Origin of the sequence: Helicobacter pylori, from assembly GCF_030062585.1 — a bacterium.
Lineage (GTDB): Bacteria > Campylobacterota > Campylobacteria > Campylobacterales > Helicobacteraceae > Helicobacter > Helicobacter pylori_CN.
The window spans coordinates 230,687-288,357 of sequence record NZ_CP071935.1; the positions used below are offsets into that span (position 1 = coordinate 230,687).

49 protein-coding genes, 2 tRNA genes and 3 pseudogenes (2 of these 54 running past the window's edge) are annotated in these 57,671 nt (G+C 39.5%); 33 read left to right on the forward strand and 21 right to left on the reverse strand.

The features are described from left to right. Positions 1-1,057: the 3' portion of a threonine synthase gene (thrC, locus tag J5F42_RS01085; RefSeq protein ID WP_283491407.1), read on the forward strand. 398 nt of this gene lie to the left of the window's left edge; 1,057 of the gene's 1,455 nt are visible here — the last part of the coding sequence; its start codon lies beyond the left edge, outside the window; its stop codon occupies positions 1,055-1,057. 104 nt (positions 1,058-1,161) lie between these two features. Next, positions 1,162-1,875, forward strand: coding sequence for a hypothetical protein (locus J5F42_RS01090; protein ID WP_000725087.1), 714 nt, complete (start codon positions 1,162-1,164; stop codon positions 1,873-1,875). Between the two features lie 159 nt (positions 1,876-2,034). Here J5F42_RS01090 and J5F42_RS01095 read toward each other — a convergent pair whose 3' ends face one another. Beyond that, positions 2,035-2,979, reverse strand: a complete 945-nt coding sequence (locus tag J5F42_RS01095) for a D-2-hydroxyacid dehydrogenase (protein ID WP_283491408.1) — start codon at positions 2,977-2,979, stop codon at positions 2,035-2,037. A gap of 72 nt (positions 2,980-3,051) precedes the next feature. Here J5F42_RS01095 and J5F42_RS01100 point away from each other — a divergent pair, with 72 nt between their 5' ends. Together J5F42_RS01100 and J5F42_RS01105 are read left to right on the forward strand one after the other, a co-directional pair. Next, complete coding sequence (locus J5F42_RS01100; RefSeq protein WP_001125781.1) at positions 3,052-3,582, forward strand: hypothetical protein; 531 nt, start codon at positions 3,052-3,054, stop codon at positions 3,580-3,582. A gap of 93 nt (positions 3,583-3,675) precedes the next feature. Beyond that, positions 3,676-4,575 (forward strand): alpha-1,2-fucosyltransferase, encoded by a 900-nt coding sequence (locus J5F42_RS01105; protein WP_346772046.1) that lies wholly within the window; start codon positions 3,676-3,678, stop codon positions 4,573-4,575. An 18-nt stretch (positions 4,576-4,593) separates the two neighbouring features. On the opposite strand, the gene J5F42_RS01110 is transcribed toward J5F42_RS01105, so the two are convergent. The 3 genes from J5F42_RS01110 to J5F42_RS01120 all read right to left on the reverse strand — a co-directional run bounded on the left by J5F42_RS01110 (position 4,594) and on the right by J5F42_RS01120 (position 6,552). Continuing rightward, positions 4,594-5,427 (reverse strand): DNA-methyltransferase, encoded by an 834-nt coding sequence (locus J5F42_RS01110; RefSeq protein WP_283491409.1) that lies wholly within the window; start codon positions 5,425-5,427, stop codon positions 4,594-4,596. Continuing rightward, positions 5,421-6,254, reverse strand: a complete 834-nt coding sequence (locus J5F42_RS01115) for a type II restriction endonuclease (protein ID WP_283491410.1) — start codon at positions 6,252-6,254, stop codon at positions 5,421-5,423. Before J5F42_RS01115 ends, J5F42_RS01110 begins: the two co-directional genes overlap by 7 nt. 206 nt (positions 6,255-6,460) lie before the next feature. Continuing rightward, a tRNA-Ser gene (locus J5F42_RS01120) sits at positions 6,461-6,552 on the reverse strand. 129 nt (positions 6,553-6,681) lie between these two features. Here J5F42_RS01120 and fabD point away from each other — a divergent pair. From fabD to tlpC, 9 genes are all read left to right on the forward strand, one after another. Continuing rightward, positions 6,682-7,611, forward strand: coding sequence for an ACP S-malonyltransferase (gene fabD / locus J5F42_RS01125; RefSeq protein ID WP_120834288.1), 930 nt, complete (start codon positions 6,682-6,684; stop codon positions 7,609-7,611). 10 nt (positions 7,612-7,621) lie between these two features. Next, positions 7,622-8,317 (forward strand): 5'-methylthioadenosine/adenosylhomocysteine nucleosidase, encoded by a 696-nt coding sequence (locus tag J5F42_RS01130; protein WP_283491411.1) that lies wholly within the window; start codon positions 7,622-7,624, stop codon positions 8,315-8,317. A gap of 167 nt (positions 8,318-8,484) precedes the next feature. After that, positions 8,485-10,512 carry an RNA polymerase sigma factor RpoD gene (gene rpoD, locus J5F42_RS01135; protein WP_198973083.1) on the forward strand — a complete coding sequence of 676 codons (2,028 nt, stop codon included), beginning with the start codon at positions 8,485-8,487 and terminating at the stop codon, positions 10,510-10,512. 19 nt (positions 10,513-10,531) lie between these two features. After that, complete coding sequence (locus J5F42_RS01140; RefSeq protein ID WP_097699678.1) at positions 10,532-11,905, forward strand: SH3 domain-containing C40 family peptidase; 1,374 nt, start codon at positions 10,532-10,534, stop codon at positions 11,903-11,905. Between the two features lie 53 nt (positions 11,906-11,958). Further along, positions 11,959-13,311 carry an FAD-dependent oxidoreductase gene (locus tag J5F42_RS01145; protein WP_039081980.1) on the forward strand — a complete coding sequence of 451 codons (1,353 nt, stop codon included), beginning with the start codon at positions 11,959-11,961 and terminating at the stop codon, positions 13,309-13,311. Between the two features lie 6 nt (positions 13,312-13,317). Beyond that, positions 13,318-13,506 carry a DUF5408 family protein gene (locus J5F42_RS01150; protein ID WP_001178798.1) on the forward strand — a complete coding sequence of 63 codons (189 nt, stop codon included), beginning with the start codon at positions 13,318-13,320 and terminating at the stop codon, positions 13,504-13,506. A 353-nt stretch (positions 13,507-13,859) separates the two neighbouring features. Next, positions 13,860-14,285 carry a 50S ribosomal protein L13 gene (gene rplM, locus J5F42_RS01155; protein ID WP_000167675.1) on the forward strand — a complete coding sequence of 142 codons (426 nt, stop codon included), beginning with the start codon at positions 13,860-13,862 and terminating at the stop codon, positions 14,283-14,285. After that, on the forward strand, positions 14,282-14,671 hold the full coding sequence (gene rpsI, locus J5F42_RS01160; RefSeq protein WP_001227269.1) for a 30S ribosomal protein S9: 390 nt from the start codon (positions 14,282-14,284) through the stop codon (positions 14,669-14,671). Before rplM ends, rpsI begins: the two co-directional genes overlap by 4 nt. 162 nt (positions 14,672-14,833) lie before the next feature. After that, positions 14,834-16,855 (forward strand): methyl-accepting chemotaxis protein TlpC, encoded by a 2,022-nt coding sequence (gene tlpC / locus J5F42_RS01165; RefSeq protein ID WP_097699820.1) that lies wholly within the window; start codon positions 14,834-14,836, stop codon positions 16,853-16,855. Positions 16,856-17,234: 379 nt separating this feature from the next. Here tlpC and J5F42_RS01170 read toward each other — a convergent pair whose 3' ends face one another. Continuing rightward, complete coding sequence (locus tag J5F42_RS01170) at positions 17,235-18,983, reverse strand: dentin sialophosphopreproprotein (RefSeq protein WP_097699819.1); 1,749 nt, start codon at positions 18,981-18,983, stop codon at positions 17,235-17,237. Between the two features lie 251 nt (positions 18,984-19,234). Next, positions 19,235-20,002: an outer membrane protein gene (locus J5F42_RS01175; protein WP_080131597.1), complete on the reverse strand. Its 768-nt coding sequence runs from the start codon at positions 20,000-20,002 to the stop codon at positions 19,235-19,237. Between the two features lie 295 nt (positions 20,003-20,297). On the opposite strand from J5F42_RS01175, the gene J5F42_RS01180 reads away from it, so the two are divergent. Further along, positions 20,298-20,441, forward strand: coding sequence for a hypothetical protein (locus tag J5F42_RS01180; protein WP_164859947.1), 144 nt, complete (start codon positions 20,298-20,300; stop codon positions 20,439-20,441). On the opposite strand, the gene prfA is transcribed toward J5F42_RS01180, so the two are convergent. Beyond that, positions 20,409-21,467 (reverse strand): peptide chain release factor 1, encoded by a 1,059-nt coding sequence (gene prfA / locus J5F42_RS01185; RefSeq protein ID WP_097699223.1) that lies wholly within the window; start codon positions 21,465-21,467, stop codon positions 20,409-20,411. The two genes, J5F42_RS01180 and prfA, sit on opposite strands and share 33 nt — an antisense overlap. 115 nt (positions 21,468-21,582) lie before the next feature. Then, positions 21,583-21,852, reverse strand: coding sequence for a 30S ribosomal protein S20 (gene rpsT / locus J5F42_RS01190; protein ID WP_001273632.1), 270 nt, complete (start codon positions 21,850-21,852; stop codon positions 21,583-21,585). A gap of 89 nt (positions 21,853-21,941) precedes the next feature. Here rpsT and glmM point away from each other — a divergent pair, with 89 nt between their 5' ends. From glmM to J5F42_RS01240, 10 genes are all read left to right on the forward strand, one after another. Continuing rightward, a complete protein-coding gene (gene glmM / locus J5F42_RS01195) occupies positions 21,942-23,279 on the forward strand; it encodes a phosphoglucosamine mutase (protein WP_283491412.1) in 1,338 nt (445 codons plus the stop codon). Then, positions 23,273-23,746 (forward strand): signal peptidase II, encoded by a 474-nt coding sequence (gene lspA / locus J5F42_RS01200; RefSeq protein ID WP_283491413.1) that lies wholly within the window; start codon positions 23,273-23,275, stop codon positions 23,744-23,746. Before glmM ends, lspA begins: the two co-directional genes overlap by 7 nt. Positions 23,747-23,765: 19 nt before the next feature. Continuing rightward, positions 23,766-23,841, forward strand: a tRNA-Val gene (locus J5F42_RS01205). Positions 23,842-24,090: 249 nt separating this feature from the next. Beyond that, positions 24,091-24,807: an urease subunit alpha gene (ureA, locus tag J5F42_RS01210; RefSeq protein ID WP_000779223.1), complete on the forward strand. Its 717-nt coding sequence runs from the start codon at positions 24,091-24,093 to the stop codon at positions 24,805-24,807. A 3-nt stretch (positions 24,808-24,810) separates the two neighbouring features. Further along, positions 24,811-26,520, forward strand: a complete 1,710-nt coding sequence (gene ureB / locus J5F42_RS01215; RefSeq protein ID WP_000724295.1) for an urease subunit beta — start codon at positions 24,811-24,813, stop codon at positions 26,518-26,520. A 223-nt stretch (positions 26,521-26,743) separates the two neighbouring features. Continuing rightward, positions 26,744-27,331 (forward strand): acid-activated urea channel protein UreI, encoded by a 588-nt coding sequence (ureI, locus tag J5F42_RS01220; RefSeq protein WP_000901250.1) that lies wholly within the window; start codon positions 26,744-26,746, stop codon positions 27,329-27,331. Position 27,332: 1 nt separating this feature from the next. Further along, complete coding sequence (gene ureE / locus J5F42_RS01225) at positions 27,333-27,845, forward strand: urease accessory protein UreE (RefSeq protein WP_097691625.1); 513 nt, start codon at positions 27,333-27,335, stop codon at positions 27,843-27,845. A gap of 12 nt (positions 27,846-27,857) precedes the next feature. Continuing rightward, on the forward strand, positions 27,858-28,628 hold the full coding sequence (locus J5F42_RS01230) for an urease accessory protein UreF (protein WP_097699226.1): 771 nt from the start codon (positions 27,858-27,860) through the stop codon (positions 28,626-28,628). Between the two features lie 28 nt (positions 28,629-28,656). Continuing rightward, positions 28,657-29,256, forward strand: coding sequence for an urease accessory protein UreG (ureG, locus tag J5F42_RS01235; RefSeq protein WP_000238762.1), 600 nt, complete (start codon positions 28,657-28,659; stop codon positions 29,254-29,256). Beyond that, positions 29,256-30,053, forward strand: a complete 798-nt coding sequence (locus tag J5F42_RS01240) for an urease accessory protein UreD (protein WP_097699227.1) — start codon at positions 29,256-29,258, stop codon at positions 30,051-30,053. The genes ureG and J5F42_RS01240 overlap by 1 nt, the downstream gene beginning before the upstream one ends. A 57-nt stretch (positions 30,054-30,110) precedes the next feature. Here J5F42_RS01240 and J5F42_RS01245 read toward each other — a convergent pair. The 10 genes and pseudogenes from J5F42_RS01245 to J5F42_RS01290 form a co-directional block, all read right to left on the reverse strand. Then, positions 30,111-32,534, reverse strand: a pseudogene (locus tag J5F42_RS01245) (FtsK/SpoIIIE domain-containing protein). Then, positions 32,527-32,874: a hypothetical protein gene (locus J5F42_RS01250; protein WP_283491414.1), complete on the reverse strand. Its 348-nt coding sequence runs from the start codon at positions 32,872-32,874 to the stop codon at positions 32,527-32,529. Before J5F42_RS01250 ends, J5F42_RS01245 begins: the two are co-directional and overlap by 8 nt. Before the next feature lies 1 nt (position 32,875). Continuing rightward, complete coding sequence (locus J5F42_RS01255) at positions 32,876-33,295, reverse strand: SMI1/KNR4 family protein (RefSeq protein WP_283491415.1); 420 nt, start codon at positions 33,293-33,295, stop codon at positions 32,876-32,878. Continuing rightward, entirely contained in the window at positions 33,265-34,653 is a 1,389-nt protein-coding gene (locus J5F42_RS01260) for an HNH endonuclease (protein ID WP_283491416.1), read from the reverse strand. Before J5F42_RS01260 ends, J5F42_RS01255 begins: the two co-directional genes overlap by 31 nt. Before the next feature lie 10 nt (positions 34,654-34,663). Beyond that, positions 34,664-34,924: a type VII secretion protein gene (locus J5F42_RS01265; RefSeq protein WP_078241841.1), complete on the reverse strand. Its 261-nt coding sequence runs from the start codon at positions 34,922-34,924 to the stop codon at positions 34,664-34,666. 15 nt (positions 34,925-34,939) lie between these two features. Beyond that, positions 34,940-35,509, reverse strand: coding sequence for a hypothetical protein (locus J5F42_RS01270; RefSeq protein WP_097699231.1), 570 nt, complete (start codon positions 35,507-35,509; stop codon positions 34,940-34,942). Then, complete coding sequence (locus tag J5F42_RS01275; RefSeq protein ID WP_283491417.1) at positions 35,506-37,929, reverse strand: hypothetical protein; 2,424 nt, start codon at positions 37,927-37,929, stop codon at positions 35,506-35,508. Before J5F42_RS01275 ends, J5F42_RS01270 begins: the two co-directional genes overlap by 4 nt. A gap of 10 nt (positions 37,930-37,939) precedes the next feature. Further along, the gene (locus tag J5F42_RS01280; RefSeq protein ID WP_097699233.1) at positions 37,940-38,938 is read right to left on the reverse strand and encodes a coiled-coil domain-containing protein; all 999 of its coding nucleotides are present in this window, start codon (positions 38,936-38,938) and stop codon (positions 37,940-37,942) included. Then, positions 38,939-39,877: a hypothetical protein gene (locus J5F42_RS01285; protein ID WP_283491418.1), complete on the reverse strand. Its 939-nt coding sequence runs from the start codon at positions 39,875-39,877 to the stop codon at positions 38,939-38,941. A 323-nt stretch (positions 39,878-40,200) separates the two neighbouring features. Next, positions 40,201-40,410 carry a hypothetical protein gene (locus J5F42_RS01290; RefSeq protein WP_000849021.1) on the reverse strand — a complete coding sequence of 70 codons (210 nt, stop codon included), beginning with the start codon at positions 40,408-40,410 and terminating at the stop codon, positions 40,201-40,203. A gap of 320 nt (positions 40,411-40,730) precedes the next feature. Here J5F42_RS01290 and J5F42_RS01295 point away from each other — a divergent pair, with 320 nt between their 5' ends. From J5F42_RS01295 to J5F42_RS01325, 8 genes and pseudogenes are all read left to right on the forward strand, one after another. Beyond that, entirely contained in the window at positions 40,731-44,288 is a 3,558-nt protein-coding gene (locus J5F42_RS01295; protein WP_283491419.1) for a bifunctional proline dehydrogenase/L-glutamate gamma-semialdehyde dehydrogenase, read from the forward strand. Positions 44,289-44,314: 26 nt separating this feature from the next. Further along, positions 44,315-45,805 (forward strand): sodium/proline symporter PutP, encoded by a 1,491-nt coding sequence (gene putP / locus J5F42_RS01300; RefSeq protein ID WP_283491420.1) that lies wholly within the window; start codon positions 44,315-44,317, stop codon positions 45,803-45,805. Positions 45,806-45,842: 37 nt separating this feature from the next. Beyond that, positions 45,843-48,311, forward strand: coding sequence for an adenine/cytosine DNA methyltransferase (locus J5F42_RS01305; RefSeq protein ID WP_283491421.1), 2,469 nt, complete (start codon positions 45,843-45,845; stop codon positions 48,309-48,311). Continuing rightward, positions 48,311-48,613: a hypothetical protein gene (locus J5F42_RS07955; RefSeq protein WP_198973124.1), complete on the forward strand. Its 303-nt coding sequence runs from the start codon at positions 48,311-48,313 to the stop codon at positions 48,611-48,613. Before J5F42_RS01305 ends, J5F42_RS07955 begins: the two co-directional genes overlap by 1 nt. After that, positions 48,564-49,409: an iron permease gene (locus J5F42_RS01310; RefSeq protein ID WP_198973116.1), complete on the forward strand. Its 846-nt coding sequence runs from the start codon at positions 48,564-48,566 to the stop codon at positions 49,407-49,409. The genes J5F42_RS07955 and J5F42_RS01310 overlap by 50 nt, the downstream gene beginning before the upstream one ends. Before the next feature lie 146 nt (positions 49,410-49,555). After that, on the forward strand, positions 49,556-50,113 hold the full coding sequence (locus J5F42_RS01315) for a DNA cytosine methyltransferase (RefSeq protein WP_079374280.1): 558 nt from the start codon (positions 49,556-49,558) through the stop codon (positions 50,111-50,113). After that, positions 50,091-50,657, forward strand: a pseudogene (locus J5F42_RS01320) (DNA-methyltransferase); the annotation flags it as partial. The gene J5F42_RS01315 and the pseudogene J5F42_RS01320, both read left to right, overlap by 23 nt. Then, a pseudogene (locus J5F42_RS01325) lies at positions 50,643-51,272 on the forward strand (YgjP family zinc-dependent metalloprotease); the annotation flags it as partial. The pseudogenes J5F42_RS01320 and J5F42_RS01325, both read left to right, overlap by 15 nt. Positions 51,273-51,359: 87 nt before the next feature. On the opposite strand, the gene J5F42_RS01330 reads toward J5F42_RS01325, so the two are convergent. The 3 genes from J5F42_RS01330 to J5F42_RS01340 all read right to left on the reverse strand — a co-directional run bounded on the left by J5F42_RS01330 (position 51,360) and on the right by J5F42_RS01340 (position 56,814). Next, on the reverse strand, positions 51,360-53,885 hold the full coding sequence (locus J5F42_RS01330; protein ID WP_198973113.1) for a TonB-dependent receptor family protein: 2,526 nt from the start codon (positions 53,883-53,885) through the stop codon (positions 51,360-51,362). A 520-nt stretch (positions 53,886-54,405) separates the two neighbouring features. Beyond that, on the reverse strand, positions 54,406-55,374 hold the full coding sequence (gene rocF / locus J5F42_RS01335; RefSeq protein ID WP_283491422.1) for an arginase: 969 nt from the start codon (positions 55,372-55,374) through the stop codon (positions 54,406-54,408). Positions 55,375-55,386: 12 nt separating this feature from the next. Then, on the reverse strand, positions 55,387-56,814 hold the full coding sequence (locus J5F42_RS01340) for an amino acid permease (RefSeq protein WP_078266222.1): 1,428 nt from the start codon (positions 56,812-56,814) through the stop codon (positions 55,387-55,389). Between the two features lie 195 nt (positions 56,815-57,009). Between J5F42_RS01340 and J5F42_RS01345 the strand changes: the two genes are divergently transcribed. After that, positions 57,010-57,671, forward strand: partial view of an alanine dehydrogenase gene (locus J5F42_RS01345; protein ID WP_283491423.1) — the 5' portion only. Its footprint extends 481 nt past the window's final position; the window shows 662 of its 1,143 coding nt (coding positions 1-662); it begins with the start codon at positions 57,010-57,012; its stop codon lies beyond the right edge, outside the window.

The window sequence follows — 57,671 nt, forward strand, 5'->3', positions numbered from 1 at the left end:
GCTCGTTTCCACAAGTGGGGATACCGGCCCTGCGACTTTAGAAAGTTTGGCGGGCATGCCTAATGTTTTTGTGGTGTGTTTATACCCCAAAGATGGCACGAGTTTGGTCCAAAAACTCCAAATGGTTACCCAAAGCGCTAGCAATTTAAAGGTCTTTGGGATCAGTGGGGATTTTGATGATGCGCAAAATGCGCTCAAAAACCTTTTAAAAGACGATGATTTTAACGACGCTTTAAAAGCGCACCAATTAAAATTAAGCGTGGCTAATTCCGTGAATTTTGGGCGCATCGCTTTTCAAATCGTCTATCATATTTGGGGTTTTTTGGAATTGTATAAAAAAGGCGCGATCAATTCTAAAGAAAAAATCACCCTAGCCATACCCAGCGGTAATTTTGGGAACGCTTTAGGGGCGTTTTATGCCAAAAAAATGGGCTTGAATATCGCTAAAATCAAGGTCGTAACCAACAGCAATGATGTTTTAAGGGAGTTTATAGAGACAGGGCGTTACGATTTAACCCACCGCTCTTTAAAGCAAACTTTCTCGCCGGCTATGGATATTTTAAAAAGCTCTAATGTGGAAAGGGCGCTTTTTAGCCTTTTTGGGTTTGAACGCACGCTAGAATTGATGCAAGCTTTAGAAGAAGAGAAATTTTATGCCTTAAAGCCTAAAGAATTAGCCCTTTTACAGGAGCATTTTTCTTGCGCGAGTTGCTCAGATGAAGCCTGTTTGAAAACCATCCAAGAAGTTTATGCAGAGCACCAATACCTGATTGACCCCCACACCGCCACCGCTTTAAACGCTAGCTTGAAAACTAATGAAAAAACCCTTGTTTCTGCCACCGCCTCTTATGAAAAATTCCCTAGCACCACCCTTTTAGCCCTAAACGAGCAAAAAAAAGACGATAAAACCGCCCTAGAAGCGCTAAAAAACAACTACAATACCCCGGATAGCCAACGCCTTGATGACTTGTTTGAAAGAGGAATCAAACACCAAGAAGTTTTAAAACTCAATGAGATCAAATCTTCTATTCTTTTGTGGTTAGAAAGCCTACATTAAATCTTTTTTAAGCCCTTATTCCTGATAAAATCTTAATTTTAAGTCAAACTACACTATAATAAGGAAATTCTAAACGAAAATTAAACTGAATGAAAGGAGTTTGAATGAAAAAAATCGTTTTAGTAGCGATAGCCTTACTGATAAGTGGTTGCGCGAGCTATAAGATCACGCCTGAACATGTTACTTCCTATAATAATGGGATTCAAGTGATGACCTCCACGCAAGCCAAGTCTAAAGTCCAGCTAGAAATCGCTCAAAGCAAATTGAAAGGTTTGAATGAATCCCCCTTAGTGCTGTATGTAGCGGCGCAAGTTATAGAGGGAAATCCTGTGGTGTTTAGCCGTAAAGCCATTTCGGTGTCTATCAACCAAACGAATTTACCGGTCTTAAGCTTGAGACAGGTGATGAAATCCAGTTTTGATTTTGAGGGCATTTTACAAAGCTTTAATATCAGCGTGCCGACCGCCCCTATTGATAATATCAATATGATCACCCCGCCTATGTTTTATTACGGGCAAGGGAGTTTTTTAGCTTATAACGGCATGATGTATGGGGGAATGGGCATGTATGGGCCGGGCTTTGGCATGATGATGATGGATGATGTAGAAGAGCAAGAAGTCATGCAAGAAAGCCGCCAAGCTTTAAAAATCCTAGCGATCAATTATCTTAAAAACAACACCCTTAATGTTGAAGGTAAGGCTAGAGGAGGGTTTGTGGTAGTGGATACCAAAAACCTTAAAACCCCGGGCGTGGTGGTGGTTAAAGTCTTTTTAGAAGATGAAATCCACACCTTTAAAATTGATATTTCTAAGATGTGATCGTCTCCTTTAATAAAAGCCTTTGGGCCAATCCACCTAAAGGTTTTTTCTTAATTGGGTTAAAAACGATTGAACCTTACCCCTTTTTTTAGATTTTATTTGATGGTAAAAAGGGGAGAAAAGCCCAACAATTAAACCCCCCCCCCTTTTTTTTTGCGTTTATTTTTGAGAAGCTAAAAAATCTTGGATATTTTCTTTGGTTCTTTCCACCAAGGTTTTCAAGCTGTCGCTATACGCCCATGCGATATGGGGGGTTAAAAGCAATTTGTTTTGGATCTTTGGGTTCAAAAACGCATGATCTTTTTCAAAAGGCTCTTTCACAAACACATCGCTCGCGTAATACAAATCTTTGGTTTCTAAAGTTAAAGCCAAATCCTTTTCATTCACAATGCCCCCACGCCCCACATTGATTAAAATCGCCCCTTCTTTTAGGCTTTGCAATTCTTTCAGAGCGATTAAATCGCGCGTGCTTTCATTTAGGGGGGCATGAATGCTGATAATATCGCTTGTTGTGAGCAGATCTTTTAAGCTCAAGCGCTCATACTCTTCTTTTTTATCTTTAGGGGAATAATACACCACCTTTGCCCCGAAAGCTTGAGCGAGTTTGGCGACTCTTTTACCGATTGTGCCTAAACCAATAACCCCCCATTGACTCCCTTTAATAAGCCCCATTTTCATATCGCTAATGTGCGTAAAAATATCGCTTTGGCTATATTCCCCGCTTTTGCAATAACGATCGTAATCATTGATCCTCCCCAACAAAGACAACGCGCACGCTAAAGTGTGCTGGGCTACAGATTCTGTAGAATAAGCGCTCACATTTTTGACTTCTATGCCTAAAGCTTTCGCGCTTTTTATATCCACATTATCCGTGCCTGTAGCGGTGATGCAAATGAGTTTGAGTTTGGGCAATTGGCTTAAAATCTCTTGGGTGATAACGACTTTATTCAGCACTACAATCTCAGCGTCTTTGCAACGTTCAACGATTTGACTGGGCGAAGTAACCTCATAAAAATCAAAATCCGCTACTTCTTTTAAAACTTCTAGTGCTTTTAACCCCACGCTTTTAGCGTCTAATACCACGCCTTTTTTGAATGTTTTCATCTCTATACTCCTAGATTTAATTTTAAAGTTATATAATTAAACCACAAAATCCTTTTTTAAAAGAAACTAAACATGCCAAAACCCAAGAAAAACACCCTCCCCTGTAGCCTTTCTATCAAAATGTCTTATTTCATGCGCCTTCTCATTAAATGGCGCACCCGTTCTTTAAGCCATAAAATGATGACTCTAGTTCAAATTTTAAGTATTTTAGCCTTAGCGAGCAAGGCCAGTGAAGATTTAGAAGAGCAACTCAAAAAAATCAAAGACTACATTTATAGAACCCTAAACGCTAAAATCGCATCGGATGTGTATAACCGAGTGCTTATTTTAGTGAATGAATATTGCGCTAATGAAGAATTGTTTGATAAAGAGAGCGTTAAAATTTCAGATTTACTCATTCAAGACATTCAGCTTTACGCTTTAGTCGATGAAATGCTTAAAGAAGATAAATACCAGGTCCAGCACACCATTTTAAAGGGCATCATCAAGCGCAAATACGATGAAGCCTACTCGCTCAATAGCGAAGACAGGATTCTTTTAGAATACCAAGAACGCTTGCTAGAACCCTCATACGCGTCTTTTTCAAATAAAAAATTCAAATGATTTGAAAGCGTTACCCCACTTTTTAGGTTTTTATTGAAAAAGGGCTTTAAAATGAGCTAAAATGAGCGTTTCATTTGAAAATAAAGGGATTGAATGGCTTTTAAGGTGGTGCAAATTTGTGGGGGGCTTGGGAATCAAATGTTCCAATACGCTTTCGCTAAAAGTTTGCAAAAACACCTTAATACGCCCGTGCTATTGGATATTACTTCTTTTGATGGGAGTGATAGGAAAATGCAATTAGAGCTTTTCCCTATTGATTTGCCCTATGCGAGTGAAAAAGAAATCGCTATAGCTAAAATGCAACACCTCCCCAAGCTAGTAAGAGAGGCGCTCAAACGCATGGGGTTTGATAGGGTGAGCCAAGAAATCGTTTTTGAATACGAGCCTAAATTACTAAAGCCAAGCCGCTTGACTTATTTTTATGGCTATTTTCAAGATCCACGATATTTTGATGCTATATCCTCTTTAATCAAGCAAACCTTCACCCTACCCCCCCCCCCCGAAAATGGAAATAATAAAAAAAAAGAGGAAGAATACCACCGCAAGCTTGCTTTGATTTTAGCCGCTAAAAACAGCGTGTTTGTGCATATAAGAAGAGGGGATTATGTGGGGATTGGCTGTCAGCTTGGTATTGACTATCAAAAAAAGGCACTTGAGTATATGGCAAAGCGCGTGCCAAACATGGAGCTTTTTGTGTTTTGCGAAGACTTAACATTCACGCAAAATCTTGATCTTGGCTACCCTTTTATGGACATGACCACTAGGGATAAAGAAGAAGAGGCGTATTGGGATATGCTGCTCATGCAATCTTGCAAGCATGGCATTATCGCTAATAGCACTTATAGTTGGTGGGCGGCCTATTTGATAGAAAATCCAGAAAAAATCATTATTGGCCCCAAACACTGGCTTTTTGGGCATGAAAATATCCTTTGTAAGGAATGGGTGAAAATAGAATCCCATTTTGAGGTGAAATCCCAAAAGTATAACGCTTAAAGTGGCTTTAAAAAAGGCTTATTGGAAATTCAAATCTTTGATTTTAGATCGGATTTCTTTATAGCGAGCGTCTAATTCTATTTTTCTGTTCATGGATATTTTGATAAATTCGCTTTCTTTTTCTATGCCGATAAATTCCCTTTTCAAAAGATTGGCCGCAATGCCTGTGGTGGAGCTCCCGCTAAAAGGATCGCCAATGAGGGAATCTTCATCGCTCGCCATTAAAAGCAAGCGCACCAACAAAGTGAGGGGTTTTTGAGTGGGGTGCTTGCCATTTGCTTTTTCCCAAGGAGCGATCGCTGGGAAATTCCACACATCACGCATTTGTTTATTATTATTGATCTTTTTTAAAACCTCATAGTTAAAAACATGCTTGTGTTTGCGGCTTTTCCTCGCCCAAATGATTTGCTCAGCCGAATGCGTCAAATAACGGCAGCTAAAATTGGGCGGGGGGTTGGTTTTTTGCCAAGTGATGAGGTTTAAAATCTTAAAATCCAATTTTTGTAAAATACGCCCCAAAGAAAAGATATTGTGGTAAGTCCCGCTGATTAAAAGGCTTCCTGTGTTTTTTAAAGCCTTTTTGGCGTTGTTTATCCACTGGTGATTAAATTCATCAATACCATTAATCCCATCTTCTTTATCCCAATCGCCTTTATTGACGCTCACGATTTTACCGCTTTGTATGCTTAAGCCGTCATTAGAAAGGAAATAAGGCGGATCGGCAAAAATCAAATCAAAAGCATTTTCAAATTGGGGCAACACCTCATTACAATCCCCTTGATAAAGGGTGAAAAGCTGGTCTTGGCTTTTAAAAATGGGGCGTGCGATTTCATTAGAATGCGCGATTACCATTTTTGCGCCTTTGATATAAAATCATTTACATTGCTCAAATTGTAGATTTCTACAGATTTGTAAGCTTCTTGGAGTTTGCTTTTAGCGTCCAGCCAACCTATGCCATCGGTTATCCAAATAAATTCGTAATTGGGGAATGCTTCAAATTTTAAAGCTAAGTCTTGATAGGATCTTGCGACCTCATTAAGCTTACTCCCACTAATAGTATAAAAATTAGCTTCTATAAAGTAAGTTTTATCTTTACCACAAACAACAAAATCAAATTTTTTAGTATCATTTCCAAAAGCCTGGCGTAAATCCTCAAATTCTCTAATATCTACTTGTTCTTTAAAATTTAATTGAGCTTGGGCAAAAAGACCGCTAATATGATTTTCCATAGCCTTTCCGCTACGATTTTTTCTCGCATTGCTATCAAGCCCCACTTCTATACCAAAAACAAAATCATTTAAATCTTTAATATCTCTGTTGCAAAAAATTTGCTCCAACCCCGTTTGACGAATAAACTCATAAACTTTTTCATCATTTTCAAAATAAGAATATAGGGGGTAAAAAATGCCATTAGCATCAAGCACTATATCATCTTTATCCCTCACAGCAATGAGAATATTTAAAACATTAAAAGCTTTTGGGTATTCTTTAAAAAGTGTTTTAATGCAATTTTTAAGCTCTTTTGTATCTTTCCCCAATAAAAAATTCAAGTGGTTTAAAGCGATACTTGTTTCATTTTTATTTTTGAGACACTTTTGCCAATCGGTGAAAAAATCTAAAGTCCTATTGCTTGTCTTAAGGCTTTTTAAAAAAGTATCAAAGGGCAGATGGTTTTTCATTTTTACTCCGTTTTAATGTCTTTCTTTAATTATATATTTTTTGCACTTTACAACCCTTATAGGGTTTAGGCTGGGTGTCTCTCTTCACCCAACCTAAATTTTGTATTTGTAAAATCTGTAAAAGGAGTGTCGTAAAAGGAATGCTTAGAAACTATATGTCTCTCGTTAATACATTCTAAACAAAAAGTTTTTAAAGGCAAAAAGGCTGGCGGACAGGGAGGGATTCGAACCCTCGGTAACCTTGACGGCTACGCATCCTTAGCAGGGATGTGGTTTCAGCCAACTCACCCACCTGTCCTTCAAAAAGTAGAATTATAGTAAAAATAAGTTAAAATAAACCTTAAACTTTAATGGTTTCTAAACAAAACTAAGGGCTTTTATATTACAATCTCAAATTATGGATTAATAAAACTTAAAGGATAACACCATGCAATACGCGCTATTATTTCCAGGGCAAGGCTCGCAATGTATAGGAATGGGAAAATCGTTCTATGAAAGCCACGCCCTAGCTAAAGAATTGTTTGAAAGGGCTTCTAACGCGCTTAAAGTGGATATGAAAAAAACGCTTTTTGAAGAAAATGAGCTTTTAAAAGAGAGCGCTTACACCCAGCCTGCCATTTATTTAGTGAGCTATATCGCTTATCAGTTACTCAACAAGCAAGCAAATGGGGGGTTAAAACCCGTTTTCGCTTTAGGGCATTCGCTCGGCGAAGTGAGTGCGGTGTCTTTGAGCGGGGCGTTAGATTTTGAAAAAGCCCTTAAACTCACGCACCAAAGAGGCAAAATGATGCAAGAAGCGTGCACGAATAAAGACGCTTCTATGATGGTCGTTTTGGGCGTTTCTGAAGAGAGCCTTTTAAGCTTGTGTCAAAGAACCAAAAATGTGTGGTGCGCGAATTTCAATGGCGGCATGCAAGTGGTTTTAGCCGGGATTAAAGACGATTTGAAAGCCCTAGAGCCGACTTTAAAGGAAATGGGGGCTAAAAGAGTGGTTTTTTTAGAAATGAGCGTGGCGAGCCATTGCCCTTTTTTAGAGCCTATGATTTTTAAATTCCAGGAATTGCTAGAAAAAAGCCTAAAAGATAAATTCCATTTTGAAATCATCTCCAATGCGACTAACGAAGCGTATCATAACAAAGCCAAAGCCGTTGAATTATTGAGCTTGCAACTCACTCAGCCGGTGCGTTATCAAGACTGCGTGAAATCTAACAACGACCGAGTGGATGTTTTTTTTGAATTAGGCTGTGGGAGTGTGTTAAAGGGGCTTAACAAGCGCTTAAGCAACAAGCCTACCATAAGCGTGGGGGACAATAAAGGGCTTGATGAAGCCATTGAGTTTTTAGAAGAATACGTGTGATTGGGAGAAAATGGTGCAAAAAATTGGCATTTTAGGGGCGATGAGAGAAGAAATAACCCCTATTTTAGAATTGTTTGGCGTGGGTTTTGAAGAGATCCCTTTAGGGGGGAATGTTTTCCATAAAGGCGTTTATAATGATAAAGAAATCATTGTCGCTTATAGCAAGATTGGCAAGGTGCATTCCACCTTAACCACAACGAGCATGATTTTAGCGTTTGGCGTTCAAAAGATGCTTTTTAGCGGGGTGGCTGGAAGTTTAGTTAAAGATTTAAAAATCAATGATTTGTTAGTGGCTACTCAATTAGTCCAGCATGACGTGGATTTGAGCGCGTTTAACCACCCTTTAGGGTTCATCCCAGAAAGCGCGATTTTTATTGAAACGAGCGAAAGTTTAAACGCTTTGGCTAAAAAAGTCGCTAATGAGCAGCATATCGCGCTCAAAGAAGGCGTCATCGCATCAGGCGATCAGTTTGTCCATAGCAAAGAAAGGAAAGAATTTTTAGTTAGCGAATTTAAGGCGAGCGCGGTGGAAATGGAGGGGGCGAGCGTGGCGTTTGTGTGCCAAAAATTTGGCGTGCCATGCTGTGTGCTAAGGAGCATTAGCGATAACGCTGATGAGGAAGCTAACATGAGCTTTGATGCGTTTTTAGAAAAAAGCGCTCAAACTTCAGCGAAATTCTTAAAAAGCATGGTAGATAAGCTTTAGGGCTTGTTTTTACCAAACGCAAACAATTAAAACCCTATTTTTTAAAAAATGGGGGTTTTAAATTTTATTTTAAACTCATTTTATAATTAGAATTTAAGCTATTTTTTAGTAAAATAACAAAGGATTAGGTGTATCTTATCTTATGGATCTAGCTTTTGATTGAAAGCATGGGTTCTTATTTTATGGAGTCTCCAATGAAAAAGAAAGCTAACGAAGAAAAAGCCCCCAAAAGAGCTAAACAGGAAGCCAAAACAGAAGTCGCACAAGAAAATAAAGCCAAAGAAAACAATAAAACCAAAGAGAGCAAAATTAAAGAAGCTAAAGCGAAAGAACCTGTTCCTGTTAAAAAGCTTAGTTTTAATGAGGCGTTAGAAGAATTGTTCGCCAATTCCTTAAGCGATTGCGTTTCTTATGAGTCTATCATTCAAATCAGCACGAAAGTCCCCACTCTAGCCCAAGTCAAAAAAATCAAAGAATTGTGCCAAAAATACCAAAAGAAATTGGTCAGCTCTTCAGAATACGCTAAAAAACTCAATGCGATTGACAAGATTAAAAAAACCGAAGAAAAGCAAAAAGTTTTAGATGAAGAATTAGAAGATGGCTATGACTTTTTGAAAGAAAAGGATTTTTTAGAGTGGAGCAGGAGCGATAGCCCGGTGCGCATGTATTTGCGTGAAATGGGGGATATAAAACTTTTAAGCAAAGATGAAGAGATTGAATTGAGCAAGCAAATCCGCTTGGGTGAAGACATTATCTTAGACGCGATTTGCTCGGTGCCGTATTTGATTGATTTTATCTATGCGTATAAAGACGCTTTAATCAATCGTGAAAGAAGGGTTAAAGAGCTTTTCAGGAGCTTTGATGATGACGATGAAAATAGCGTGAGCGATTCTAAAAAAGATGATGACAGCGAAGAAGATGAAGAAAACGAAGAAAGGAAAAAAGTCGTTTCTGAAAAAGACAAGAAGCGTGTAGAAAAGGTTCAAGAAAGCTTTAAAGCCCTAGACAAGGCTAAAAAAGAATGGCTTAAAGCCCTTGAAGCCCCCATAGATGAAAAAGAAGACGAATTGGTGCGTTTATTGACTCTAGCCTACAAACGCCAAACGCTCAAAGACAGACTCTATGATTTAGAGCCTACTAGCAAACTGATTAATGAATTAGTCAAAACGATGGAGACCACTTTAAAAAGCGGCGATGGGTTTGAAAAAGAGTTGAAACGCTTGGAATACAAACTGCCCTTATTCAATGACACTCTCATCGCCAACCATAAAAAAATCCTTGCTAATATCACCAACATGACTAAAGAAGACATTATCGCTCAAGTGCCAGAAGCGACTATGGTGAGCGTGTATATGGATCTTAAAAAGCTTTTTTTGACTAAAGAAGCGAGCGAAGAAGGCTTTGATCTAGCCCCTAACAAGCTAAAAGAAATTTTAGAGCAAATCAAAAGAGGGAAATTGATTTCCGATCGCGCTAAAAACAAAATGGCTAAATCCAATTTAAGGTTGGTAGTGAGCATCGCTAAACGATTCACGAGCAGAGGCTTACCTTTCTTGGATTTGATTCAAGAGGGCAATATCGGCTTGATGAAAGCAGTGGATAAGTTTGAGCATGAAAAGGGCTTCAAGTTTTCTACCTATGCGACCTGGTGGATCAAGCAAGCCATCAGCAGAGCCATAGCCGATCAAGCCCGCACTATCCGCATCCCCATTCACATGATTGACACGATTAATCGCATCAATAAAGTCATGCGCAAACACATTCAAGAAACCGGCAAAGAGCCTGATTTAGAAGTGGTGGCTGAAGAAGTGGGGCTTTCGTTAGATAAAGTGAAGAATGTGATTAAGGTGACTAAAGAGCCTATCAGTTTGGAAACCCCAGTCGGCAATGATGATGACGGCAAATTTGGGGATTTCGTGGAAGATAAAAATATCGTTAGTTCCATTGATCACATCATGCGCGAAGATTTAAAAGCGCAAATTGAAAGCGTTTTGGATCAGTTGAACGAGCGAGAAAAAGCGGTGATCCGCATGCGTTTTGGGCTTTTAGACGATGAAAGCGATCGAACTTTAGAAGAAATCGGTAAGGAGTTGAATGTTACTAGAGAAAGGGTGCGCCAGATTGAAAGCTCTGCGATTAAAAAATTAAGAAGCCCGCAATACGGGCGCATTTTAAGAAACTATTTGCGCATTTGACATTAAGGTTCTCTAAAGCATGCGTTATTTTCTTGTAGTTTTCTTGTTTTTGTTTGTGGGTTGCATGAAAAAGGATTTCACGCTCAAAGATTTATCCTTGCCCCAAGAGGCTTCAAGCTATCTTGCAAACTCTCAAAATGGCAGTCATAATAACCAAAGCATTGACCCCCAAGCGTTAAGAGAAAATCTAAAAGAGAACTATCTCAAAGCGTGGTATTCCCCATGGCTAGATGCGAAAATCAAAAGCAATAAAAAAGAAGTGTTTTGGATCCTTAAGGAAATGAATAAATCCACCGGTTATGGCGAAGATCTAAAACCCAACGCAAAAGCTTTCAATGATGAGCTTATTAAAAGCATGGATATTGAGCATTACCCGAGCGCTAAGATTAAGGCTGTTGTGGTGCGAGATAGCGATGTGAGGGCTGTGCCTACTAACAAACCTTATTATCTTTCTCCAAAAGGCTACCCTTTTGACAGGTATCAAAATTCGCTGATTTTTCAAGGCACACCGGTTTTAGTCACGCATTTTAATCTAGATAAAACTTACGCCCACATTCAGAGCAGTTTTGTTTATGGCTGGATTAAAGTTAGCGATTTAGCCTACATGCGCGATAAAGACATAGAGCTTTTAACCAAGCTTAAAAACTATGTTATGCCTATAAAAGATAAAATCCCCCTTTATACAGACTATGGGGATTTTTACACCAACGCCAGAGTGGGCGAATTGTTCACTCTCATCCCCCAAAGTCAAAAAACACCTCAAAACCCCCAAAAAAAGGAATTGAAAGCCTATGGTTTTTTGAGAGACGCTAAGGGTTATGCAGATTTACAAAGCGTGATCTTAGATGAAAAGGATTTTTTTGTTTTCCCTAAGGCTTTTAACAGCGAGAACATGGCGTATTTTATAGACACCATGCTAGGGCAAAAATACGGCTGGGGGGGGCTATTAGGTAACAGGGATTGCTCGGCTTTCACTAGGGATAGTTTTGCTAATTTTGGTATTTTGCTCCCCAGAAATTCCTACGCGCAAAGCCGTTATGCGAACAATTATGTGGATTTAAGCTCTATGAAAGCCAAAGAAAAAGAAGACTACATCCTTAAAAACGCCACGCCTTTTGGAACGCTCATCTATTTAAAAGGGCATATCATGCTCTATTTAGGCGCATACAACCATCAAGCGATAGTCGCTCACAGCATTTGGTCGGTGCAAACCCAAAAGCATTTTAAAACCTTGAGCCATAAAATAGGAGGCGTGGTGATCACTTCATTATGGTTAGCCGAAGAACATAATGGGGCGTTTTCTAAAAAGAAATTATTGATTGACAGGGTGCTTGGAATGAGCGATTTGAAAGATTTTGTCAATAAAACTTCAAGCCCTTTGAATGCGAATTGATTTTCTTATACTATGATTACGATTTATCAATTTAAAACATTTGGAGAAAGACAATGAGTATGGAATTTGATGCTGTTATTATTGGAGGTGGGGTTTCAGGGTGTGCGACCTTTTATACTTTAAGCGAATACAGCTCTTTAAAACGCGTGGCTATCGTGGAAAAATGCTCTAAATTAGCTCAAATCAGCTCCAGCGCTAAAGCTAATTCGCAAACCATTCATGATGGCTCTATTGAAACGAATTACACTCCTGAAAAAGCTAAAAAAGTGCGTTTGAGCGCTTATAAAACCAGACAATACGCGCTCAATAAAGGCTTGCAAAATGAAGTGATTTTTGAAACCCAGAAAATGGCTATAGGCGTGGGCGATGAAGAATGCGAGTTCATGAAAAAACGCTATGAATCCTTTAAAGAAATCTTTGTAGGGTTGGAAGAATTTGACAAACAAAAGATTAAAGAATTAGAGCCTAATGTGATTTTAGGGGCTAATGGCATAGACAGGCATGAAAACATTGTCGGGCATGGTTATCAAAAAGATTGGAGCACCATGAATTTTGCGAAGTTGAGTGAAAACTTCGTTGAAGAAGCTTTAAAATTAAAGCCCAACAACCAGGTGTTTTTGAATTTCAAAGTGAAAAAGATTGAAAAACGCAACGACACTTACGCCGTAATTTCAGAAGACGCTGAAGAAGTGTATGCTAAATTCGTGCTAGTCAATGCCGGCTCTTACGCTTTACCTTTGGCTCAGAGCATGGGCTATGGCCTAGATTTAGGGTGCTTGCCTGTGGCGGGTAGCTTTTATTTTGTGCCGGATTTATTAAGGGGTAAGGTTTATACCGTTCAAAACCCCAAACTCCCTTTTGCAGCCGTACATGGCGACCCTGATGCTGTCATTAAGGGTAAAACGCGCATCGGGCCTACCGCTTTAACGATGCCTAAATTAGAGCGCAACAAATGCTGGCTCAAGGGCATTAGCTTGGAATTGTTGAAAATGGATTTGAATAAAGATGTGTTTAAGATCGCGTTTGATTTGATGAGCGATAAAGAAATCCGTAATTATGTGTTTAAAAACATGGTTTTTGAATTGCCTATTATCGGTAAAAGGAAATTTTTAAAAGACGCTCAAAAAATCATCCCCTCTCTTAGTCTAGAAGATTTAGAATACGCTCATGGTTTTGGCGAAGTGCGCCCGCAAGTTTTAGACAGAACCAAGAAAAAACTGGAATTAGGCGAAAAAAAGATTTGCACCCATAAAGGCATCACTTTCAACATGACCCCATCTCCAGGCGCGACGAGCTGCTTGCAAAACGCCCTTGTGGATTCCCAAGAAATCGCTGCGTATTTGGGCGAGAGCTTTGAATTAGAACGCTTTTATAAAGACTTATCCCCAGAAGAATTGGAAAATTAAAAACGCATGCAAAACGAACAAGAAGCCCGAGAAATCGCTAAAAAAGCCGTTCAAATCGTGTTTTTTTTAGGGATTGTGGTGGTGCTTTTGATGATGATAAACCTTTACATGCTCATCAATCAAATCAACGCGAGCGCTAAAATGAGCCAACAAATCAAAAAGATAGAAGAAAGGCTTAATCAAGGGCAAAAATAAAGGCTTTGGCTTATTAAATATGAGTAACAAAATTAAAAAATGCTCAAAGGTATTTTTTAAAATAAATACAATAAAAGAGCTTGCATAAGCAAGTGATAGCCTCTTTAAAAGCAGTCTTTTGGGGTTAGGGGGTTTTTAGTTGGGGGTTGTAGGGGGAGAGTTATTTCAAAATACCCCCCTATCCTCTTAAGGAAATGGGTTTTACTTAAGAAATGGGTTTTACCATAAAATCAAAAGCAATCAAACAAATTTTTTAAAAAACCCTATCTTCAAACTTTAAACTTTCCTTAAATTCAGCAGTATTTAAGTTTATTTCCTTATAATGGGTGCTTTAATTTTATCAAAGGATTCTCATGACAAAGACTGCTAAAGTCAATGACATCGTTCGTGATTGGGTCGTTTTAGACGCTAAAGACAAAGTTTTTGGCCGCTTGATCACTGAAATCGCTGTGCTTTTAAGAGGGAAACACCGCCCTTTTTACACCCCTAATGTGGATTGTGGGGATTTTGTGGTGGTTATCAACGCCAATAAGGTTAAATTTTCAGGCATGAAATTAGAAGATAAAGAGTATTTTACCCATTCAGGTTATTTTGGCAGTACCAAGAGCAAGACTCTCCAAGAGATGCTAGAAAAAACCCCTGAAAAGCTCTACCACTTAGCCGTTAGGGGCATGCTCCCTAAAACGAAATTAGGGAAAGCGATGATTAAAAAACTCAAAGTTTATCGTGATGATAAGCACCCTCACACCGCACAAACTAGCAAAAAGGACGCTAAATGAGAAAAATCTATGCTACCGGTAAAAGAAAAACCGCTATCGCTAAAGTGTGGCTCACTCCGGGTAAAGGCGAATTGAGTATCAATGAGCAAAGCCTGAATCAATGGTTAGGTGGGCATGAGGCCATTAAAATGAAAGTCATGCAACCTTTACTTTTAACCAAACAAGAGCAATCTGTGGATATTAAAGCGGTGGTTTTTGGTGGGGGCTACTCAGCGCAAGCGGAAGCCTTAAGGCATGGCATTTCTAAAGCTTTGAACGCTTATGATATTGCTTTTAGAGCCATTTTAAAACCTAAGGGCTTGCTCACCAGAGATTCAAGGGTGGTTGAACGCAAAAAATATGGTAAAAGAAAGGCCAGAAGAAGCCCACAATTCTCTAAAAGGTAATTTTTATTTCTTTTTCTCTTCTTTGGGGGAGTTTTGGAGGGCTTTGGCTCTCCTTTATTTTCTGCTTTTTTATTCTCTTTTTTGTTCTCTCTTTTTTATTAAAATTTCAAAATAATGTATAATAATCATTCTCTATCAATTCGTTTTAAAAGGGCAAAGAGAATGAAATCTACAAGAATTGGTTCTAAAATCGTCATGATGGTGTGTGCGGTTGTTATTGTCATTAGCGCTGTTATGGGCGTTATTATCAGCTACAAGGTTGAAAGCGTGTTGCAAAGCCAAGCCACAGAATTGTTGCAAAAAAAGGCTCAGTTAGTCAGTTTTAAAATTCAAGGCATCATTAAGCGCATTTTTATTGGCGCTAACACCCTTGAAAAATTTTTAAGCGATGAAAATAGCGCTATCAACGACACCCTAAAAAGACGCATGCTCTCTGAGTTTTTGCTGGCAAACCCTCATGTGTTATTGATTAGCGCGATTTATACGAATAATAACGAACGAATTATCACTGCCATGAGCATGGATTCAAAAATCGCCTACCCTAATACCGCGCTCAATGAAAACATGATTAATCAAATCCATTCGCTCAAAAGTATAACCCGTTCAGATCCCTATTATAAAGAGGTTAATGGCGATAAAATCTATGGCATGGATATTACCCTCCCCCTAACGGGTAAAAATCAAAATGTGATAGGCGCGCTGAATTTCTTTTTAAACATTGACGCTTTTTATACCGATGTGGTAGGCAAGAAAAAGAGCAACACCTTTTTAATGGGGAAAGATGGCAGGCTTTTAATCAACCCTAATCGTGAGATCCAAGATAAGATTTTAAGCGCTATCAATCCAGATAGAAGAGTCGCTAAGGCTGTGGAGTATTATGACAAAAACGAAGCGGGCACTTTGAGCTACCATTCATTGAGCGGGAATACAGAAACCTTTTTAGCCATACAGCCCTTTGATTTTTTTGAAGAAAAAGGGAATAACGGCAATCATTGGCGTTGGGCAATTGGGAAATATGTCAATAAATCTTTAGTCTTTAAAGAAGCGACAAACACCAAATTCATTATTATCACCACTTTGATTTTAGGCGTGCTGGTGTTAGCCTTTTTAGTCTTTATCATCGTTTCTAATCTCATAACCAAACGCATCAGTAGGGTCAATAACACCCTAAATGATTTTTTCAACTTGCTCAATAACCCCAAAAATAACCATGCCATAAGCCTAACGCCCCCAAGCGCTTATGATGAAATCGGGCAAATGCAAGCTTCTATCAATGAAAATATCCTTAAAACCCAAGAAAACATTCAAGCCGATAATAAAGCCATTCAAAACAGCATTGAAGTGGCTAATTTTGTGGAAAGTGGGGATTTCACGCAAGAAATCGCATGCGTGCCTAAAAATAAAGATTTGCAAGCTTTAAGAAACACGATTAATAGCATTATCCAGTATTTCCGCAACCAAATTGGCGCCAATATTGAATCCCTAAATAACGCCCTAGAGCATTATAAAAACCTGGATTTCACCCACCACATCCAAGATCCTAAAGCCAACATGGAAAAAGCGCTCAACACTTTAGGGCAAGAAATTTCTAGCATGCTTAAAGCTTCTTTAGGGTTTGCGAACGCGCTCAATCATGAATCCAAAGATTTAAAAACTTGCGTGGATAATTTGACCAAAACCGCCCACAAACAAGAAAGGAGCCTGAAAAACACTACCCAATCCTTAGAAGAAATCACTAATATTATCACAACCATTGATTCTAAAAGCCAAGAGATGATCTCTCAAGGCGAAGACATTAAAAGCGTGGTGGATATGATTAGAGATATCGCTGATCAAACGAATTTATTAGCCCTAAACGCCGCTATTGAAGCCGCAAGAGCTGGCGAGCATGGCAGAGGCTTTGCGGTGGTGGCTGATGAAGTGAGGAAACTCGCTGAAAGGACGCAAAAATCCCTCAGCGAAATTGAAGCCAATATTAATATTTTAGTTCAAAGCATTGCCGATAACGCTGAGTCTATCAAAATGCAAAACAAGGGCGTAGAAAACATCCACAATTCCATTAACGCTTTGCAACAAGATGTGCAGGATAATTTGACTATCGCTAATTATTCTTTACAAGTCAGCACTAAAATTGATGGGATCTCCCAAGATATTTTAGAAGATGTGAGCAAGAAGAAATTTTAATTTTGAGCGTCTAAAATGTGAAACCGCCCCCTTTTTCTAAAGCAAGGGGTTTTTTTAACTAAAGCACTCCTAACGAACGCTAGTGCGAAAGACTCTTTAAGGTCTGCATGGGCATTTCTTACCCTAAAAAGACTAGAGGTATTTTGTTAGCTTGAATATAGCCTAAGCGCTTACATCTTGCACCCTAAAGGACGGAGTTTTTTGCGCTAGTTTGATAATAAAAAGCTTTGGTTGGATTTTAAAAAGCGTTCTTAAGGGGAGTTAGTTGGGGGTTAAAGGGGGGTATTCAATTGCCAAAGTATCCCCCTATCCCCCTTAAAAGAATTATAAATAAAAATATTAAGTTTTGGCTATCACTCTTTGATGTTGGGGTTTAATCTCAATTCCCCATATCGCCACCCATATCCCCCATGTCTCCCATATCGCCACCCATGTCGTCGTTCATGTCCCCCATATCGCCCATGTCATCGTTGCTATTACCCATGTCATCGTTCATATCGTTGGCGTTGTTCATGTCATCGCCCATGTCGTTGCCGTTGCTCATGTCGTCATTAGCGTTACCCGCATCATCGTTGCCGTTGTTCATGTTGCTCATATCATCAGTGTTACCGGTATCCGTATTGCCGGTGTCTGTGTTGCCGGTATCCGCGTTATTCATATCGCCGGTATTGTTGCCGCTAGCATCTTTATCATCAGTGGGGGTGTCGTTTGCGTTGCCGGTGTCAGTGGTGTTAGTGTCCATGTGATCATCGTTGTGATCATCGTTGGTGGCGTTGTTAGGGTTTATGAGTGCGTTACCCCCTTGATCTTTGCTGTCATTTGCATGGGTGTTGTCCATGTTGTTAATAGGCGTTTGTTGCGCAGGTTGTTGCATAGGGTTACTCATCGCATCATTCAAATCGTCTCTGTCATCGCCATCAATTTTCAAACTCCCGTCCAAATAATTCCCCACCACATCGCTGCTATGGCTTAATTGTTGCACGCTGTCTAGGGCTTTATCCACTTGGGCTTGTTGCTCGCTTGAAAGCCCTTTTTGATCTTTTAAGTCGTTGTCTAGTTGGTTCAAGTTATTGTCTAATTTGTCTCTCACTTCCATAGCTTTATTGACCACTGAATCAATCTTACTAGGGATCGCCCCATCTTGCTTCATTTCTTTGATTTGCCCCACTAAATGGTTAAGCTCTTTGGCTTGAGAAGTTATCGCATCCACGCTTTTAGTGGGCATGGCTTTAGTGTGGAAAAGCGAATTGTCTTTGAGCATGCGGCTGTTGTCTAAATTGACTAAAGCGCTATTCAAGCGGTTGGTTTGAATGCCTTTGCTGAATTTGGGATCACGATAAAAGCTCATAAGATTTGCCTGCTGTAAGGATTTATCGTCTTTATCGTCTCTGTCATCATCAGTAGGCGTATCAAGTTGGTTAATGGAAGCGTCATGGTCTAAAATCTCTTCTTGATCGAGCGCATACATGTAATTTTCTAACATCAAGTAGTCTTGAACTTGCATCATGAAAAACATGTTAGGGTAGAAACCATACATGCCATCATAAAAGTCATAAAAATCATACATGCCCATGCCATACATGCCATACATACCATAATAAGGGCTATAGTAAGAGTTGTAATAGTTGTTACTCCTGTAATAAGGGCTTTGAGCCTTTTCATTCTCTTGTTGTTTTTTAAGATACGCCCCTACCACACTCAAATCAGCGAGCATCTTTTGAGCCGTTTTTTGATCTTTTAAAGAAATGCCTAAGGGGATATAAATACCGGTGCGGTAGCTATAAAAAGAATCCCTAGCGATGATTTTAAGGCAATATTTCAAATTTTTTTGCAATTTTAGGGCTTGCCTTAAACGCGCATGCGCTCTAAAATTCCCCAAGATGCCGGAGTTAAAACGCATTTTTTCCACTAGCGCGCTGAATTTTTTCGCATCGCCATTAGCCGCATTGATATAGTTTAAAGCAGTAGCTCCCCACTCTTTGGTGCTGCTTTTATAACCCCCAAAATTCACTATTTTTGGCGTTAATTCCCCTTTTAATTGCGAATCTTTTAAGTCAAACAACGCCCTATTCACGCTGATAGCGTTTAAACTGAGTGTCATTATAAAAAGTATTTTTATAGCTTTCATTGATAACCTTAAAAAATATCTCTTGCGAGCATTATAGACTATTTTTAGAAATCAAAATGGCTTTTGAAAACAAGCCAAAGTAAAAAATCAAATCCCAAAACAAAAGGTTCTGTTTTAAACGCTTCTTTAGTTTTTAAAAAACTTTCTTAAACAAAAACCTAACCCCCCCAACACAACAAAACAAACATCGCAAAAAAAAGAAAAAAGAAACCAACAGAGAGAAAACCCTCTATTGGAAAGAAGAAAAAGGCTTAGAAGTTGATCATGTAGTTGAAATAGATAGAGAAGTTCCTTTTATAGAACACATCTACCGATCCATCTACGCCTCTTTCTTTATAGAATTGGTTGGTGAATAAAGGCAATTTAAAGCCCACTTCAATCCCGCTGTGTTTAGAAAAATTGCTCCTGAAACCAAATTCCACAGGCATTTGGAAATAGCTCGTGTTCATGCTCGCTGAACAGCCGGCGGTGTTGTTGCAAATGTGCATTTGAGATTTCAAGTAGCTCTCTCCTTGAACGATAAACGAATCCCCTCCTAACCCAAAGCCCACGAACAACCCTGCTGTGTTATAGCCCTCTTTACTTTCATAGAAGTTATAGAGCGCATCAAAGCCCACGCCATAAGTGAAGTTATTCACTTGAGACGCGCCCTCCATGATTCCAAGCTGGCTCCCCACAAAGCTTAAATTCGCATGGTTATAGCTGTAGTATCCATAAGACCTAAAGCCAAAGCGTTTGGTTTTGCCAAAGAACCACTTATACCCTGCCATCGCATCTACCCCATACATTTGCCCGTAATTATTGGTGTTGATCACGCTTTGCGTTTCTTGGGCTGGAGCTGTTTGATTGCTGCCAAACATTGAAGTGTCTATCGGGGTGTTATTGTTAGCACCTGGGGTGCGGGTGGTGTTTTGGTTTTCTAAATTAGAATATTGAAACCCCCCTCCTAAAAACGCACCGCTTTTTTCTGCCATAGACACACTAAAGGCTAATGCCATACCTAAAAAAACCTTTTTCATTTAAAACTCCTTAATGTGAGAAATCCTAAGGATTTCTTTTTTTATTGCATTCATGCTATGGCGCAAAAATATAGGGGATCATCAAAATTTGAGAGTTGTCCTTGAATACATTCGCTTCTACAGAATACAATTCGCTCTTACAAATATTAAGCTTTTGAGTTATATCACAAAAAAGTGAATTTTTCGTTAAGAATGGGTTAAATAAATCGTTTTATTTTTTAAAAATGTATTTATATATATAAAGAATTTAAAATTATATTTAATTATATTTTATGGAAGCTTTTACGCTGTTTTTGTGTGGGGCGAAAATTTAGAGCTTTTAGGGTTTTTGGTCGTAGTGGGTGGCTATCTTAAAAAATGCTTGAGTGTTTTATCGCTTTTGTCGTATCGTTTGATGGTAAAAATCCTATTCAAACTGGCTTTGAGCATGAGCGATTAAAGGGTTGATCACTTCATCTAAATTCCCTGAAAGCATGATTTCTTCTAAACTATACAGAGTTAAATTGATTCTATGCTCGCTCAAGCGGTTTTGCGGGTAATTATAAGTGCGGATCCTTTCACTCCTGTCCCCACTACCCACTTGCTCCTTTCGGTCTTTGGCGTTAGCGAGTTGCTGCTCTTCAATTTGTTTTTCATAAAGGCGCGCTTTTAAGATTTTTAGGGCTTTATCCTTGTTTTTATGCTGGGATTTTTCATCTTGCATGCTCACGCTGATATTAGTGGGAAGGTGCGTGATGCGCACCGCAGAGTCTGTGGTATTGACGCATTGCCCCCCATGCCCGCCAGCGCGAAACACTTCAATCTTTAAATCGTTAGGGTTGATAGAAACTTCCACATCATCCACTTCAGGCATGATCGCTACTGTGATAGCGGAAGTGTGGATGCGCCCTTGAGATTCTGTTTCAGGGACTCTTTGGACTCGATGCGTGCCTGCTTCAAATTTGAGCCTTGAATACACGCCCCTACCCTTAATCAAAGCGATGATTTCTTTATAGCCCCCTACGCTGTTTTCGCTAGAGCTCACTATCTCTACTTTCCATTTTTTCAAATCCGCATAACGGCAATACGCCTTAAACAAATCCCCTACAAAAATGCCCGCTTCATCGCCCCCCGTGCCGGCCCTTAATTCTAAATAAATGTTTTTATCGTCGTTAGGATCTTTGGGGATAAGGAGTTGCTTAATGGCGGTTTCTAGATCGCTTTTTTTGATTTCTAAAATTTTTAACTCTTCTTTAGCCAGTTCGCTCAATTCCTTGTCTTCTAAAAGCTCTTTATTTTCTTTGATATTCTCTAAAACGCTCAAATACTCTTTACTCGCTACAGAGATTTCTTCAATGGAGCTTTGCTCTTTGCTCAATTCGGTGAGTTTTTTAATATCGCTAACCACTTCAGCACTAGAAAGCAACGCTGTGAGTTCGTCGTATCGTTTGAGAATAGAAGAAAGCTTTTCAGCTAGAATAGACATGCAAGACTACCTATAAAAAGATGTGAGTGAAAGACATAACAATCTAAAAAACTTAAAAAGAAGCCCAATAATAAAATCCATTATTGAGCTTAAAGAAGTTAAAAACGTCTCAAAACTAAGCGAGAGCGATTTTTTTCACTGAAGCGTTAAGCCTTGAAACTTTCCTAGAAGCGGTGTTTTTCTTTAAAATCCCCTTGCTGACAAATTTATGCAACTCTTTATTAGCGATTTTCAAACGCTCTTGAGCTTTTGCTACATCATTGACAGCGACCGCTTCACGCACGGCCTTAATAATATTTTTAACTTTAGTTTTATAGAACCTGTTGCGTTCGGTTCTTTTAATGGTCTGTCTGATTCGCTTTTCTGCGGACTTATGATTTGCCATAGCCTTGTTTTAATCCCTTTGTAATGTAAAATTTGGCATAATCCTATCTAAAAATTGATTAAAAATAGTTTAAAAGGTATTTTATAACGATGAAAATTTTTGGGACTGATGGCGTGAGGGGTAAAGCAGGGGTGAAACTCACCCCCATGTTTGTGATGCGTTTGGGCATTGCGACCGGGTTGTATTTTAAAAAACATTCTAAAACAAATAAGATCTTAATTGGTAAAGACACCAGAAAAAGCGGCTATATGGTAGAAAACGCTTTAGTGAGCGCTTTAACTTCCATAGGCTATAATGTGATTCAAATAGGGCCTATGCCTACCCCTGCGATTGCGTTTTTAACCGAAGACATGCGCTGTGATGCGGGTATTATGATAAGCGCAAGCCACAACCCTTTTGAAGATAATGGCATTAAGTTTTTCAATTCTTATGGTTATAAGCTTAAAGAAGAAGAAGAAAAAGCGATTGAAGAAATCTTTCATGATGAAGAATTACTGCATTCTAGCTATAAAGTGGGCGAGAGCGTCGGTAGCGCTAAAAGGATAGACGATGTCATAGGGCGCTATATCGTGCATTTAAAACACTCTTTCCCCAAACATTTGAATTTACAGAGTTTAAGGATCGTGCTAGATACCGCTAATGGCGCGGCTTATAAGGTGGCTCCGGTAGTTTTTAGCGAGCTTGGGGCTGATGTTTTAGTGATTAATGATGAGCCTAACGGGTGTAATATTAATGAACAATGCGGGGCTTTACACCCTAACCAACTGAGCCAGGAAGTGAAAAAATACCGCGCGGATTTGGGCTTTGCTTTTGATGGCGATGCTGACAGGCTAGTGGTGGTGGATAATTTAGGGAATATCGTGCATGGGGACAAGCTTTTAGGGGTGTTAGGGGTTTATCAAAAATCTAAAAACGCCCTTTCTTCTCAAGCGATTGTCGCCACAAACATGAGCAATTTAGCCCTTAAAGAATATTTAAAATCCCAAGATTTGGAATTGAAGCATTGCGCGATTGGGGATAAGTTTGTGAGCGAATGCATGCAATTGAATAAAGCCAATTTTGGAGGCGAGCAAAGCGGGCATATCATTTTTAGCGATTACGCTAAAACCGGCGATGGTTTGGTGTGCGCTTTGCAAGTGAGCGCGTTAGTGCTAGAAAGTAAGCTTGTGAGCTCTGTTGCGTTAAACCCCTTTGAACTATACCCCCAAAGCCTAGTGAATTTGAATATCCAAAAAAAGCCCCCTTTAGAAAGCCTGAAAGGTTATAGCGCTCTTTTAAAAGAATTAGACCAACTAGAGATCCGCCATTTGATCCGTTATAGCGGCACTGAAAACAAATTACGAATCCTTTTAGAAGCTAAAGACGAAAAACTTTTAGAATCCAAAATGCAAGAATTAAAAGAATTTTTTGAAGGGCATTTGTGCTAAACACCACTAAAAAAAGCCTGTTGGTTTTTATAGGGGTTTTTTCCCTTATTTTTGGCGTGGATCAAGCGATTAAACACGCTATTTTAGAGGGGTTTCGCTATGAAAGTTTGGTTATAGATATTGTTTTGGTGTTCAATAAAGGCGTGGCGTTTTCCTTGCTCAGTTTTTTAGAGGGAGGTTTGAAATACTTGCAAATCCTTTTGATTTTAGGGCTTTTTATCTTTTTAATGCGCCAAAAGGGGCTTTTTAAAAACCATGCGATAGAGTTTGGCATGGTGTTTGGCGCTGGGGTTTCTAATGTTTTAGACCGGTTTGTGCATGGGGGCGTGGTGGATTATGTGTATTATCATTATGGCTTTGATTTTGCCATTTTTAACTTCGCTGATGTCATGATAGATGTGGGCGTGGGCGTTTTATTGTTAAGACAATTCTTTTTTAAGCAAAAACAAAACAAAATTAAGGCATAATTACCCTTTTTAAATAAAAGGTCGCGTAGCTCAGTTGGTAGAGCACTACCTTGACATGGTAGTGGCCGCTGGTTCAAGTCCAGTCGTGGCCACCATTATCACTCCAATTTTAATTCTCATTTTTTTGCGAGTTTTTGATCTTTATAAATTCTAAAGGGGTATTAAACGCGCTTCCAATAACGCTTTTATAGCACTTCAAAAATATAACACTAATTCATTTTAAATAATAATTAGTTAATGAACGCTTCTGTTAATCTTAGTAAATCAAAACATTGCTACAATTACATCCAACCTTGATTGCGTTATGTCTTCAAGGAAAAACACTTTAAGAATAGGAGAATGAGATGAAACTCACCCCAAAAGAGTTAGATAAGTTGATGCTCCACTATGCTGGAGAATTGGCTAAAAAACGCAAAGAAAAAGGCATTAAGCTTAACTATGTAGAAGCGGTAGCTCTGATTAGTGCCCATATTATGGAAGAAGCGAGAGCTGGTAAAAAGACTGCGGCTGAATTGATGCAAGAAGGGCGCACTCTTTTAAAACCGGATGATGTGATGGATGGCGTGGCAAGCATGATCCATGAAGTGGGTATTGAAGCGATGTTTCCTGATGGGACTAAACTCGTAACCGTGCATACCCCTATTGAGGCCAATGGTAAATTAGTTCCTGGTGAGTTGTTCTTAAAAAATGAAGACATCACTATCAACGAAGGCAAAAAAGCCGTTAGCGTGAAAGTTAAAAATGTTGGCGACAGACCGGTTCAAATCGGCTCACACTTCCATTTCTTTGAAGTGAATAGATGCTTAGACTTTGACAGAGAAAAAACTTTCGGTAAACGCTTAGACATTGCGAGCGGGACAGCGGTAAGGTTTGAACCTGGCGAAGAAAAATCCGTAGAATTGATTGACATTGGCGGTAACAGAAGAATCTTTGGATTTAACGCATTGGTTGATAGGCAAGCAGACAACGAAAGCAAAAAAATTGCTTTACACAGAGCTAAAGAGCGTGGTTTTCATGGCGCTAAAAGCGATGACAACTATGTAAAAACAATTAAGGAGTAAGAAATGAAAAAGATTAGCAGAAAAGAATATGTTTCTATGTATGGCCCTACTACAGGCGATAAAGTGAGATTGGGCGATACAGACTTGATCGCTGAAGTAGAACATGACTACACCATTTATGGCGAAGAGCTTAAATTCGGCGGCGGTAAAACCCTAAGAGAAGGCATGAGCCAATCTAACAACCCCAGCAAAGAAGAACTGGATCTAATCATCACTAACGCTTTAATCGTGGATTACACCGGTATTTATAAAGCGGATATTGGTATTAAAGATGGCAAAATCGCTGGCATCGGTAAAGGCGGTAACAAAGACATGCAAGATGGCGTTAAAAACAATCTTAGCGTGGGCCCTGCTACCGAAGCCTTAGCCGGTGAAGGCTTGATCGTAACGGCTGGTGGTATTGACACACACATCCACTTCATTTCACCCCAACAAATCCCTACAGCTTTTGCAAGCGGTGTAACAACCATGATTGGTGGCGGAACCGGTCCTGCTGATGGCACTAATGCGACTACTATCACTCCAGGTAGAAGAAACTTAAAATGGATGCTCAGAGCGGCTGAAGAATATTCTATGAACTTAGGTTTCTTGGCTAAAGGTAACGCTTCTAACGATGCGAGCTTAGCCGATCAAATTGAAGCCGGTGCGATTGGCTTTAAAATCCACGAAGACTGGGGCACCACTCCTTCTGCAATCAATCATGCGTTAGATGTTGCGGACAAATACGATGTGCAAGTCGCTATCCACACAGACACTTTGAATGAAGCCGGTTGCGTGGAAGACACTATGGCAGCTATTGCTGGGCGCACTATGCACACTTTCCACACTGAAGGCGCTGGCGGCGGACACGCTCCTGATATTATTAAAGTGGCCGGTGAACACAACATTCTACCCGCTTCCACTAACCCCACTATCCCTTTCACCGTGAATACAGAAGCTGAACACATGGACATGCTTATGGTGTGCCACCACTTGGATAAAAGCATTAAAGAAGATGTTCAGTTCGCTGATTCAAGGATCCGCCCTCAAACCATTGCGGCTGAAGACACTTTGCATGACATGGGGATTTTCTCAATCACCAGTTCTGACTCTCAAGCGATGGGTCGTGTGGGTGAAGTTATCACTAGAACTTGGCAAACAGCTGACAAAAACAAAAAAGAATTTGGCCGCTTGAAAGAAGAAAAAGGCGATAACGACAACTTCAGGATCAAACGCTACTTGTCTAAATACACCATTAACCCAGCGATAGCTCATGGGATTAGCGAGTATGTAGGTTCAGTAGAAGTGGGCAAAGTGGCTGACTTGGTATTGTGGAGTCCAGCATTCTTTGGCGTGAAACCCAACATGATCATCAAAGGCGGATTCATTGCGTTAAGTCAAATGGGCGATGCGAACGCTTCTATCCCTACCCCACAACCGGTTTATTACAGAGAAATGTTCGCTCACCATGGTAAAGCTAAATACGATGCAAACATCACTTTTGTGTCTCAAGCGGCTTATGACAAAGGCATTAAAGAAGAATTGGGGCTTGAAAGACAAGTGTTGCCGGTAAAAAATTGCAGAAACATCACCAAAAAAGACATGCAATTCAACGACACTACCGCTCACATTGAAGTCAATCCTGAAACTTACCATGTGTTCGTGGATGGCAAAGAAGTAACTTCTAAACCAGCCAATAAAGTGAGCTTGGCGCAACTCTTTAGCATTTTCTAGGATTTTCTCTAGGATTTTTAATTTTCTAGGATTTTTGGAGCGTTCCTCCTTAAATCTTAGTTTTTAAGCTCTCTGACTTTTATTATTTATTAAAAGTTAGGGGCTTATTTTTTTGTTTTTATTTTTTGTCAATTTACTATTTTTCTTTATGATTAGCTCAAGCAACAAAGGTTATTCGTAAGGTGCGTTTGTTGTAAAAATTTTGTTTTGGAAGGATAAGGCAATGCTAGGACTTGTATTGTTATATGTTGGGATTGTTTTAATCAGCAATGGGATTTGCGGGTTAACCAAAGTCGATCCTAAAAGCACTGCGGTGATGAACTTTTTTGTGGGTGGGCTCTCCATTATTTGTAATATAGTTGTAATCACTTACTCCGCGCTCCACCCTACAGCCCCTGTAGAAGGTGCAGAAGATATTGTTCAAGTATCACACCATTTGACTAGTTTCTATGGGCCAGCGACTGGGTTATTGTTTGGTTTTACCTACTTGTATGCGGCTATCAACCACACTTTTGGTTTGGATTGGAGGCCCTATTCTTGGTATAGCCTATTCGTAGCGATCAACACTGTCCCTGCTGCGATTTTATCCCACTATAGCGATATGCTTGATGACCACAAAGTGTTAGGCATCACTGAAGGCGATTGGTGGGCGATCATTTGGTTGGCTTGGGGTGTTTTGTGGCTTACCGCTTTCATTGAAAACATCTTGAAAATCCCTTTAGGGAAATTCACTCCATGGCTTGCTATCATTGAGGGTATTTTAACCGCTTGGATCCCTGCTTGGTTACTCTTTATCCAACACTGGGTGTGAGATGATCATAGAGCGTTTAATGGGCAATCTAAGGGATTTAAACCCCTTGGATTTCAGCGTGGATCATGTGGATTTAGAATGGTTTGAAACGAGGAAAAAAATCGCTCGCTTTAAAACCAGGCAAGGCAAAGACATAGCCATACGCCTTAAAGACGCTCCCAGGTTGGGTCTCTCTCAAGGGGATATTTTATTTAAAGAAGAGAAGGAAATTATCGCCGTTAATATCTTGGATTCTGAAGTCATTCACATCCAAGCCAAGAGCGTGGCTGAAGTAGCGAAAATATGCTACGAAATAGGGAACCGCCATGCGGCTTTATACTATGGCGAGTCTCAATTTGAATTTAAAACACCATTTGAAAAGCCCACGCTAGCGTTATTAGAAAAGCTAGGGGTTCAAAATCGTGTTTTAAGTTCAAAACTGGATTCCAAAGAACGCTTAACCGTGAGCATGCCCCATAGTGAGCCTAATTTTAAGGTCTCACTAGCGAGCGATTTTAAAGTGGTCATGAAATAGAAAAATAACAGAATGGATAAAGGAAAGAGCGTGAAAAGCACTAAAAAAAGCGTGGCTATGCCCCCAAAAACCCCAAAGACAGACAATAATGTCAATAGTCATGTAGATAATGAATTTCTGATTCTGCAAGTCAATGATGCGGTGTTCCCCATTGGATCTTACACGCATTCTTTTGGGCTAGAAACTTACATCCAACAAAAAAAGGTTACCAACAAAGAAAGTGCTTTAGAATATTTAAAAGCCAATCTCTCTAGCCAGTTCCTTTACACGGAAATGCTGAGTTTGAAATTAACCTATGAAAGCACCCTCCAACAAGATTTAAAAAAAATTTTAGGGGTTGAAGAAGTTATTATGCTATCCACAAGCCCCATGGAATTACGATTAGCCAATCAAAAGCTAGGCAATCGTTTCATTAAAACCTTACAAGCCATGAATGAATTAGACATGGGTGCATTTTTTAACGCTTACGCTCAAACAACCAAAGATCCCACCCATGCCACTAGCTATGGCGTTTTTGCGGCGAGTTTGAATATGGAATTGAAAAAGGCTTTAAGGCATTATCTTTATGCGCAAACTTCTAACATGGTGATCAACTGCGTTAAAAGCGTCCCCTTATCCCAAAACGACGGGCAAAAAATCTTATTGAGCTTGCAAAGCCCTTTTAACCAGCTCATAGAAAAAACCCTAGAATTAGATGAAAGCCACTTGTGCGCGGCAAGCGTTCAAAACGACATTAAGGCGATGCAGCATGAGAGTTTATACTCGCGCCTTTATATGTCTTGAATTTTAATCTCAAATTGAAAGGAATTTTATGGTAAAAATTGGAGTTTGTGGTCCTGTAGGAAGCGGTAAAACCGCCTTGATTGAAGCTTTAACGCGCCACATGTCAAAAGATTATGACATGGCGGTCATCACTAATGATATTTACACTAAAGAAGATGCGGAGTTTATGTGTAAAAATTCGGTGATGCCACGAGAGAGGATCATTGGCGTAGAAACAGGAGGCTGTCCGCACACGGCTATTAGAGAAGACGCTTCTATGAATTTAGAAGCTGTAGAAGAAATGCATGGCCGTTTCCCTAATTTGGAACTGCTTTTGATTGAAAGCGGAGGCGATAACCTTTCAGCGACTTTTAACCCAGAGCTAGCGGATTTTACGATTTTTGTGATTGATGTGGCTGAGGGCGATAAAATCCCTAGGAAAGGCGGGCCAGGAATCACGCGTTCAGACTTGCTTGTCATCAATAAAATTGACTTAGCCCCCTATGTGGGAGCGGACTTGAAAGTCATGGAAAGGGATTCTAAAAAGATGCGCGGCGAAAAGCCCTTTATTTTTACGAATATCCGCGCTAAAGAAGGCCTAGACGATGTGATCGCTTGGATCAAGCGCAACGCTTTATTGGAAGATTGATGAACACTTACGCTCAAGAATCCAAGCTCAGGCTAAAAACCAAAATAGGGGCTGATGGGCGGTGCGTGATTGAAGACAATTTTTTCACGCCCCCCTTTAAGCTCATGGCGCCCTTTTACCCTAAAGACGATTTAGCTGAAATCATGCTTTTAGCGGTAAGCCCTGGCTTAATGAAAGGCGATGTGCAAGATGTGCAATTGAACATCGGTCCAAATTGCAAGCTAAGGATCACTTCGCAATCCTTTGAAAAAATCCATAACACTGAAGACGGGTTTGCCAGCAGAGACATGCACATTGTTGTGGGGGAAAACGCTTTTTTAGACTTCGCGCCTTTCCCGTTAATCCCCTTTGAAAACGCGCATTTTAAGGGCAATACCACGATTTCTTTACGCTCTAGCTCTCAATTGCTCTATAGTGAAATCATTGTCGCTGGGCGAGTGGCACGCAATGAGTTGTTCCAATTCAACCGCTTGCACACCAAAATCGCTATTTTACAAGATGAGAAACCTATCTATTATGATAATACGATTTTAGATCCCAAAACCACCGACATGAATAATATGTGCATGTTTGATGGCTACACGCATTATTTGAATTTGGTGCTTGTCAATTGCCCCATAGAGCTGTCTGGTGTGCGAGGATTGATTGAAGAAAGCGAAGGAGTGGATGGAGCCGTGAGCGAGATTGCTAGTTCTCATTTATGTGTGAAAGCTTTAGCGAAAGGCTCAGAACCCTTGTTGCATTTAAGAGAAAAAATCGCTCGTTTCACCACGCAAACGATTACGCCAAAGGTTTAAAAGCGCTTCAAAAAGATTAAATCCCTTTAGTCTTTTTAACCCCCCTTTTTTTTGACCCTATAAGCTGAAAGGCCTGAATTCAGTAACGCTGTCTTTAGAAAGCTCTATGAAGAGCACATTGAGTTCGCTTGGTGAGGGTAAACCGCTTTTGATAGCGTTCAAGTTTTCCTCATTGCACCTAAAGGCTAGGCATTGCTTGAAGTGGTTGTTTAACAATTCTTTTAACTTGTCAAAATGGTAATTAGTTTTAATTTGCCTAAAGTCATGCGCAAAAATGACGCAATACTGCTCGTTGTCTGTGGCTTTTTCTAAAAACGATTTTAACTTTTCCGCCCCTACTTTGTCGTGCAATTCTTTCGCTTCGTTGAGATTGTCTATCATCAGCACGCTATTAGGGTTCATAGCGGTGTCTAAAACGCTTAAAATATTTTCTACAGGCGTGATGCCGTATTCTTTTTGCGCATCAAAAGACCTTATCAAGCGTTTTTCTTTATTGCAAAAAACCAATTCTTTGTTCGCGCTCTTAATGTTTTGGAATAAGAGTTTCATTAAAGCGATGCGAGCGTTTAAATCTTGGCTCACCACTAACAAATGCGATTCGTTGTTTTCAAACTCCACTATCAGGTCCTTTTGCTCATAATCCACTTTTTTGCCCAGATGCAAACGCATTTCATTAGCCTTAAGGGTGTTGGGCATTTTTAAGGCCGTTTCGCCATTATAGATTTTACGATCTATGGGCGCGAGGTTTCTTTGGTTAAATTCAGCGTGTATTTTTGTGAGAAAAGATTTGAAATCATCAGGGGCTTTAGGGATACTCATCTTGGTGTGGAATTTTTGATGCCCTCCGTTGTTGTTGAAAATGCCTTCTGGCCTGACAAGCTCACAAGCCGCATCATCGCCCAAAACACTACTGCTGTCTTCTGCATCCATAGGCAAAGCGATGCGGTTGGCGATTTGAGCCTTAAAGCTATCACTGATGCCAATGTTGCGCATGGTTTGAGTGGCTAAAATTAAATGCACCCCATAGCTGCGGCCCTTTTTAAGCAAAGTGTTTAAAGACTACTCCACGCTCTCTTTCCCTTTAGTGGAGTTGTCGCTAAAAAGCACCTGAAATTCATCAATCACCACGATCAGTCTGGGCATTTTTTCATGCTTTCGGTAATCGCTTAAATCTTTCACCTTAAACTGCTTGAACAGCTCGGCTCTTTTTTGCATTTCTTTACAAAGCCAGCTTAAAAAACTCATGCCATAACCTACCGAACTCGCCACGCTCACCAACCTCGCATGCTCTAAAATCGGATCTGTGTATGCGTTAAATTCCACCCCCTCTTTATAGTCTAACAAAAAGAGTTGGATCTCATTGGGCACGTAGTAGAAGGCTAGATTTTGGATCAACACATGCAAGAAATTGGATTTCCCGCTCCCGCTGTGGTTGCAAATGAGCGTGTGGTTTTGTTCGTTACCGATTTCAAAACACACTTCCTTATGGTTAATATCCCACCCTACCGGCACAGACACTTTAGACTGAGAACTTTTAGTCCAAAATTCTTTGTCTTTTTGTAAGTCTTTCAACTCCCTTTTAACTACTTTCTTTTTCTCATAATACGCTTTAATTTTATCGGCGAAGTCTTGCATGTGCTGGGATTGGATACCATGATCGTTGATGACTTCCACATTAAGGTATTTCAAGCGTTCAAAACTTGTCGTATCTTTAAAAAACTCCGCATAGCGTTTCAAATCTTCTGTGGATTGATTGTTTTTTTCGCTCTCCAAATTGACAAAGCTCAAAACCCCATTTTTAGAGCCAAAACGCATGATCTTTTCCAAATAATAAAGCGCGTCTTTACTCAAAGCATCTACCCCGCTTAAAAAAAGCGCTTTTAAAAGCAAGGGGTCTTTCTCGTTTTCATTATAATGCGCAAAATCTCTAAAACCGGCTAATTTTTCTTGCAAATTAACCTTTAAATATTCATACAAATGCTTTAGGGCTTCTTCTATTTCCTTGCTTTCGGTCAAAATCCTTTGCTGGTAAATAAAGTCATTGTCTTTATCTAAAAGCCTTCTGGCCAGATTGAAAATGCCCCCCAAGCTCAACGCATCAATCAAGATCACTTCCAATTGCACTAAAGGCGCGCTGGAGAGTAAGCGCATGAGCATTTCTCTCAAAAACTGCCCGTCTTTTTCATGCTCTATATACAAGCTTTTAGGGGGGAAAGGATAAACTTTAGGCAATAAAAATTCCATGTTAGCGCCATTCTTGCCTTTAATTTCCAATAAACCACAGCTCAAAAATTTAGGGTAAGCGCCCTCTTCATTGAACTTTGGCGCGTCTGTGAATTGCACTTGAATTTTCCTGATACTCTTTTGGTAGTCCTCTATTCGTGAGATGATCGGCTTGAGAAAACTCTCTGACTCTTTTTTAGCAACAACTTTATCTAAGGCGTCGTCCAATTCTTTTAATAAAATACCCGCATCAATCATCTTTATCCTTAAGATATTCATCATAGCGCCTCTTGGCTTCTCTTTCATGCTCTTTAGCTTCACGCATAAGCCTATCGATCTCGCTTGGTGAATGGAAATTCATATGAATTTGCTTCTCCAAACGCTTGGCTTCTTCAAGTTGCTCGTTGATTTTTCTCATTTCGTATTGAGTGTCTTGCTCTAAATTTTCTAAATCATGTGCGATTTTTAGCATCTCCTCTAGCACCTCACTTTTAAGTTTCTGCCCCAAATCATCTTGCATGGCGTTTTCTACGAAATAGTCGCAAATCCTTCTTAACTCATTGGTACAACCCTCCAAAAAAACTTTATGAGAAAACATTTTAACCCCTTGATTCCAGTTTTTTTAAAAACATTTTAAGATTTAATAGCGCTTTTTTTGAGCCATCATCAGTGTCTAAAAACAGCACCACATCAGTGGTGGTATTCCAAAGATAATACCCCCCATACCCGTCATTAGCGAAGACGATTTCTTCAGGCTCTAACCATTCTTTTAAGCTCTGCATAAAATCAATCAATAAGCTCTCTAAGTTGAAATTCAAAACATGTTTGAACATGTAGGATTCATTGCCCACCATGAAATAACACAATTGGCTAAAACCATAGTTTGATCGGTTGATAAAGTCCTTAAATTCATCGCTAAAGCCTATTTTCAACCGCTCTTCTAGATCGCTCAACGCATTGTCATTGAGCGGCTCTACAAATTCCCAATTCAGTTCTGTGTTTGTAGGAATTTCTCCCATAGTTTGTATCCTTTCGTATGTTTCACGCCTAATAATAACTCTTCTCTCACCAACGCCACATTCCCTAAAACATTCGCGTCAAAATGCCACAAATAGCCCCTAGGAATGAATCCTTTTGCGATCTGTTCCAATTCTGCCGCATCAAAGCCCAAATCGTTGTCTTTAAGCGCGGTTTGTAAAGCCTTTAGGGCATGATGAGCACATGCGGTTTTACTCCAATCTTCTAAAGGCACAATGGCGCTAAAAACGCTATCAAATTCCGCTAAACGCAACTCATTAAAGCGGACTTCTTCCGGATAAGGGTTTTGCTCATCTACCATAAAGCCCTCTTTACGGCTTTCTAAAAACTCCCTATACTCCAACGCTTTTTGCGCATAATTTTCATTGCGTTCTAAAACGGGATCGATTTTTTGGCTCAAATTTTCTGTAGCACGCTCTAACTCTGTTTCTAAATTATCAAAAGCTTCATTGATAGCGTTTGAATCGTTGGGGGATTTTTTGATTTTTTCTGCAAAATCTTGTAAGGCTTTCTTACAATTTTTAACGCAATTCTTTTTGGCTAAAGTCAAGCTTTCGTTATAAGAAGGCACGCTTAAAACGCTTGGCATCAAATCCTCTAAACTCTTTTCAAATTCTCGCTCTTTAGAGGCTTTAGCACGATCCCTATGAGAAAAAGCGTTGATCTTGTCTTTTAAATCAGAGTATAAAGAAGCGCTAAAATCTTCCCTCAAATCTTTCAATCGTTCATTAAAAACGCTTTTTTTAGGGTTATAAGAGAAAGTAGGCCGTTCAAAATCGTATTCCATTAAAACGCCTGGGGTTGGAAAGTTGTATTCGTTATCTATCGCATCGCTCGATTGTTTCAAACGCCTGATAAATTCCTGGTGTTTATCAGTATAAAAGTGTAACATCTTTTTAACGCTCTCCCAAGCCCCCTCCACAAGATCCACGCTCGCTTTGGCTTGAGTGGAGTAGATTTCAAGCATTCGTTCTAATAACCTTACATTGTGTTCCCATTTTTCTATATTGTCTTCCATAAGGTTTAAGCCCTTTTCACAAGCTTCAGCGCATAATTTAACAGGAGGGATAACCGACCCTACCGCATTACCAAAATCTCTCCCAAGCTCCCCAAGAAATCCCCAAAAGCCCCTTCGCTCCTTTTTGGCTGCTTTTAATTCTCCTATGGCTTTTTCCAATTGCATTTCAATTTTTCTGCGCTCTACTAGGATTTTTAGTGCGTAACTATCAAGGTCTTTGATAAATGGACTGCATTTTTCTTCTTGCAAGGATCTTTTAAAATCCCTGCATTTTTCAACAACCTTTTTGACTTCTTCTGTGTCCGTTTTCCATTCAGCCATAAACCACCCCTTAATAATCTTGCTCTAAAACCCTAATCCTCTCTTTAAGCCATGCGATTTGCTCTTGAGCAGCTTCATCAAATTCATTGAAAGTGCCTTTCAAATTATCCACCACCTCGCTAAATTTATCCCTCCTAGCATCTTGCCATGATTCTAAATTATGGAAATGGTTGCTTAAGCCATTCACTTCCTCGTTTAGTAACTCTTTAAAGCGTTCTAAATGCTCCACAAACCCTCTGACCTCTTCGGTATCCATTTGCACTCTGCTCATCGGTTGTCCTTTCTTTTAAAAATTTTCTTCATTAGAATCAGGCTTTTTATCGCCGCTGATCCTAATGCTCCCACCCCCATAGCTAGGGGGTGTTGTGGGGCGAACCTCTAGCGTTTCGCCTCTTTCTCTTTTGTATTTTTCTTGCTGGCTTTGGTGGTATGTTTTCATGCTGTCTATCACGATTGTTTTGTGGTTGCTCCCTAAATCAGCGTTGGTGAGCAATTTTTTTGCACCATTACCCAAGCTGTTAGAATGCCTGTCTTCTATCTTAAGAGATAAATTCAAGCCCTTAAAATTCTCCAAAGCCTCCACTAACGCTACCACAAGCTTCCTGTCCCAAATGGAATTTTTCAAATCTTTACACAAGGAAAAAACCTCGCTTGAAAACTGGTAGTCATACAAAAACAAAAGGTCTAAATTTTCTAAAAATTCCACATTGCAACGCTCTTTAAAACTTTTCAAAAAGCCCTCTTTTAAAGGCGCAAAGCCTTCAGTGATAGGGATTAGCCCCTTGTCTTTGGCACATTTAAACACCATAATACTTTTTTCAATCACGACAAACGCGTAAGCGTTCTTAGTCATCATAATTTTTCTACCTCGCTTTCATAGATCAATTGGCCGTCTTTAAACAGCCCCACTTTAATGCTTTGGGAATCCACGCAGCACACCTTCACATCCACTTCTTCAACCTCTTCTAGCGCTATGCAAATCATTTGCGTGTCTTGAATGTCCAAAGTGTTGGTGTTGGCGAGAGACTTGTCGCTGTAGCGTATCTCTAACTCATCAAAGCCTCCCCATTCCTCTTTAGTTTGGAAAATCTGGTATTCATTAGGTTTTAAAGAATCCCTATGGATTTTAGCGTGGAATTTCCCCTCTATCTCAATGCCTAAATCGTATTTAAACACAGGGTTGGAGCTTATAGAGGGCCTTTCAATCCCATTAGGCTTGTCCCTGCTTTCTAAAAGCCCAAAAGCCACCCCGGTTTTGCAAGTGGGCTTCAAATAAGCGGGTGTGTTAGAAACGTCTTCTCCTGTAAGCTCTAAAATCTGTTTGTCTGAGGCTTCTGTGCCTAGCGGCTCATAAATGATGAATTTAAAATCATCTTTAGAAGTCTTTTGCTTATAATCTTTGAGTTGCTTTTCTTTGGCGTTTTCAAACGCTTGTTTGACCAACACCGATTTGCTCGCATTCCCGCCTAAGAAAATATGAAACGCCCGACACTGATCATCAATGTTTTCAGCCATCACTTTAGAAAATCCGGCAAAGAAGTTAGCAACGCCTTCATTGATCTTGTCTTTTAAGAGGCTTAAAAGCTCTTTGCAATCAACTTGGAGTCCGATTTCTGTTTCTACCTCATTCCTATCAAACAGCTGAGCTTTAATATCATCCTTTTTAAAATCCTCTATCTCAAACTTTTCATTTTCTTCTATCGCTTCTATAATATTGGCGTCTAAATTTTCTAAAAAAGGGCGTAATTTAGAAGCGATCGTTTGCAAATTCAAGCGCGCTTCCCTGGAATTTTGCATAAACGATCCAAAGCGTTGCGTATCAATCCTGTCATAGTTGGGTTTGGCGATGACAACGTCTTTTGCTTTCAGCTCTTGGAAATTTTTGGCATACGTTTCCCAAGCCAACAATTCCAATAAATTTTCACCGCCTAAATATTTATCCCCTCCACTGCTAAAATGCGTCATTTTGTAGGCGAATTTGAGGCTAGCGCTTTTTTCCCATTTGCCAAAGTCAAAATCCGTCGTCCCGCCCCCAAAATCAAACACCCCGTAATAAACCGGCTTGTCTAACTTCTCTGATTTAAAAAACCCGTAGCTTTTTAAAGCGCTAATGGCATACGCGCAAGGCTCGCTCGCTCTCAATTCCACTTTGAAAGTTTTAGCCGTTTTTTCATCGTCAAAAACATGCCTAGGTAAGGATTTTTTCAAGCCTTTTTCAAAACTCTCTCTGATTTTTTCAGCCTGATGCTTTTCATACTTGATCGGATAGGATAAAAAGTATTTCAAAAACACGCCATTGTGCATGTTGTTGATGCAGCGGCCAATATAGTAAGCATAGATTTCTATGGGGTTAAAATCCGTGCAGTGAGTAAAGCTTTCTAAAGAAAAATCCTCAAATAAATCCCTAAAATTCTGTTTTTCATCCGCTCCAGCCCATTGCTTCAATTTAGAAAAAAACCGATACAAATCATTCCCTTTAACGCCTGCAGCATTCTTTTGGGCTTCATGCGCCACTTCTACATCGTTGTGTCCTGTGAAAGGGCGGTAATCTAGCGCCTTATAAGCGTTAAGAAAGTTTTCTTTACATCTAAACTCCATGATCGTAGGGTTTTCAAACTTTGTTGGGCTTGCGTCATCTGCTAGCCCGCCAATAGAGAGCAAGCGGTATGTTCCCGTTTCATCCATATAGCTTGCGGTCGTGCTTTTAGTCCCAAAGTCAATAGCGACAACGCCCTTGTTTAAATCCTTCAAACTTGAGCGCGCATAAAAATGCATTTCTTTGCCGTTAGGGTCTAAATTATCAAACCTAAAGGTTACCCTTTCTTTAGGCGCGCTAGGCACTTCTAAATCCCAATGCCCTCCATTTAAATCAAGCAATTGGCTTTGGCTATAGCTCTTAAGGCCTGCCGCTATGTTATCCACATTGAGCATCAACTCTTTAAATTTTTCAAAATCCACATCCACATCGCTAATAGAAACGATATCTAAGGTTTTTTCTATTTGCTCATTAGTGATCTTTTTAGCTTGCGCTAAATCCTCTAGGAATTTTTGATTGTCATCAGAAAGATACCTTAAAGAAGTCTCATTATTGACGATCACATGAAGCACCCGCAGCGCTTGCTTGAACTTGGTCCGATACTCTTCTAGCACTTCTTTTTTGAAATTCGGCTCACTTTTTTCATTGAATTTGACTCCATCTTTTAAAGACCGATCGCACAATTTCTCTACTAAGGGGTGGCCAAGAGGCAGTTCTAAACTTTGTAAGGGTTTTACCATGATATTTCCTTTATTGTGGTTTTTGTTGTTTGGAGAGTTGCTCGTTCAAGCCATCAACCCTCTCTTTGAGGGCGATGTTCTCTTCTTCTAACTTTCGGTTTTGGCGTTTTAAATCCTGGTTTGCGCTCGCTAAACGCCTGTTATGCAAGTCCAGCTCGCTTTTGGCTTCCATACCCTCTAAACTCTTCAAACGCGCGATTTCTCGCTCCAACTCGGTTTTTTCTTCAGCTATTTTTTCTTCAGCTTGCGCTAATTGATTGTTAGAGTTCTCTAAAGACTGCCGTAATTGATTGTTAGTGTTTTCCAAATTTTTTTGAGCGCTTTCTAATTGTTTGAGCTTGTCGGTTAGGCGTTGGTTTTCTTCTTCTAAATCAGCGCATCGTTTTTCTAGAAACCCATGTTCTTCTTGCAATCGTGCTCGCTCTTGTTTGAGGCTGCCCTGCTCTTTATTGAGCGCGATAACTTGGTGGTTGAGCTTGTCATTTTCTGTGGTTAGCGTTTTATTTTTTTCAGTCAATGTGGCGTTTCTGTTTTCTAGCTCGGCGGTTTTTCTGGCTAGCCTTTCTTTTTCTGTTGTCAATCCTCTTTTTTCTTCAGTCAGCCGATCTCTGGCTGCTAATAAGCGTGTGTTTTCTTTAGCCAGATTGTCTTTTTCTCTTAATAATTCGGCTTTTTCTTTAGTGAGCTTGTTATTGTTTTGCCATAATTGATCGTTAGAGTGTTCTAACCCGCTGATTTTTACAGATAAGATTTCGTTTTCTGCGAATAACTTGTCATTTTTGTAAGATAACTCGGTGTTTTCTTTGGTTAGCTTGTCTTTTGTTATGAATAACTTGTCGTTTTTTTGCCGTAATTGATCATCAGCGTCTTTTAACTCGCTAGTTTCTGCAGCTAAGTATTCTCTTTCTCTTAACAATTCGGTGTTTTCGTCTTCTAACTCACCGATGCGAGCTTCTAATTCTTCTCTTATTTGAGAGAAGCCAAACCATTTTTCAATGAGCCTTCCCATTTATGATCCCATATCCACGATAGTGTGATACACTTTATCATTGTGCTTATAGCCTCTTAAAACCACTCTTTGCATCTTTTGAGAAGTGTTTTGCTCTGGGTATAGCTTTTTGCATGAATGGTCATAAGCACTTGGCTCTTTCAAACGCTCAAATTTACTATCCTTAATATATTCAAAAAGCAAATCAAACAATTCAGCTAATTTTTCACCTTTATCGCTCCTCTTATCGCCTAATTCTTGGCTCGCTCTGTTATAAAGGCTTTCTAAATAATATTTGCTATCGCTAATAACAGATGCGATCAAGTCCATTGCGCTGTGAGTTTTTTCCACGAACCCAAAATTCAAGCGATCTTTGACTTCCAAAAAGACTTCATAGAGTTTTTCTAATTTTTGGTATAGAGCGTGCCTTCGCTCTAGCTCGGTTAGTTTTTGGCTCGTTTGTTCGGCTTGGGTTTTTGCTGTTGATAGCGTTGCGGTTAGGTTTTCTTTGTCTTTAGTTAGATCATCTCTTTCTTTAGTTAGCCTTTCTTTGTCTGCGACTAACCTTTCTTTTTCTGTGACTAACCCAGTAATCTTGTTATTTAATTCTGTTTTTTCTGTGGTTAGTGCTTTATTTTTTTCAGTCAGTTCTGTTTTATCTTTAGTTAGATTGTCTTTTTCTGTTTTCAGTTCGGCGTTTGCTTTAGTTAGATTATCTTTATCTTTTGATAACTCGGCTTTTTCATTTTTTAAAGCTTGCTGAGAGTCTTGTAACTCTTTCACTTGCTTTTGTGATGCATTAAGCTGATTGTTTAGATTGTCTTTTTCTGCGGTTAGCTTTTGATTTTTATCAACTAGCTCGGTGGTTTCAGTCGGCTTGGTGTGTTTCTCTTGGAAATTGGTGGATTTTTGAGCGTCTTTTGGGTTTTCTTGGGAATCGTTAGAGGATTTTCCAAACAAATTGCCTATAAAATGAGAGGGTTTTCTAAGGGGTTCAAAGTCTTCTAATTTAAGATCTTCTAATTTTTTAAGGCGATCTGCAAGATCTCCAACAAGTTTTAAAAGCTCTTCATTATTGGGGGGGGGGGGGTGGAAGCAGTGGGATTTGAAATATTTGGTTTTTCTATTTTCTCATTATTCGTATTTTCTACAATATGAGCGCCACTCATAAGAATATCTCCTTTTTTATATTATATCAGTGTTAAAAAGGTTGTTATTGTAATTTGAGAAAACTTAAAATGAGCTTTATTTTCCCCCCCTTTTTTCGCCCCCTCTAAAAACCCCTAGAATGTAGAATCCCAATGGTTTAAGTTAGAAGAATAAGGGTCAAAAAAGCCCTTAGGCATGTATTGCACTTCTTTTTTGGTAGAAGCGTCTTTTGAAGAATGGTCTTTAGGGAGACAAGCGAAACGCTGAGTATCAAAGCTAGAACAACCGCTCAATAACAACGCACCGAGTGTGCCAATCATAATACCATTTTTAATTGTTTTCATTTTATATCCTTTGTTTTGTAAAATTTTTGTCAATCCGTTTAATTTAAAATCGTTTCGTTCAATGGTTTTAAATTACACGATGCGAATGTTATAATTTATTTTTAAACGAAAAGTAAATGAAGCTAAAAACAATACAAATTATCACTCAAATTCTTATCATTGTGTAAAAATGCGTGATAAACTCAAACAGGTTGGAATGAGAATTAATTACCGCTAGAACAAAATTTAAAATTAAAAAACATTACCAACCCATAAGACTTAAAGCCACCCGCTTAAAACATGCTACAATCAAGCCAAATTCTTAAATAAAAGGTAAGCTCATGCAAAAAATCATTGACGATTCATTAGAATTAGCCAAAAAACTGCAAGATAGTATCAGTAACCATTTGAGCGAGCAAGAAAAAGCGTTCCACTCTAAAATGCAAAAGCTTTTAAATAACCCTGAAAACAAGGTCATGCTCATAGAGCTTATGGATCGGAGTTTCAGGTGCCTAGACAATAAAGCCCGCTTTGAAATGATTGAGCATGTTTTAGACAAATACAAAAGCCGTGAGATTTTTTCTTCGTTTGAAAAATTGCTTTTAATGGGGTTTTTAAGCTTTGGGAAAATGCTCCCTGATATGAGCGTGCCTTTCTTTGTCAATAAAATCAGAAGCGACACAAAAGCGATGGTCTTGGATCAAGAAGAAAGCCAATTGAAAGAGCGGATTTTAAAAAGGAAGAATGAAAAAATCATTTTGAACGTGAATTTTATTGGTGAAGAGGTTTTAGGCGAAGAAGAAGCTAATGCGCGTTTTGAAAAATACTCCAAAGCCCTAAAATCCAACTACATCCAATACATTTCCATTAAAATCACGACGATTTTTTCTCAAATCAATATCCTTGATTTTGAATACTCTAAAAAAGAGATTGTCAAACGCTTAGACGCTCTTTACGCTTTAGCTTTAGAAGAAGAAAAAAAGCAAGGCATGCCTAAATTCATCAACTTGGATATGGAGGAATTTAGGGATTTAGAGCTTACGGTGGAGTCTTTTATGGAATCCATCGCCAAATTTGATTTGAACGCCGGTATTGTGTTGCAAGCTTATATCCCTGATTCTTATGAATATTTGAAAAAACTGCACGCTTTTTCTAAAGAAAGGGTTTTAAAAGGGTTGAAACCCATTAAAATCCGCTTTGTTAAGGGAGCGAACATGGAGAGCGAAGAGACTATCGCTTCCGTGAAAGACTGGGCGTTACCCACATTTTCTAATAAGCAAGACACCGATTCTAATTACAATAAAATGTTGGATTTTGTTTTAGAGGGCGATAATTATAAATACATCCATATTGGCGCAGCGAGCCACAATATTTTTGAAATCGCTTATGTTTATACGCGCATCCATGCCCTTAATGACCCTATTGCGTTGGAGCATTTTAGCTTTGAAATGCTAGAGGGCATGAGCTTGCAAGCGAGCCAGGAATTAAAAGAGATGCACAAACTCATTCTTTATGCGCCGGTGTGCGATGAAGCGCATTTTAATAATGCGATCGCTTACTTGGTGAGGAGGTTAGATGAAAACACCTCAAGCGATAATTTCATGAAAGCTTTCTTCAACCTCAAAGTAGGCACGAGCGAATGGAAAGACCAAGAACAACGCTTTTTAAACAGCCTTAAAGGAATCGCTGCTTTAGACAATACCACCCACAGGACTCAAGACAGAAACGCCAAACAAACCGGCCATACCACCTACCCAAACCACTCCTTTAAAAACGAAAGCGATACCGATTTTATTTTAAAAGCCAACCGAGAATGGGCTAAAAAAGTGCGCGAGAAAATGCATAACGCTCCTATTTTAGAGCTTTACCCAGAAATAGATGGGAGGTTTGAAGATCCTAATTTAACCTCTTTAGAAGTCTTTGATAAAATCCATCATAAAAAAATCGCTAGCGTGCATTTAGCGGATAAGGAAGCGATTTTAAAAGCCCTAGAAGTGGCTAAAAGCGATAAGAGTCGTTTCAGTCAAAAAAGCTTTACAGAAATCCATGCTTTATTGAGTCAAACCGCCCAGCTTTTTAGAGAAAGGAGAGGCGATTTAGTAGGGATTTCGGCTTTAGAAGTGGGTAAGACTTTCGCTGAAACGGATGCTGAAGTGAGTGAAGCCATTGACTTTTTAGAGTTTTACCCTTATAGTTTAAGGGTGTTACAAGAGCAAAACACAAAAACCCAATTCACCCCTAAAGGCGTGGGCGTGGTCATTGCCCCATGGAATTTCCCTGTAGGCATTTCTGTAGGCACTATCGCTGCCCCCCTAGCCGCTGGCAATCGGGTGATTTACAAGCCCTCAAGTTTGTCTAGCGTAACGGGTTATAAGCTTTGTGAGTGCTTTTGGGATGCGGGCGTGCCAAGAGATGTGCTCATTTACTTGCCCTCTAGAGGGAGCGATATTAGCGAGCATCTTTTAAAAGATGAAAGCATCCAATTTGCCATTTTAACCGGAGGCGAAGACACCGCTTACAAAATGCTCAAAGCTAACCCCACTTTAGCCTTGAGCGCTGAAACGGGCGGTAAAAACGCTACCATTGTGAGCAAAATGGCAGACAGAGATCAAGCGATCAAGAATGTTATCCATTCAGCTTTTAGCAATTCAGGGCAAAAATGTTCTGCCACTTCGCTTTTAGTGTTAGAAAAAGAAGTCTATGAAGATGAGAATTTCAAAAAAACTTTGATAGATGCGACTCTAAGCCTTAGCGTGGGCGATCCTTTTGATTTCAAAAACAAAATCGGCACTCTAGCGGACAAACCTAATGAAAAGGTCATTAAAGCCATAGATGAATTGAAAAGCTATGAGAATTACGAAATCCCGGCAAGCTTTGTGAATGATAACCCCTATTTGATGAAGCCAAGCATCAAATACGGCACTAAAAAAGGCGATTTCACGCACCAAACTGAGCTTTTTACGCCCATTTTATCGGTCATGAAAGCGCAAGATTTAGACGAAGCGATAGAAATAGCCAATTCTACCGGTTACGGGCTGACTAGCGCGTTAGAGTCTTTGGATGAAAGGGAGTGGGAATACTATTTAGAACGCATTGAAGCCGGTAATATCTATATCAACAAACCCACCACAGGAGCGATCGTTTTGCGCCAACCTTTTGGGGGGATTAAAAAATCCGCTGTGGGGTTTGGGAGGAAGGTAGGCATTTTCAACTATATCACGCAATTTGTGAATATCCACCAAGATGAAGAAGACGAACACGCCTTAAAAAACCCCTTAAGTGAAGCTTTAGAGGGCTTGATTCAAAAAGGCTATGACGAACACACGCATGAGTTGAAGCGCACGATTTTTATGGCAAAGAGCTACGCCTATCATTACAAGCATGAATTCAGCCAAGCTAAAGACTATGTCAAAATCAGAGGCGAAGACAACCTCTTTTCCTACACTAAAGTTAAAAGCGTGGGCTATCGCATCACCGAAAAGGACACTTTAAGCGACATGTTGGGCGTGGCTTTAGCATGTCTAGTTTCTCAAATCCCTTTAACAATCAGTGCAGAAAACGAACGAGCGAACAAGGATTTAACATTTTTCTTAGAATGCTTAAAAATTCTCCAAGCAAACGCCCCTATCGTTTATGAAAGCTTGCAAAAATTTAGCGAGAAATTGCATGCTTTCAATCGTATCCGTTATTTAAAAAGCGATCTGGATTTATTGCACAAGCAAGCGAGCGCTTTAGGGATGGTTTTAGCCACGGCTAAACCCTGCTTGAACGGGCGTTTTGAATTGCTGTATTACCACTTAGAGCGATCGGTTAGCATTTCTTATCATCGTTACGGGAATTTAGGCTCAAGGGTTTTAAGGCAACCCACTTGCCACAAATCATGTTGTGCTGAAAAATAAATATTGTATTAAATAAGGAGATCAAAATGGGACATGTTGTTTTAAGCACCCCTATCGTTACGATGTTTGTCGTTTATTCGCTGTTAATGCTCTATATTGGTTTTTATTTTTACAAACAAAACGAAACGACTGAAGATTATTTCTTAGGCGATCGCTCTATGGGGCCTGTGATTAGCGCTTTGAGCGCGGGGGCGAGCGATATGAGCGGGTGGCTTTTAATGGGATTACCGGGAGCCTTATATGTAGGGGGGCTTATCAATTCACACATCGCCATAGGATTGAGTTTGGGCGCATTGATTAACTGGGTTTTTGTGGCCAAACGCTTACGCATTTATACGAGCGTGATCGCTAATTCCATCACCATTTCAGATTATTTTGAAACGCGCTTTAGCGATGACAAACACATCTTGCGCTTGATTTCGGCTTTTGTGATTTTAATCTTTTTTATTTTTTACATTTCTTCAGGGCTAGTGAGTGGGGCTAAACTCTTTGAGGCGACCTTTGGCATCCAATACAACTACGCTTTAAGCATTGGCACGCTGATTATTGTTTCTTACACCTTTTTAGGAGGGTATAAGGCGGTGTGCTGGACGGATTTGATTCAAGGGCTTTTGATGATGAGCGCTTTAATCGTGGTGCCGATCGTTATGACAATCCATCTTGGTGGGATTGGAGAGGGGATTAAAATCATTAGAGAAATCAAGCCTGAAAACCTTTCTTTCTTGCAAGGCTCTAGCGTAGTCGCTATTATTTCAAGCCTCGCTTGGGGGTTAGGCTATTTTGGGCAACCCCATATTTTAGTGCGTTTCATGTCTATCCGCTCCATTAGAGATGTGCCTAAAGCGACCACTATTGGGATTTCTTGGATGGTTGTTTCTTTGATTGGGGCATGCGTTATGGGGCTTTTAGGCGTTGCGTATGTGCATAAATTTGATTTGAGCTTAGAAGATCCTGAAAAGATTTTCATTGTGATGAGTCAATTGCTCTTTAACCCTTGGATCACAGGCATTTTATTGAGCGCGATTTTAGCGGCGGTGATGAGCACGGCCAGTTCGCAACTGCTTGTAAGCTCTTCTACCATTGCTGAAGATTTCTATGCGACGATTTTCAACAAAAACGCCCCCCAAAAACTAGTGATGGTTATTTCTAGACTTTCGGTTTTAGGGGTGGCTTGCATCGCTTTTTTCATTTCAACGGATAGAAACGCTAGCATCCTTAGCATCGTGAGTTACGCATGGGCTGGCTTTGGCGCGAGTTTTGGCTCGGTGATTTTGTTCTCGCTTTTTTGGTCAAGAATGACGCGCATTGGCGCGATTGCTGGCATGCTCTCTGGGGCTAGCACGGTGATTTTATACGATAAATTTGGCAAAAGCTTTTTGGATATTTATGAAATCGTTCCGGGCTTTATTGTGGCGAGCATAGCCATTGTTGTGTTTAGTTTGTTTTCTAGCGTGCGAGCAGGCACTAAAGAGGCTTTTGAAACCATGCTTAAAGAAATTGAAAGTTTGAAACATTAATGCTTCAAATGAGCTTGGTTTAATCCTTAATCCCCCTATGCTCTTTGATCAAACCTTAACCTATATTTCTTTATTTTCTGGGGCAGGAGTGGGGTGCTATGGGCTTTTAGAAGAGGGGTTTGAATGCATTGCAACCAATGAAACTTTAGAAAAACGCTTGAATATCCAAAGAATCAACAATAAATGCAAATTTGATGAAGGGTATATTTGTGGGGACATTAAAGAGCTAGAGATAAAAGAAAAAATTTTAAAACGAATTGAATTTTATTCTAAAAATTTTGGTAATGATAGGGTTGATTTAGTGGTAGCAACCCCACCTTGTCAAGGCATGAGCGTAGCCAATCATAAAAAGAAAAACGATGAAATCAAACGGAATTCTTTGGTTATTGAGAGCGTTGATTTGATCAAACAAATCAAGCCCCGATTTTTTATTTTAGAAAATGTCCCTAGTTTTTATAAAACAGGTTGTATAGACAAAAATGATAATTTATTAGAAATAGGAACTATGATAGAGCAAAATTTGAGTGGCGATTATATGCTCTATGATGAGGTAATCAATTTTAAAAATTTTGGAGCTAATTCAAGCCGAACAAGAACTTTAGTGATAGGGGTTTGTAAAGAGTTTAAAGATTTTGTGAGTGCGTTAGAATTTTTCCCTGATTTTAAAGAAGAAAAAACCTTAAAAGAAGTGATAGGCTCGTTAAAACCACTTACTTGGGGCGAGTATGATAGTGCAGATTTTTATCATAGTTTTAGAACTTATCCAAAGCATATGCAAGAATGGATTAAAGATTTAAAAGAAGGACAAAGCGCGTTTGAGAATGCAGAATTAAACAAAAAGCCCCATAAAATGGTTGGCAATAAGATTGTCTTAAATGTTTCTAAAAATGGCGATAAATATAAAAGGCAAAAATATCATAGCGTTGCTCCTTGCATTCATACAAGAAACGACCAGATGGCTAGCCAAAACACGATTCACCCCAAAGATGACAGAGTGTTTTCCATTAGAGAGCTGATGCTTTTAATGAATATCCCTAGCCGTTTTAAGTGGTTAGATTCAGAATTACAAGAATTAAACGCCCTTAACCAACAAGAAAAAGAAAAAATCTCCAAACAAAACGAAATGAACATCAGACAAAGTATCGGCGAAGCTGTTCCAACGATTATTTTTAAGCAAATCGCTTTAAAAATTAAAAATTTTATGTCTCAAATCCATTTAAGCTATAAAGAAATCATTAAGTTTATTGATTTGCATTCTTTATCAGAGCCACAAAATTTAAAGCGATTTATTTTAGAAAATAAAAACAAGATTGCAAGAGCGAGTTTGGTGAGTTTGGCAGAAATGGCTAATTCTAAACGCATAGAAAAAAGCGCGTATTTTACAAACCCTTTTATTATTAATGAGATAGCGAAGTTATTGCCAAGTTTTAAACAAGAGAGCGTTACCATCATAGAGCCAAGTGTAGGGTGTGGGAATTTCTTAAGCGCTCTTTTTAAAAAATACGCTTCTGTTAAAAAAGTTTATTTGAAGTGTATAGATATTGATAAAAATAGTTTAGAAATTTTAGAGATTTTATATAAAGATTGCATTCCTAACAACTTTGAGATAGAATTGATTTGCACAGATTTTCTAGCCTATGAATGCGGCAAAGTGGATTTAATTGTGGGAAATCCTCCTTTTGGCAAAACGCATGAAAGATTTAAAGGTTATAGTTTAGGGCTCACTCATTTAGCAGGGATTTTTTTAGAAAAGTCTTTAAAACTAGCTAACTTTACAGCGATGGTTATGCCTAAAAACCTTTTAAACACTAAAGAGTATGCAGAAACCAGAACTAAGCTTGAAAAAAAGGGAGTAGGAGCGATTTTAGATTTTGGCGAGCTTGGTTTTAAGGGTGTTTTAGTAGAAACAATTGCTATTGTTACACAAAAATCAAAAGAAATTTTAGCACGTTCATTACCCCTAAATCTAAGCATCAAACAAAAGCCAAGCTATATTTTTGACAAGCGGTTGCCCTATTGGGTTATCTATCGCAACGCTTTTTTTGATAAGGTGTTTCATTCCATGCAGTTTGGTCTTTTTGAAGTGTTTAGAGACAGACAAATCACTAATTCTGTGTTGGTTAAAAATGGTATTCGTGTGATTAAATCTCGCAATATTGATGAAAACGGAAAGATTATTAGCGTTGAAAATTACGATAGCTACATTCAAAAAGAGGTTTTAAACCCGTTCAAGATAGCTTCATTTTTAGACAGAGATGATGTCTATTTAACCCCCAATATGACCTATAAACCAAGGATTTTAAAAAAAGAAAAAGGCTATGTGGTTAATGGATCTGTGGCTATTTTAATCCCTAAAAACCCTATATCTTTAAGCAAGAAACAATGCGATTATATTTCTAGCGTTGAATTTAGAGATTTTTATAAAATCGCTAGGAATTATCAAACGCGCACCTTAAATATTGATAGCATGAGTTGCTTTTGGTTTGGGATTTTAAAGGATAGCTAATGAAAGAACAGCAAATTATTGATTTTTTAAAAATCAGAGATTATGACATTAGAAAAACACAAAACGCGCGATGGATAGATCAAAAATGCACCCCTGATGTGTTGTCTCTTGTTGCTGATTGTATTTTAGAGTTTACGCAATATAATATTGAGAAATCATTTTCTATTAAGGATATTTGGGATAGCCCTTACACCAATGAAAATGTTAAAATGATTTTTTCTAAACCTGATTTAAATTCTGACTTTTCCATGCATGAATACGATAAGTTTTTTTCTCAGCCTATTAATTTATCCTTTATTTGACAACTTTTTACAAAAACAAGACACAGAAAGTTTCAAACAACTAAAAGATGGTTTCACTCATTTTACTATCAATAACACAGCAATCAATAACGCTACGGAATGTTTTAGGATTTTTACTAAAATTATCAATCCTTTAGCTTTTTATTATGGTAAAAAAGGCACAAGAAAAGGGTTTTTATCTAACACTATAACTACAAAAGATGAGCTTAATTACAATCGTATCAATTGGCGAGATATAGGAAAAGATAAAAATATCACCAGACAAGAATACGATCTTATAAACTCTAAAAGGATTGCTAATTCTAACTATCTTATTTCAAAAGCTAAGAAAGTGGTGAAACAATATAATGATAAATTCAATCATTCTCTTTCTGAAGTGAAAGGAGAAAATGAAACAGCGCAAGCCACACAAATGCACCATATTTTCCCTGTTCAAGACTTTCCTCTTATTGCTGATTATATAGAAAATCTTATCGCGCTCACGCCCAATCAGCATTTTATTTACGCCCACCCTAATAATCAAACCCGCTTGATTGATAAAGATTTTCAATATATCTGTTTATTAGCTAAAACAAATACAATTTTTAATGACACTCAAGATGTATATGATTGGAAACATTACATTTTTGTGTTGAATATGGGTCTCAAAACAACTATCTTTTCTCAAGTCAATAATAAACGGGAATTATTGCGAGCAATAGATACTTTTTATTTTGATTTTAACAAGAGCAAAGATCCAAGTTGGCAATATTTGCTAGATAAAAACGATTTAAGAGCTTTCAAGCTAAAATTTTAATAAGTTTTATTGACACCGGCTATAAAAACCCGCTTGACTTATCTTAGTCTTTCTTAAGCCATGCTTTGTTAGTAGCATTCTAAAACCCTTAAACAAAAACTAATGAGCGCTGTTTTATAATCCCTTTAAAAAATGAAAGGTTATTGTTGCTTGTTTCTCGCTTTTTAAACGCCATTGATCCCTTTAATTTGGGGGTGTTGTTGAGCCGTTTCCAAATTAAAAATGGTTGTATTTATGGGGTGTGTTCTTACAAGGCTTCAAAATTTATCTCTGGCTATGAAGAAAGCAAAGCGCAAGTTTTAAACGCTCTCAACACTTTAAGCGCATATCCAATTTGGCAATCCAATCAAGAAAGCGTTACAAAAATCAAAGGAACTTTTGTTTTCATTTTAGAAAACGACTTGCATTTAGACGAAAACTCTTTTTACAAGAAACTTTTAAACCTGCTCATAGACAACGACTTTTTTAACCGCTCTCATTTAATAACTCCCAGCAATGGCACCAACTCCCACCCTGAATTGCACCGCTCTATCACGCCCAGAGAAGCCGCCAGGATACAGAGTTTTAGCGATGATTATATCTTTTATGGCAATAAAACGAGCGTTTGCAAGCAAATCGGTAACGCCGTGCCTCCTCTTCTAGCCCTAGCCTTAGGCAAAGCGATCTTAAAAAGCGCAAGAAATGATACAAATCCATCACGCTGACGCTTTTGAAATCATCAAGGATTTTCACCAGCAAAATTTAAAAGTGGATGCGATCATCACTGATCCTCCTTATAACATTTCGGTTAAAAACAATTTTTCCACCCTAAAGAGCGCTAAAAGGCAAGGTATAGATTTTGGGGAATGGGATAAAAATTTCAAGCTTTTAGAATGGATCGCACGCTACGCCCCCCTAGTCAATCCAAACGGCTGCATGGTGATTTTTTGCTCTTACAGGTTTATAAGCTATATCGCTGATTTTTTAGAAGAAAACGGCTTTGTGGTCAAAGACTTTATCCAATGGGTTAAAACTAATCCCATGCCAAGAAACATCCACCGGCGCTATGTCCAAGACACGGAATTTGCCCTGTGGGCGGTTAAAAAGAAAGCCAAATGGGTGTTTAACAAACCCAAAAATGAAAAATATTTACGGCCCTTGATCTTAAAAAGCCCTGTGGTGAGCGGGCTTGAAAGAGTCAAACACCCCACGCAAAAAAGCCTAGCCTTAATGGAAAAAATCATTTCCATCCACACAAACCCGCCTGATGGCTCTGTGCATGTGTCTTGCCCCTTAAATTTAAACGATGAGAGCCTTAGGCTTTCTTTGATTAAAAGACTCCCTTGGATAAAAGAACAGCAACAAAATTTTTTAAACCAAAACAGACAGAGCCAAAGAGGAATGCTAGAGAGAGAAAGCCATTATCTTTTTGGGAAACGCTATTTATTAAAGATTGAACACACCATAAAAAAACACTTCGTCCTCCAAAGCCCTAAATATTTAATCTTGCATGTCCATCAAAAGACAAGCTTAGAAAACCGCTTAAAAGTGTTAGAAAACTATTACAGACAAGTTTTAAGAGAAAAAATACAAACCTATATCAACCAATACGAAAAGATTTTAAACGAGAGCATACAGAGCTTTAAAATCCAAAAAATGAAACGGATATGGGGGAGTTGTAATATTGCTAAACGCACCCTACTTTTTAACTTGGAATTGGCTAAAGCGCCTAGAAAGGGCATTGAATATGTGGTTGTGCATGAATTATTGCATTTAAAAGCACGCCACCACAACGAATACTTTAGGGATTTGCTGAGTTTGTATTTGCCTAATTGGCAAAGGGCTAAGGCCAGCCTCAAAGAAACTTATTTGGAATATTCTTAAATAAACTCCATCATCTCAATGAAACCGCTAAGCGGCTGATTTGAGCGGCTCATCATCGCTCAACAATCCCCCTCCTTTTTAAAGCCTTTAGAAAGTGTAGTTCAAATACGCTGTAACCGATCTTCCAGGCGCGGGTTGCAAGCCTGCAGGGCTAGAGCCAATCCCTGTAAAATAATACTTCATGTTGAAGATGTTGTTGATTTGCAAGCTTCCTGTAACTCTGTGTCGTCCGTTTTCCCAAAAAATTTGGCTCACTTGGATATTCCACACCCAATACCAAGGCAAGAGTCCTTCATGCTGGGTCATACACCAAGCTTCGCATTGATAGCCGCTATTAAGAACGCTTTCATAGTTGTTCCCCCCACTATAATATTGCATCCCATAATAGCCTCCTGCTGCACTGTTGCTAATCCCACTATAAGCACGGCTATAAAAATAGCTAGAAATACCAATGGTGGTTTTACGCCAATTGTAACGAGCGTCAAGAATGAACTGGAAAGGGCTTACAAAAGGGAAATGCTTGTTATAGCTAGTCCCTTTTAGCACATCCCCGTTCAAGTCGGTTAAAGGGCCATGGCTGGTTACACGAGTGTCAATGTAGTTGAAAGCGGCATGGAATTGCAACCCTCTAATAGGCCTGTAATACAATTCCAGCTCCACGCCTTGAGAATAGCCATTAATGGGGCGCACATTACCTTTCATGGGGCCGCTTGTATAGACTGAATACTGCCCGGTGGCAAAATCGCGTGCCCAAATCCTAAAGTAGTCCGCATTGAAGCTGAATTTATCTTTATAGGTGTAGCGCGCTCCTGCTTCCACCGTGTCAAAGTGTTGGGTGAAATACTCCGCTCCTCCATAGCTCAAAACGTCTAATTGAGGCGGGACGAAAGAGCGTTGGTAGTTGAAGTAGGTAAGCACATTGTGATCGCCTTGCACAGGGATAAAGCCAATGTTGGTTGAGGGCATCCAATTGTTCATGTGCTTGATTTTTCTTAAATCCTTCTCAGGGATTTGCGCCCAATTAGCCGCATTTTCGTTGTTGTATTGCACAAAAGCGTAGCGCAAACCAGGCACAATAAAAAAGCGCCCATCCCAAGCTTCAATGCGATCGCTCAAATAAACTGCTGTGTAATTGTTACGCCAGTTATTCCAGTTTCTATAAACGCCATGCTTGATGTGGGGTTTCCAACCGCTCATCACGTTAGCACCCTCACACAAGAATCCTGCCCCCTCACCGCTCGTTTTGGTGGTGCATTCATTGGTGTTTAAGTATTGGCGCTGTAAAAAAGTGGTGGTCATGAAACGCAAGCCCATGATAAAGGTTTGCTTGACTTTCCCGGTATTGACGATCAGATTCACTTTAGGCTCAAAAGCGTTGTTAATGGAGCGCACAGGGTTTTCTACTTCTGCCCAACCATTGTAGTTAGTGGCATAATAAGGCACAGCCAAGTTATACCCTGCCGGAAGTCCCGCCGCCCTACATGCCGCTTCGCTAAAACAAGTAACCATGTTAGCGCTATTGTAGCTAGAGCTCACTTGAAAGTCCCTAGTCATCAACTGCCCATAGTAGGTGAAGCTAAAAGTCCCGCCCACTTTGTCTAAATCCCCGAAGCGGTTTTCATACACAGCCCCAAAGCGTTGTGAGCGCCCGCCTTTTTGGTTTAAGGGGCGCAAATTAGCGAAGCGGTTTATTTTGTAATCTTGCTCGCTGAGTGATCCCGGTTGAGCGATAGCAAAATCGTAGTATTGGTAATAGGCTTTAATCCCATTGCTTTCATTGATGTCATAGACCCCATCTAGCCAATAGTTTGAAATATTAGAGGGGCTATTGTCCCTAAAGCCTTGTCCTCTAACCCAGTTAGCTTGCGCTTGGATACCCACATGCTTATTGATCATCCCTCCGCTTCTCACATAAGTGTTATAGAGGAGGTTGTTGCCTAAAGACTTGATGAAAGAAGGATCGCCGGTTTTATCAGGGGGAGCGGCAAACCCAGCGTTTCTAGCCTTAGCCCAATAAGTGATCCTTTCAGCCGCTTGGTTTTCCCATTGAGTAGGGATAGGCTTAGTGATGATATTGACAATACCCCCATAAGTGTTAGGCCCGTATTGCACGCTGCCTCCACCCTTGATCACATCAATGCGATCAATGGCTTGAAAGGTAACGGGGAAAATGTCTAGCTCAATGTGAGCGTAGGGGGCCATATAAACAGGAATACCATTAACTAACATCAGCGTCGCATCGCTATGCCCTGAACCTCCAGCTCCAAAGCCACGGATTTGGATAGTGGGCATAGCCCCCACACCTGTCGCATTCCTAATTTGCAGACCCGGGACATTCTGTAAAGCTTCTTCAATGCTTTGGTTAGCTTGTTGGGTGAGCGCTTTATTAGAGATCACCGTGCGGCTTCCTGTGTATTTTTTCACTTCTTCATCTTGCCAACTCTTAGGCGCGGTAATCCCGCTATAACCCAAATTGACCTGCCCAGAATAATCGGATTTATCCTTTTTCCCGGCAGTAGAAACCTTGCCCAAAGTGTAGTCTTTTTCCTTAGCGAACAAAGACTCTTGGCAAATCAAACTAGCAGTTAAAGCCAACAGAACTTTTTTATGCAACACAAACTCCTTGCGTTTTAAGAGATTAAAATGCTAAATTATTTAAGTTTTTTGAGTATAGTTGTACAAAAGCAAATAGCAGTCGTAGGTAATAAAAACAAAAAAAACTTAATAACATGCAGAATTTTGTCATAAAATTCTTAAATTTTTATCAATCCCGTGAAAATCTTTTTTTTTTTTTTTGATTTCGCTCGGTTTTAGTAGAAAATACCCATTTTTGACACACAATGAGCTTGCGTGCGTTCTCAAAACACACAAGACATTCTTTGACGCTAAAAGCGGTTTAACTTTCCATCTAAACACAGCCCCTTATAGAACAAAACATAAGCTGATAATCTAGGCCTAAGCTTTAAATGATCTCAAAAGCGCTAACGCCCTAAATGATTATCTTTTTGTGTTTGTGTGTATTACCATTTTAGTCTTAAAATCCTTGATCAAAAGCATTTTGCGTTCATTCTTTCTTGCATCTCTTGTTGTTGGTTTCATTTTTCAACCTTTTATCGTTTGGTTTGAAAAGCGATCAGCGACTCATTGCAAAAGATCGCTCCTTGTCTTTAATTTTACAGCGATTGATGATAAGATCCAAAATTTCTAAAACCTGCTTTTCTTCTTCGTTGTCGTGTTTGGCGCTCACTGTGGGGTTGTATTCGGTTACCTCAAGTGCTCCTAATCGGTCTTTAAAACTTTCTAAAAGCAAGCCCAATAATTGCTTTAATTCATCAAAACTCAGCCCGTTATTTTCACGCACGCCGGTAGAAGTGAAAAGCTTGCCATCCATAATGTCTAAATCCAAGCTAAGGTAAATAATATCCACCGCTTTTAATGATTCTTTGGTTTTTTGAACCACTCCTTGCATGTTTTCTCTTATCGCACCCACGCTAAATAAAGGAATTTCTAATTCCTTAATCACATCTCTTTCGCTCTGTTCTGTGCTTCTTACCCCAAAATACACCAAACATTTAGGATCAATTTCTAACCCTCCCTTTTCTAACCCCAAAGAGCAAAGCTTTTGCCATGCCTTTTCTTCGCTCTCGCTCATGCGATTAACCCCGCTACGGACACGATTTAAAACCATGCCTAAAGGCATGCCGTGAATGTGCTTTGTATCGCTGTCATAAGCCGTATGAATATCCGCATGCGCGTCTAAATACAAAATCCCTATTTTTTTGTCTTTATGAACGCTCCTAAAGGCTTGGAAAATCCCAAACATGTTCGCATGCTCTGAGCTTAAAATCAAAGGGAATTCTTTTTTCTCAAACACTTCTTTCATGCAAGGGATCAGATTTTCTTTACAAAAAAGGTAGTAATCTTCAAAATTCTTAGCGTATCTAAACTCTTTATAAAGCACGCACCGCTCTTGAATAATCGTTTGCATGCCTTTAATCACATCGCCATGCGTTGCGCTTAAAGCTTCTCTCAAACGCCTAACCCCTTTATCGGTGCCTCTTTTTGACGCTCCTAATTCCGCTTCCAATCCTACTAAAATCATTTTATCGCTCCTTCAAATTCCTTTTTCTTGCTGATAGCCCCATTTGTCCTTACTCAAATAATACGCCCCGTAGCAAAGCCCCATAAACACTAGCGTGAGATACCCTCCAATGCGTTCATTCGCATCCATATACGCCCCTATAAGCCCCACCAAGCACCCGCTGATGCCAATGATTTGGATTAAGGGATTAAGGGGGGCTTTATAAGGCAGATCTTTTAAGGATTTCCCCAAAGCCAGATACTCTTTCCTGAAGCGGTATTGCGCTACGCTGATGCTGATCCATACAATAATCACCATAAAACTCACCACATTGATCAAGCTTGCCATGATTTTTTCTGGTGCAAACGCTTCGGTGAGCATGCCAATAAGTGTAACCCCTAAAGATAAATACAAAGCATAAGTGGGCGTTCCAGAGGCGTTAAGTTTGGCAAAAAGAGGGAAAAACATCTTTTTTTGGCTTAAGCCATAAATCATCCTCCCTGAAGCGTATAGCCCAGAATTAGCGGTGGATAAAATCGCAGTGACGATGACAAAATTCATAATATCTGCTGCCATAGGGATACCCACGCCCAAAAAAGGCAAAGGGATTTTTTCTAAAGCGCTCACAAAAGGGCTTTGCGTCAAACCGCTATCCGTCATGGGCAAAAACACCGATACCACAAATACCGCTCCTAAAAAGAAAAACACGATCCGCCATAAAGTCGCCTTAATCGCTTTAGGCATGACTTTTTTCGCGTCTTTAGTTTCTCCTGCTGCAACGCCGATAATCTCTGTGCCCGTGTAAGCAAAAATCACCGCTAAAATCGCCCCAAAGAACGCCCCCACTCCTTTAGGGAAAAAGCCTTTTTCTAGCCCTTGAGTCTCCCCATTAAAATAGAAATTAGCAAACACGCCTTCAAATCCATGCAAATAAAACGAATAAACAATGCCAATGCCCCCAAGCACAATAAACACAAAGACCGCTAAAACCTTAATGGTGCTGAGCAAAAATTCGCCTGTGGCAAAAATCTTAACCGAAAAGAAATTCAATAAAAATAAAAGCGCAATGCATGCGATGACCCACACATACACAGGAATAGTCGGGAACCATCGTTGCATAAGCAAGCCTATAGCGATGTATTCCACTGCCACGGTTAAAACCCAGCTCAGCCAATACATCCAAAAGACCATATACCCGGTGCTTGGGTTAATAAAACGGCTCGCATAATCCCCAAAACTCCCTGTGGTGGGATACACGCTCGCTAATTCTCCTAAAGATAAAACAATAGAATAGACAATAATCCCTCCAATCAAATACGCTAAAAGCGTGGCTAAAGGGCCTGCGCTAGCGATATTCCCCCCTGTGCCTACAAAAAGCCCGGTGCCAATCGTCCCCCCTAAAGCGATCATCATCAATTGGTTGAAGCCAATGTCCCTACTTAAGGTTGTGTTGTCTTTCATAAACGCATCCTTTAATCGTTAAGTGAATTCTATTTTAAATCCCAACCAACGATTGCAAAATAATAAGAAAATGAATAACAAACAAACTTCATTGTGTAAAAGAGTAAAACCATTCAAGTTTTTGACAGAAAAACACTCAAATAGTCTTATTGAGCGAATATAATCATAATTGACACTACTATTTAAAGGATTAACATGACTATTGGGCTAGTTAAAGAAAGCATGGATTTAGAATCACGGGTGGCTTTGGTGCCTGATGATGTGGCGCTAATCGTTCAAAAGGGCGTGGGGGTTTTAGTGGAAAATAATGCCGGTGCTAATAGCGGTTATAGTAACGAAGCGTATGAGAGCGTGGGGGCTAAAATCGTGGATTCTAAAACAGCGTGGGGGCAGGATTTGGTGGTCAAATGCAAAGAGCCTTTAGAGCATGAATACCCTTTGCTCAAAGAAAAAGCGACGCTGTTTAGTTACTTGGATTTAGCGTATCAAAAAAGCTTGTGCGAAATGTTTATAGATAAAAAAATCACTTCCATTTGCACTGAAACCATTGCTGGGCCTAAAAACGACTACCCTATTTTAGCGCCTATGAGCGTGGTGGCTGGGAGGTTGGCTGCGCATTTGATCCAGCATTATTTGCTGGCTTTAGAGCATGTTAAGGGCTTTATGGGTAAGGGGGTCATGCTTGGGGGGTTATCGGGTGCGCAAAGGGCTAAAATCGTCGTAGTTGGGGGCGGTGTGGTTGGCATGGAGAGCGCGAAGGTGTTGAGCCAAATGGGGGCTAAAGTAACGATTTTAGAATTAGACTACGCCAAATTGCAAAACCACCCCTATTACCATTTGTATGATTTAGAAGTTTT

What these genes read in the sequence shown, in the direction of transcription:
- J5F42_RS01090 (WP_000725087.1), top strand. Translation starts at nt 1,162, where the DNA reads ATGAAAAAAATCGTTTTAGTAGCGATAGCCTTACTGATAAGTGGTTGC.
- J5F42_RS01095 (WP_283491408.1), bottom strand. Translation starts at nt 2,979, where the DNA reads ATGAAAACATTCAAAAAAGGCGTGGTATTAGACGCTAAAAGCGTGGGG.
- J5F42_RS01100 (WP_001125781.1), top strand. Translation starts at nt 3,052, where the DNA reads ATGCCAAAACCCAAGAAAAACACCCTCCCCTGTAGCCTTTCTATCAAA.
- J5F42_RS01105 (WP_346772046.1), top strand. Translation starts at nt 3,676, where the DNA reads ATGGCTTTTAAGGTGGTGCAAATTTGTGGGGGGCTTGGGAATCAAATG.
- J5F42_RS01110 (WP_283491409.1), bottom strand. Translation starts at nt 5,427, where the DNA reads ATGGTAATCGCGCATTCTAATGAAATCGCACGCCCCATTTTTAAAAGC.
- J5F42_RS01115 (WP_283491410.1), bottom strand. Translation starts at nt 6,254, where the DNA reads ATGAAAAACCATCTGCCCTTTGATACTTTTTTAAAAAGCCTTAAGACA.
- fabD (WP_120834288.1), top strand. Translation starts at nt 6,682, where the DNA reads ATGCAATACGCGCTATTATTTCCAGGGCAAGGCTCGCAATGTATAGGA.
- J5F42_RS01130 (WP_283491411.1), top strand. Translation starts at nt 7,622, where the DNA reads ATGGTGCAAAAAATTGGCATTTTAGGGGCGATGAGAGAAGAAATAACC.
- rpoD (WP_198973083.1), top strand. Translation starts at nt 8,485, where the DNA reads ATGGGTTCTTATTTTATGGAGTCTCCAATGAAAAAGAAAGCTAACGAA.
- J5F42_RS01140 (WP_097699678.1), top strand. Translation starts at nt 10,532, where the DNA reads ATGCGTTATTTTCTTGTAGTTTTCTTGTTTTTGTTTGTGGGTTGCATG.
- J5F42_RS01145 (WP_039081980.1), top strand. Translation starts at nt 11,959, where the DNA reads ATGAGTATGGAATTTGATGCTGTTATTATTGGAGGTGGGGTTTCAGGG.
- J5F42_RS01150 (WP_001178798.1), top strand. Translation starts at nt 13,318, where the DNA reads ATGCAAAACGAACAAGAAGCCCGAGAAATCGCTAAAAAAGCCGTTCAA.
- rplM (WP_000167675.1), top strand. Translation starts at nt 13,860, where the DNA reads ATGACAAAGACTGCTAAAGTCAATGACATCGTTCGTGATTGGGTCGTT.
- rpsI (WP_001227269.1), top strand. Translation starts at nt 14,282, where the DNA reads ATGAGAAAAATCTATGCTACCGGTAAAAGAAAAACCGCTATCGCTAAA.
- tlpC (WP_097699820.1), top strand. Translation starts at nt 14,834, where the DNA reads ATGAAATCTACAAGAATTGGTTCTAAAATCGTCATGATGGTGTGTGCG.
- J5F42_RS01170 (WP_097699819.1), bottom strand. Translation starts at nt 18,983, where the DNA reads ATGAAAGCTATAAAAATACTTTTTATAATGACACTCAGTTTAAACGCT.
- J5F42_RS01175 (WP_080131597.1), bottom strand. Translation starts at nt 20,002, where the DNA reads ATGAAAAAGGTTTTTTTAGGTATGGCATTAGCCTTTAGTGTGTCTATG.
- prfA (WP_097699223.1), bottom strand. Translation starts at nt 21,467, where the DNA reads ATGTCTATTCTAGCTGAAAAGCTTTCTTCTATTCTCAAACGATACGAC.
- rpsT (WP_001273632.1), bottom strand. Translation starts at nt 21,852, where the DNA reads ATGGCAAATCATAAGTCCGCAGAAAAGCGAATCAGACAGACCATTAAA.
- glmM (WP_283491412.1), top strand. Translation starts at nt 21,942, where the DNA reads ATGAAAATTTTTGGGACTGATGGCGTGAGGGGTAAAGCAGGGGTGAAA.
- ureA (WP_000779223.1), top strand. Translation starts at nt 24,091, where the DNA reads ATGAAACTCACCCCAAAAGAGTTAGATAAGTTGATGCTCCACTATGCT.
- ureB (WP_000724295.1), top strand. Translation starts at nt 24,811, where the DNA reads ATGAAAAAGATTAGCAGAAAAGAATATGTTTCTATGTATGGCCCTACT.
- ureI (WP_000901250.1), top strand. Translation starts at nt 26,744, where the DNA reads ATGCTAGGACTTGTATTGTTATATGTTGGGATTGTTTTAATCAGCAAT.
- ureE (WP_097691625.1), top strand. Translation starts at nt 27,333, where the DNA reads ATGATCATAGAGCGTTTAATGGGCAATCTAAGGGATTTAAACCCCTTG.
- J5F42_RS01230 (WP_097699226.1), top strand. Translation starts at nt 27,858, where the DNA reads ATGGATAAAGGAAAGAGCGTGAAAAGCACTAAAAAAAGCGTGGCTATG.
- ureG (WP_000238762.1), top strand. Translation starts at nt 28,657, where the DNA reads ATGGTAAAAATTGGAGTTTGTGGTCCTGTAGGAAGCGGTAAAACCGCC.
- J5F42_RS01240 (WP_097699227.1), top strand. Translation starts at nt 29,256, where the DNA reads ATGAACACTTACGCTCAAGAATCCAAGCTCAGGCTAAAAACCAAAATA.
- J5F42_RS01250 (WP_283491414.1), bottom strand. Translation starts at nt 32,874, where the DNA reads ATGTTTTCTCATAAAGTTTTTTTGGAGGGTTGTACCAATGAGTTAAGA.
- J5F42_RS01255 (WP_283491415.1), bottom strand. Translation starts at nt 33,295, where the DNA reads ATGGGAGAAATTCCTACAAACACAGAACTGAATTGGGAATTTGTAGAG.
- J5F42_RS01260 (WP_283491416.1), bottom strand. Translation starts at nt 34,653, where the DNA reads ATGGCTGAATGGAAAACGGACACAGAAGAAGTCAAAAAGGTTGTTGAA.
- J5F42_RS01265 (WP_078241841.1), bottom strand. Translation starts at nt 34,924, where the DNA reads ATGAGCAGAGTGCAAATGGATACCGAAGAGGTCAGAGGGTTTGTGGAG.
- J5F42_RS01270 (WP_097699231.1), bottom strand. Translation starts at nt 35,509, where the DNA reads ATGATGACTAAGAACGCTTACGCGTTTGTCGTGATTGAAAAAAGTATT.
- J5F42_RS01275 (WP_283491417.1), bottom strand. Translation starts at nt 37,929, where the DNA reads ATGGTAAAACCCTTACAAAGTTTAGAACTGCCTCTTGGCCACCCCTTA.
- J5F42_RS01280 (WP_097699233.1), bottom strand. Translation starts at nt 38,938, where the DNA reads ATGGGAAGGCTCATTGAAAAATGGTTTGGCTTCTCTCAAATAAGAGAA.
- J5F42_RS01290 (WP_000849021.1), bottom strand. Translation starts at nt 40,410, where the DNA reads ATGAAAACAATTAAAAATGGTATTATGATTGGCACACTCGGTGCGTTG.
- J5F42_RS01295 (WP_283491419.1), top strand. Translation starts at nt 40,731, where the DNA reads ATGCAAAAAATCATTGACGATTCATTAGAATTAGCCAAAAAACTGCAA.
- putP (WP_283491420.1), top strand. Translation starts at nt 44,315, where the DNA reads ATGGGACATGTTGTTTTAAGCACCCCTATCGTTACGATGTTTGTCGTT.
- J5F42_RS01305 (WP_283491421.1), top strand. Translation starts at nt 45,843, where the DNA reads ATGCTCTTTGATCAAACCTTAACCTATATTTCTTTATTTTCTGGGGCA.
- J5F42_RS07955 (WP_198973124.1), top strand. Translation starts at nt 48,311, where the DNA reads ATGAAAGAACAGCAAATTATTGATTTTTTAAAAATCAGAGATTATGAC.
- J5F42_RS01310 (WP_198973116.1), top strand. Translation starts at nt 48,564, where the DNA reads ATGAATACGATAAGTTTTTTTCTCAGCCTATTAATTTATCCTTTATTT.
- rocF (WP_283491422.1), bottom strand. Translation starts at nt 55,374, where the DNA reads ATGATTTTAGTAGGATTGGAAGCGGAATTAGGAGCGTCAAAAAGAGGC.
- J5F42_RS01340 (WP_078266222.1), bottom strand. Translation starts at nt 56,814, where the DNA reads ATGAAAGACAACACAACCTTAAGTAGGGACATTGGCTTCAACCAATTG.